Origin of the sequence: Parabacteroides sp. AD58 (assembly GCF_023744375.2) — a bacterium.
In the GTDB taxonomy this organism is placed as follows: domain Bacteria; phylum Bacteroidota; class Bacteroidia; order Bacteroidales; family Tannerellaceae; genus Parabacteroides; species Parabacteroides absconsus.
In genome coordinates this window covers 3,505,172-3,562,842 of the sequence record NZ_CP146284.1, presented here as the reverse complement: position 1 = coordinate 3,562,842, position 57,671 = coordinate 3,505,172, and the positions used below count along the sequence as shown (strand labels likewise).

Annotated in this window: 42 protein-coding genes, 3 tRNA genes and 5 pseudogenes (2 of these 50 running past the window's edge); 26 read left to right on the top strand and 24 right to left on the bottom strand. The window is 41.9% G+C overall.

Annotated features, from left to right (window positions below; translation table 11 throughout):
- The 3 genes in view from NEE14_RS15090 to NEE14_RS15080 are tightly spaced (at most 18 nt apart) and all read left to right on the top strand, a layout consistent with a single transcriptional unit that may run on beyond the window.
- On the top strand, positions 1-1,397 hold the 3' portion of the coding sequence (locus tag NEE14_RS15090; protein WP_251967448.1) for a DEAD/DEAH box helicase. Its footprint begins 565 nt before the window's first position; the window shows 1,397 of its 1,962 coding nt (coding positions 566-1,962); its start codon lies beyond the left edge, outside the window; the stop codon is at positions 1,395-1,397.
- Complete coding sequence (locus tag NEE14_RS15085) at positions 1,372-2,850, top strand: DUF3883 domain-containing protein (RefSeq protein ID WP_251967449.1); 1,479 nt, start codon at positions 1,372-1,374, stop codon at positions 2,848-2,850. Before NEE14_RS15090 ends, NEE14_RS15085 begins: the two co-directional genes overlap by 26 nt.
- Positions 2,851-2,868: 18 nt before the next feature.
- Complete coding sequence (locus NEE14_RS15080; protein ID WP_117985993.1) at positions 2,869-3,390, top strand: very short patch repair endonuclease; 522 nt, start codon at positions 2,869-2,871, stop codon at positions 3,388-3,390.
- Positions 3,391-3,430: 40 nt separating this feature from the next.
- On the opposite strand, the gene NEE14_RS15075 is transcribed toward NEE14_RS15080, so the two are convergent.
- From NEE14_RS15075 to dnaK, 9 genes and pseudogenes are all read right to left on the bottom strand, one after another.
- Positions 3,431-4,084 (bottom strand): hypothetical protein, encoded by a 654-nt coding sequence (locus tag NEE14_RS15075; protein WP_251967450.1) that lies wholly within the window; start codon positions 4,082-4,084, stop codon positions 3,431-3,433.
- Positions 4,084-4,983, bottom strand: a complete 900-nt coding sequence (locus NEE14_RS15070; protein ID WP_251967451.1) for a relaxase/mobilization nuclease domain-containing protein — start codon at positions 4,981-4,983, stop codon at positions 4,084-4,086. Before NEE14_RS15070 ends, NEE14_RS15075 begins: the two co-directional genes overlap by 1 nt.
- The gene (locus NEE14_RS15065) at positions 4,967-5,335 is read right to left on the bottom strand and encodes a MobC family plasmid mobilization relaxosome protein (RefSeq protein WP_251967534.1); all 369 of its coding nucleotides are present in this window, start codon (positions 5,333-5,335) and stop codon (positions 4,967-4,969) included. Before NEE14_RS15065 ends, NEE14_RS15070 begins: the two co-directional genes overlap by 17 nt.
- Before the next feature lie 101 nt (positions 5,336-5,436).
- Positions 5,437-7,241 (bottom strand): annotated as a pseudogene (locus tag NEE14_RS15060) (DUF3987 domain-containing protein).
- Complete coding sequence (locus tag NEE14_RS15055) at positions 7,192-7,791, bottom strand: BT4734/BF3469 family protein (RefSeq protein ID WP_251967452.1); 600 nt, start codon at positions 7,789-7,791, stop codon at positions 7,192-7,194. The pseudogene NEE14_RS15060 and the gene NEE14_RS15055 overlap by 50 nt, the downstream one beginning before the upstream one ends.
- Positions 7,788-8,139 (bottom strand): annotated as a pseudogene (gene mads1, locus NEE14_RS15050) (methylation-associated defense system helix-turn-helix domain-containing protein MAD1). The gene NEE14_RS15055 and the pseudogene mads1 overlap by 4 nt, the downstream one beginning before the upstream one ends.
- 312 nt (positions 8,140-8,451) lie before the next feature.
- Entirely contained in the window at positions 8,452-9,714 is a 1,263-nt protein-coding gene (locus NEE14_RS15045) for a site-specific integrase (RefSeq protein WP_251967453.1), read from the bottom strand.
- Complete coding sequence (locus tag NEE14_RS15040; RefSeq protein ID WP_251967454.1) at positions 9,711-10,256, bottom strand: helix-turn-helix domain-containing protein; 546 nt, start codon at positions 10,254-10,256, stop codon at positions 9,711-9,713. The genes NEE14_RS15045 and NEE14_RS15040 overlap by 4 nt, the downstream gene beginning before the upstream one ends.
- 202 nt (positions 10,257-10,458) lie before the next feature.
- The gene (dnaK, locus tag NEE14_RS15035; protein WP_251967455.1) at positions 10,459-12,384 is read right to left on the bottom strand and encodes a molecular chaperone DnaK; all 1,926 of its coding nucleotides are present in this window, start codon (positions 12,382-12,384) and stop codon (positions 10,459-10,461) included.
- Positions 12,385-12,965: 581 nt separating this feature from the next.
- Between dnaK and NEE14_RS15030 the strand changes: the two genes are divergently transcribed.
- The 4 genes and pseudogenes from NEE14_RS15030 to NEE14_RS15015 all read left to right on the top strand — a co-directional run.
- Positions 12,966-13,039, top strand: a tRNA-Asp gene (locus NEE14_RS15030).
- A gap of 28 nt (positions 13,040-13,067) precedes the next feature.
- Positions 13,068-13,141, top strand: a tRNA-Asp gene (locus NEE14_RS15025).
- Positions 13,142-13,170: 29 nt separating this feature from the next.
- Positions 13,171-13,244: transfer RNA gene (locus NEE14_RS15020), tRNA-Asp, on the top strand.
- Between the two features lie 296 nt (positions 13,245-13,540).
- Positions 13,541-14,083: pseudogene (locus NEE14_RS15015) on the top strand (phage integrase SAM-like domain-containing protein); the annotation flags it as partial.
- Here NEE14_RS15015 and NEE14_RS15010 read toward each other — a convergent pair.
- Positions 14,084-14,299 (bottom strand): annotated as a pseudogene (locus NEE14_RS15010) (transposase); the annotation flags it as partial.
- Positions 14,300-14,332: 33 nt separating this feature from the next.
- Between NEE14_RS15010 and NEE14_RS15005 the strand changes: the two are divergent.
- The 8 genes and pseudogenes from NEE14_RS15005 to NEE14_RS14970 form a co-directional block, all read left to right on the top strand.
- A pseudogene (locus NEE14_RS15005) lies at positions 14,333-14,862 on the top strand (ATP-binding protein); the annotation flags it as partial.
- Positions 14,863-15,049: 187 nt separating this feature from the next.
- Complete coding sequence (locus tag NEE14_RS15000; protein ID WP_251967456.1) at positions 15,050-15,256, top strand: CHAT domain-containing protein; 207 nt, start codon at positions 15,050-15,052, stop codon at positions 15,254-15,256.
- 551 nt (positions 15,257-15,807) lie between these two features.
- Positions 15,808-19,149, top strand: a complete 3,342-nt coding sequence (locus NEE14_RS14995; RefSeq protein WP_251967457.1) for a CHAT domain-containing protein — start codon at positions 15,808-15,810, stop codon at positions 19,147-19,149.
- Between the two features lie 70 nt (positions 19,150-19,219).
- The gene (locus tag NEE14_RS14990) at positions 19,220-19,822 is read left to right on the top strand and encodes a tetratricopeptide repeat protein (RefSeq protein WP_251967458.1); all 603 of its coding nucleotides are present in this window, start codon (positions 19,220-19,222) and stop codon (positions 19,820-19,822) included.
- Positions 19,823-20,086: 264 nt separating this feature from the next.
- Positions 20,087-20,281 carry a CHAT domain-containing protein gene (locus tag NEE14_RS14985; RefSeq protein WP_251967459.1) on the top strand — a complete coding sequence of 65 codons (195 nt, stop codon included), beginning with the start codon at positions 20,087-20,089 and terminating at the stop codon, positions 20,279-20,281.
- Positions 20,282-20,293: 12 nt separating this feature from the next.
- Positions 20,294-20,968, top strand: coding sequence for a hypothetical protein (locus tag NEE14_RS14980; RefSeq protein ID WP_251967460.1), 675 nt, complete (start codon positions 20,294-20,296; stop codon positions 20,966-20,968).
- 6 nt (positions 20,969-20,974) lie between these two features.
- The gene (locus NEE14_RS14975; protein WP_251967461.1) at positions 20,975-23,458 is read left to right on the top strand and encodes a CHAT domain-containing protein; all 2,484 of its coding nucleotides are present in this window, start codon (positions 20,975-20,977) and stop codon (positions 23,456-23,458) included.
- 90 nt (positions 23,459-23,548) lie between these two features.
- Complete coding sequence (locus NEE14_RS14970; RefSeq protein WP_251967462.1) at positions 23,549-24,691, top strand: hypothetical protein; 1,143 nt, start codon at positions 23,549-23,551, stop codon at positions 24,689-24,691.
- Positions 24,692-25,231: 540 nt separating this feature from the next.
- Here NEE14_RS14970 and NEE14_RS14965 read toward each other — a convergent pair.
- On the bottom strand, positions 25,232-26,539 hold the full coding sequence (locus NEE14_RS14965; RefSeq protein WP_251967463.1) for an IS5 family transposase: 1,308 nt from the start codon (positions 26,537-26,539) through the stop codon (positions 25,232-25,234).
- Positions 26,540-26,700: 161 nt separating this feature from the next.
- Positions 26,701-27,504 carry an AraC family transcriptional regulator gene (locus NEE14_RS14960; RefSeq protein WP_251967464.1) on the bottom strand — a complete coding sequence of 268 codons (804 nt, stop codon included), beginning with the start codon at positions 27,502-27,504 and terminating at the stop codon, positions 26,701-26,703.
- A 194-nt stretch (positions 27,505-27,698) separates the two neighbouring features.
- On the opposite strand from NEE14_RS14960, the gene NEE14_RS14955 reads away from it, so the two are divergent.
- From NEE14_RS14955 to NEE14_RS14945, 3 genes are all read left to right on the top strand, one after another.
- Entirely contained in the window at positions 27,699-28,994 is a 1,296-nt protein-coding gene (locus tag NEE14_RS14955; protein WP_251967465.1) for a cytidylate kinase family protein, read from the top strand.
- A 123-nt stretch (positions 28,995-29,117) separates the two neighbouring features.
- On the top strand, positions 29,118-29,654 hold the full coding sequence (locus NEE14_RS14950) for a flavodoxin family protein (RefSeq protein ID WP_251967466.1): 537 nt from the start codon (positions 29,118-29,120) through the stop codon (positions 29,652-29,654).
- A 33-nt stretch (positions 29,655-29,687) separates the two neighbouring features.
- Positions 29,688-30,269 carry a sugar O-acetyltransferase gene (locus NEE14_RS14945; protein WP_251967467.1) on the top strand — a complete coding sequence of 194 codons (582 nt, stop codon included), beginning with the start codon at positions 29,688-29,690 and terminating at the stop codon, positions 30,267-30,269.
- A gap of 84 nt (positions 30,270-30,353) precedes the next feature.
- Here NEE14_RS14945 and NEE14_RS14940 read toward each other — a convergent pair whose 3' ends face one another.
- Entirely contained in the window at positions 30,354-31,247 is an 894-nt protein-coding gene (locus tag NEE14_RS14940; RefSeq protein WP_251967468.1) for a helix-turn-helix domain-containing protein, read from the bottom strand.
- A gap of 74 nt (positions 31,248-31,321) precedes the next feature.
- On the opposite strand from NEE14_RS14940, the gene NEE14_RS14935 reads away from it, so the two are divergent.
- Together NEE14_RS14935 and NEE14_RS14930 are read left to right on the top strand one after the other, a co-directional pair.
- Positions 31,322-31,933 (top strand): RNA polymerase sigma factor, encoded by a 612-nt coding sequence (locus NEE14_RS14935; RefSeq protein ID WP_251967469.1) that lies wholly within the window; start codon positions 31,322-31,324, stop codon positions 31,931-31,933.
- Positions 31,934-32,026: 93 nt separating this feature from the next.
- Positions 32,027-33,025, top strand: a complete 999-nt coding sequence (locus NEE14_RS14930; protein WP_251967470.1) for a FecR family protein — start codon at positions 32,027-32,029, stop codon at positions 33,023-33,025.
- Positions 33,026-33,071: 46 nt separating this feature from the next.
- Here NEE14_RS14930 and NEE14_RS14925 read toward each other — a convergent pair whose 3' ends face one another.
- Positions 33,072-35,393, bottom strand: coding sequence for a family 20 glycosylhydrolase (locus NEE14_RS14925; RefSeq protein WP_251967471.1), 2,322 nt, complete (start codon positions 35,391-35,393; stop codon positions 33,072-33,074).
- Positions 35,394-35,821: 428 nt separating this feature from the next.
- A complete protein-coding gene (locus NEE14_RS14920) occupies positions 35,822-36,016 on the bottom strand; it encodes a hypothetical protein (RefSeq protein ID WP_251967472.1) in 195 nt (64 codons plus the stop codon).
- Positions 36,017-37,123: 1,107 nt separating this feature from the next.
- Here NEE14_RS14920 and NEE14_RS14915 point away from each other — a divergent pair.
- The 6 genes from NEE14_RS14915 (at position 37,124) to NEE14_RS14890 (ending at position 48,204) form a co-directional block, all read left to right on the top strand.
- Positions 37,124-40,456 carry a TonB-dependent receptor gene (locus NEE14_RS14915; RefSeq protein ID WP_422394715.1) on the top strand — a complete coding sequence of 1,111 codons (3,333 nt, stop codon included), beginning with the start codon at positions 37,124-37,126 and terminating at the stop codon, positions 40,454-40,456.
- A 12-nt stretch (positions 40,457-40,468) separates the two neighbouring features.
- A complete protein-coding gene (locus tag NEE14_RS14910) occupies positions 40,469-42,169 on the top strand; it encodes a RagB/SusD family nutrient uptake outer membrane protein (protein ID WP_251967473.1) in 1,701 nt (566 codons plus the stop codon).
- A 106-nt stretch (positions 42,170-42,275) separates the two neighbouring features.
- Positions 42,276-44,231, top strand: coding sequence for a family 20 glycosylhydrolase (locus tag NEE14_RS14905; RefSeq protein ID WP_251967474.1), 1,956 nt, complete (start codon positions 42,276-42,278; stop codon positions 44,229-44,231).
- 72 nt (positions 44,232-44,303) lie between these two features.
- A complete protein-coding gene (locus NEE14_RS14900; RefSeq protein WP_422394660.1) occupies positions 44,304-46,127 on the top strand; it encodes an FAD-dependent oxidoreductase in 1,824 nt (607 codons plus the stop codon).
- A 152-nt stretch (positions 46,128-46,279) separates the two neighbouring features.
- Positions 46,280-47,857, top strand: coding sequence for a sulfatase family protein (locus NEE14_RS14895; protein WP_251967476.1), 1,578 nt, complete (start codon positions 46,280-46,282; stop codon positions 47,855-47,857).
- Between the two features lie 83 nt (positions 47,858-47,940).
- The gene (locus tag NEE14_RS14890) at positions 47,941-48,204 is read left to right on the top strand and encodes a hypothetical protein (protein ID WP_251967477.1); all 264 of its coding nucleotides are present in this window, start codon (positions 47,941-47,943) and stop codon (positions 48,202-48,204) included.
- A 424-nt stretch (positions 48,205-48,628) separates the two neighbouring features.
- Here NEE14_RS14890 and NEE14_RS14885 read toward each other — a convergent pair whose 3' ends face one another.
- The 9 genes from NEE14_RS14885 to NEE14_RS14845 all read right to left on the bottom strand — a co-directional run.
- Complete coding sequence (locus NEE14_RS14885) at positions 48,629-48,850, bottom strand: dephospho-CoA kinase (RefSeq protein WP_251967478.1); 222 nt, start codon at positions 48,848-48,850, stop codon at positions 48,629-48,631.
- A 110-nt stretch (positions 48,851-48,960) separates the two neighbouring features.
- Positions 48,961-50,130 carry a mannonate dehydratase gene (gene uxuA / locus NEE14_RS14880; RefSeq protein ID WP_251967479.1) on the bottom strand — a complete coding sequence of 390 codons (1,170 nt, stop codon included), beginning with the start codon at positions 50,128-50,130 and terminating at the stop codon, positions 48,961-48,963.
- 21 nt (positions 50,131-50,151) lie between these two features.
- A complete protein-coding gene (locus tag NEE14_RS14875) occupies positions 50,152-50,961 on the bottom strand; it encodes an SDR family oxidoreductase (RefSeq protein ID WP_251967480.1) in 810 nt (269 codons plus the stop codon).
- A 238-nt stretch (positions 50,962-51,199) separates the two neighbouring features.
- Entirely contained in the window at positions 51,200-52,612 is a 1,413-nt protein-coding gene (locus NEE14_RS14870) for an MFS transporter (protein WP_317259010.1), read from the bottom strand.
- A 64-nt stretch (positions 52,613-52,676) separates the two neighbouring features.
- Entirely contained in the window at positions 52,677-53,348 is a 672-nt protein-coding gene (locus NEE14_RS14865) for a bifunctional 4-hydroxy-2-oxoglutarate aldolase/2-dehydro-3-deoxy-phosphogluconate aldolase (RefSeq protein WP_251967482.1), read from the bottom strand.
- Positions 53,349-53,366: 18 nt separating this feature from the next.
- Positions 53,367-54,407: a sugar kinase gene (locus tag NEE14_RS14860; RefSeq protein ID WP_251967483.1), complete on the bottom strand. Its 1,041-nt coding sequence runs from the start codon at positions 54,405-54,407 to the stop codon at positions 53,367-53,369.
- Between the two features lie 18 nt (positions 54,408-54,425).
- Positions 54,426-55,829: a glucuronate isomerase gene (uxaC, locus tag NEE14_RS14855; RefSeq protein ID WP_251967484.1), complete on the bottom strand. Its 1,404-nt coding sequence runs from the start codon at positions 55,827-55,829 to the stop codon at positions 54,426-54,428.
- Between the two features lie 47 nt (positions 55,830-55,876).
- Positions 55,877-57,301: an alpha-amylase family protein gene (locus NEE14_RS14850; protein WP_251967485.1), complete on the bottom strand. Its 1,425-nt coding sequence runs from the start codon at positions 57,299-57,301 to the stop codon at positions 55,877-55,879.
- A 26-nt stretch (positions 57,302-57,327) separates the two neighbouring features.
- Positions 57,328-57,671, bottom strand: partial view of a TolB family protein gene (locus tag NEE14_RS14845; RefSeq protein WP_251967536.1) — the final stretch only. The gene runs 1,123 nt beyond the window's last position; the window shows 344 of its 1,467 coding nt (coding positions 1,124-1,467); the start codon falls outside the window, past its right edge — the gene reads right to left on this strand; the stop codon is at positions 57,328-57,330.

The window sequence follows — 57,671 nt, the reverse complement described above, 5'->3', positions numbered from 1 at the left end:
GTTCGTTTGGTCCATGGGAACATGAATATCAGGAATGTTTCGGTAGAAAGGTTGAGTCTATGAGATTGATTGGCGGCCTTTCTAAGGAAAAGAAATCGTTGTATTTACATGGAATTGATACATGTGAATTAACGATTGCATCATATCAGTCGGTTATCTCGATCAAAGATGATCTTTGTTTCTTCTTATCACGTAACAAAGTGATGGTTGTACTTGATGAAGCGCATAAAATAAAAAACACTCAAGGAGCAATAACCGCTGCATCTACTATGGAGTTGGCAAAACTTGCTACGTCCCGAGTTGTCCTTACCGGTACACCCGCTCCCAATGGCTATGAAGACTTGTATAATCTGTTCAAATTTATCTGGCCAGACAGAGATATTATCTCATATAATGTTGCACAGCTTTCTAATATGTCAGCCAATTCGGATGATAACCGAATACCGGATTTGATTGAGAGAATATCACCTTTCTTCATTCGGATAAAGAAGAGCGACTTAAACATTCCTCCTGCAACTTATAAGGAAATACCGGTTCCTATGTCTGATACTCAGAGGATTGTTTATGATACGATAGAGAACAAACTTATGCAATCTTTTGATGAAGACAATGATTCTCCTTATCTGAAAAAAATTCGCCAAGCTAAAATGATTCGTCTCATGCAGGCTGCCACAAACCCAGAGCTATTAAGACACTCTTTTAATGGCGCATTTGATGAGGATGGAAATCCCATAGTAGAATCGAAAGAAGATAGCATCTTCATTGGCAATATCCTCCAATTTGTGGGTAATGAGATGCCAAATAAGTTTATCAAAGCTTGTGAGATTGTTAAAGATATCATTTCTCAAGGTGGGAAAGTGGTCATTTGGGCATCATTTATACGCAATATTGAGAAAATGAGTCAATGTTTAAGCGACATGGGAATTCCTTCTAAGTCTTTGTATGGAGTCACTCCTGTCGAAACCGCTGATGACGAGTTTGAAAGTCAGATGGAAACAAGAGAATTTATAGTGAGAGAATTCAATTCGGACAACTCGTCTTTTAACGTTATCATAGCAAACCCATCTGCTGTCGCTGAATCTATTTCTTTGCATAAGAAATGTCATAATGCAATATACCTAGAAAGATCTTTTAACGCAGCTCATTTCATCCAATCTAAAGATAGAATTCATCGATATGGGTTGCCTGAAGATACAATCACTACATATTACTATTTGATTTCAGAGAATTCAATTGATGAAACAATAAATTCCAGGCTTCAGTTAAAGGAGAAACGATTAAATCAAATAATGGAGAGTATGCCTATTCCTTTATTTGATAACAATTTGGAGGAAGGTGGAATTGATGATATAAAGGCTATTATTTACGATTATGCGCAAAGAGCTAAAAAGATATAGTTCCATTGGAAACAGAGCTGGTATACTACTTTTGTGTAGAAAGGTTCTTACTGGTAATATAGAAGATTTATCTTCCATTGGAGCTTCGTGTTCTTTTATAAATGGCATTGACCTAAACTTTAAATGTGGCATCATAGCTTTTGAGGAAATAAAACTCATTTCAATAGTTGATAACAAGTGTCAGGCTAAAGACATTTTGTATTCACATGAAGATGAAAATCTGTTTATAGCCCAATTATGCCGTTTCTGCATGAATGCTCTGATTGACATGGATTTGATAAATATAGAATATCTCAAATATAATGAGATAAAAAATGCCTTTCAAATTCCCATGTATGCATTTAGCATGGAGTGTTCCGTTTATAGAAATCTGCTTATAACATTTGGCGCATTAATTCCTGATGGAACTCTCTTTACTATTAATGAATGTTTTGAATCTGAGTTCTCAAAACGTGTTGCCCACAAACGCAAGATATCACAAGAGCAGTTATTGACACAACTTGAAAAGGAACGCGTCATAGGAGAAAAAGGAGAAGAATTTGTGATTTCGTATGAAAAGAAACGTTGTCCTTTTACCCTCCAACAGCAAAGCAAAATAAAGCAAATCTCCGTTATCGATGCATCTGCAGGCTTTGATATTCTTTCTTTAGATGATGAAATAAGTCAAACCAAACGCTATATTGAAGTTAAGACATATTCTGGAAACGTACATTTCTATTGGTCATCAAATGAGATAGAAGCAGCCCAATTAAGAGCAGAAAAATATTTTCTTTATTTAGTAGACTATTCTCAAATAGAGAAAGATAATTATACGCCTATAATAATTCAAAATCCATATTTTAATGTAAGAAATCTTTCTATTTGGGATATACGACCATCCTCATTCTTGATATCCACAAGCTGTTCTTCTGACCAATTGAGAGAAATCATTAAACCTATCCAGCATCAAAGCATTCCGTATACTCTTGATTGTAATGAGCCTTATATGATGGTTGCTGATTCCCCATTTGAAACCTTTAAATGGACAGATGTTAATCAAGAGATTATGCATGTCTTTGGCGACAGTGGAACTATTTTAATTGGTGGTTATAAAAATAAAAGACAATTAGCATGGATATTGGAAACTGGCATCTATAATATCCGCCTTGGAAGAAGAGCTGGTTCCGTACTTGGTCAGAAAAAATGTGTTGAAGAGGCTGAGAACCTGATACTTTATGACATCTACAATCCTAAAATATTTCAAGTATACAATATAAATGGCCATTGTGAAAGGAAGAAAGAAGATATGATAGCTTTGAAATATCCAACTAGATGCCCAGGAAGTTTATATATGACTTTTGAAATAACAAGAAATGCTGCACTTGAGACATATATGGACAAAAATATTATCAGCAATCTATTAGCAAACTTGGAGAATCATAAAAAAGGAACTCCTCTTTTTATCGAACCATAATTTTAAAATACATAACATATGCCTGACCATCTAACCAAAGAACAGATACATCGTAATATGTCTGCCATTCGTGCCAAGAACACGAAACCTGAATTATTGGTTCGGAAGTTCCTTTTTAACCGAGGCTTCCGCTATCGGATAAATCATCCGCGTCTTCCAGGCCATCCTGATTTGGTACTTCGCAAATACCGAACAGTCATTTTTGTGAATGGTTGCTTTTGGCATGGTCATGAAAACTGTAAATACTTTCATCTGCCCAAAACCAACATTGATTTTTGGTCAAATAAAATAGAAAGGAATAAAGAACGTGACAAAAAGGAACAATGCCAGCTTGCTGCTATGGGCTGGCATTGTATTACAGTTTGGGAGTGTCAACTAAAACCTAAAGTTCGCGAACAAACGCTTGAGTCATTAGCTTATACTTTGAATCATATTTTTCTCGAAGATAGAAAACTAAGAACCTACGAACAACCAAATACAACAGATTCACTTATGGCAGCAGAACCTGAAGCTGTTTATGAAAGGAAAAGTCAAGAATAAGAGCAGCAATTTATTACATCCAAAGGCGCTATATCAATGACTATTCCAGATTTTTCGTTAGCCTTATTTCTACTTTTTCTATCAAATGTTGATGCTGCTCCTTCACCGCCCGATACATGGAATAATGTGCAAAGGATTCTTCCTTATATTTCAGACTACTAACAGAAGCAGCAACAGCCCACATCAAAATAATGGCTACAATAGCCACAACATATCGAAGTTTTATATGATGTCCCCGTATAAACATCCCATTGATATTGGGTGGAATAACGGTTATTGGATGTTTCAGTTCATTAATTTTTGCAAGTATTTCATCCTGCCATTTTAATATGTTTTCTGTATTAGCCTCAATAGTCATGCGATTGAGATTGTAATCACAAACGTGGCTATATATGTATTCAAGAAACCTTGATTTTTGCTTGAACAGTTCAATAAGTTTGGGGAACCATAGTGAAAATGGCAATGTATCCGGCTGTTGATTCCAAATGTGTTTCTTCACTACTGACAGTGCATCGTTCCAGCAAGTACAGAAGCTTTTGGCAACTCCATTATAAATGGTCTTTTCATCCAAATCCACCTTTATATGTTGCTCTGGTTGGTTTGGAGTTACATTCTGCCTATTAACGCATTCCTTCAATTCATTGATACTTTGACGCAAATTTGCGAGATTTGCAGCTACTACATCTTCTTTCATTATCTTCTACGTTTTGAGGTTTTATAAAAAGGTTCGTTTCTTTGGTTATCCTTGCTTTTATCATCCCGCCATCCCTGTTCGTTATTGGTTCCTCCGCCAGCACTAGGAACAATTGCTTGATGAGGTTGCACTATAAGTTCTTTTGCCACATTACCCAATGTTGCGCAAAGACGGTTAAAACTTAGATCTGAATCAAGTTTAGAACCGGCAATGCTAAATTCATCCATACAAAAGGATATACCACGAATTTTATCAGAGTTTTCTGCACGATCAAAACGTACATCTATTCCCTTCTCTTTGAGCATATGGAAGAAGTCATGCCATGAGCGAGATGCCGCCAACGCATCAAGAGTTGAGGAACGAAGATTATATTTACGTAATTGATGAGGGCGCAAACGGCTTTTATTTCTCGCTTTACTGTTTTTAGGAGCAAAGTAGAGTTTATACTCTTTGGTTAAAGCACGACAGACTTTTGCATTTCGTATCCGTTCGTTGCTATCAGAAATGAGGTTACCGTCATTGTCTATCCGGTTGAATACGATATGGCAATGTGGATGTTCCGTATCATGATGCCTGGCTATGATATATTGGGTATTGCGAATCCCCATTTGATCCATCCATTTCTTGGCAATCTCCACCATAAGCACATTTCCTTTTTCGTCGTTGGGAAAATGGATGGTATCTTGCGGAGAGAAAGCAAGTGATACGTGTTTCACCGGACTTTTTACTTTCGGGCGCATAGAGGCTTGTATCTGAAAAGAATCTGCTATGGTTTTATTGTTGATAGCACAAACACCTTCATGTGCCAAAAGTGTGGCACTCTTTTTCTTGTTCTTTTGGTCATTGGCGTAATTTACTATTCCTCCAAAATCGGCTCTTGTTTTAATCTTCGCTATCATGATTGTTATTTTTTACTTGGGTGATAATTCTGCTGACTTCTGATATAATAGAAAAGCATTGTTGTTTCACTGCTTCCAAACCATAGATGTGCATCTGATGGGCGATCTGGTTGACATTATTGGCTATACCGGAAAGGTCACGGATTGCCGACGCTATTTCCGGACTGATGCGCTGACCGACTTCACAGCCCATTGCAGCCTGGTGGCAAAATTCATTGACAGACAATCCTGCCTGTTGGGCTTTGGATTGTATATAGATATAGTCGTTCTCGGTAAACATTACCCGGAAACATTTTGTGCGTTTCTGGTAACTCGCCAACTTTGGGCGACCACCAAGTTTCTTTTCCTTCATACTTATATAAACTTTGATGTACATAAATTGATTTTTTGAGAGTGGCAGTTCTATCCGCTTGCCACATAGGTTTTAGTGACACTAAAACACAAACTTGCCACTCAAAAAATCTTCCTATATTTACCTTGTTCTATTCGGCTTAGTTTGCCATCTTTGATAAAGGCTTCTATCCATTTGTTTGCCGTACTTCCATTTTCACCTAAAGCTAAAACAGTTGCGTCATAATCTTTTTTGGTGAATGTTTCTGGCAACATATTATAAAGGGTATTCCTTCGTGCGTAAATACCCGTTTCTTGTGAAAGGGATTGTAAACGTTTAGGCTGATTTCCTGACAAGTTTCGATAGATGAACACTGCATGGCAAAGCAAGGTCTCGCAGATACTCATGGCTATGGCATAGTCATATTTATGGCAAACCAATTGTATAGTCTTGTCAGAGGAAGATGATTCGTGAGGCATATTCTCCAAATGTCGGACAGCAGTCAACACCATCATTATACGGTAGGCAATCAGCCCCATCCGTCGGACTACACCCTGCATCTTGTTATCTACTTCGTCGCAACATTCCTCATTCACCTGACTTAGATATTCTATAAAGTGTTCCTGCAAATCAGAGGGAAGAGAAAAGGAATAATTACCTTGTCTGACAAATTCTTCATGCAGATGGCAGAATTTATCCCCCATCAGTTTGAACATGGCATTCTTGGATTGGGAAATATCATTTGTGGCAAACACGTTTCTTATACCTCTCTTGAAACGAATGATATAAAAACAGAAACGGCTCATCAGACCGTTTTCCGCATCAGGTATCAATTTCCTTACCTGTTCGGGAGTTCCAGCCAAAGCGACTGACACTCTTGGATTGCTGACTTCGCAATATTCCCTGTCCTTGCGGCGGCTTAAACTGACTAACTCATGGTGAAATGCCTTTCGTAATACATCTGAATAATTACCATAGTCCGACTTCAAAGTCTGGCTTAATGTGTCACCTTCCGATTCAAATAGCAGTCCGATTCCGTCATTATCTCCCAATATCTTCAGGAAAGAACTTGCGCTACTGTTGGCAGGAATGACAAGCATTCGCATAGGCGGTTCAGTTGGCATGGTCATTCCACCATCTTTCTTGCCTTTGATGTAAGTGTTCATTGCTCCCTTGTACTCCTGCTCCAATCGTTTGGAAAGTTCATGCAAATTACGATTGATAGGTGCTACAAGTTCCCGGCACAAAGTCAACGCACCTTTCCCCATACCGGCATCTGCTACTACAAACAGATAAAGGTTCGGATAAACGATGCGTTCATCGTACACTCCACAAATATTGTGAAAGCAGACAGACAAACACACAATCGCCCCAATCAATATTGTATCACGGTCATCCAGCGATATAGAATTGTTGACAACCTCATTTAGAAAAGAGGGAAGATGATCGAATACACACTCAGGAAATGCCGGAAGTTCTTCCTCTGACTTTATCCATTTACCCGTTTTTCCATTTTGGATATTTGGCAAAATGGATAAATGTTCTTTGTTGAATGGAGCCAGCGAGATTCCGGCTTGGTTCGCAAGATGGAAGAAAGAACGAATGGTAATACCTTGTCCTTTGGATTGCAGACAATGTGTAATTGTTTGTCGGTTTCTTCCCTTTGATAGTTAGGGTAAAACCTGCTAATGCGGTGATAATACTCTCGTCCATTTTCTCCCAATCCGTCCACAAGCGCAAAGCCCAATTCTACCCAATCTTTATAATTGGGTGTTATATCAATGGCACGCTGCTCTATTTCCCGGACAATATGTTCCATATCTTCCTCCACCTTATTATATAGTGGAGTGATACTTGGCATATCTGTTTGCTGTAGTTCAGAAGGGACATTCTCCCAATCTTGGGCGAAAAATATTTTCTTCGACATCATCTTTGTATTTAGGGCTAATATATGCTTGTGAATCATGTGGCAAAAAACATGAACGAGCAACGTCACTTCCGGACATATCTACCAACGGCAAGCCTGTTGCTTTGATACAGTTGGTAACAGCCTTAAAGTACCGGGAATGTTCCCAGCCTTTCAAGTCAACGGGTATTATCCATTTTAATCCATTACCGGATGGACTGACAAATAATAGCTCCGTATCGAAATACTCATGGTTGAGTAACTTTTGCTTTAGTTCCATAATATTTTCCACATGATCAAAATCCAGACACATCAATCCGGAGTGCATTATCAGTTCCCTCTCATTCCGCTTACGGAATAGTCCAGAAAAGGTACAATAGTCAAAATGGGTGGCTTTGTACCTTTTGGCTTCAGGAGAAGTAGCCATCAGACGCAAGGCTTCGGTTTGTGGTTGTGCATAATGCCCGGTGATATAGCGGTACACATCCACAATACCTACAGCTCTTATCGGTTCGATATTCTGGACGGGTTTGCGAAAGAATGAAAAACAATAATCAGTCGTTCCCATCATCTGATAATCTTTTTGGATTCAACAAATCGTCTGGCTTCCTCCATCAATTCATCCTGTGTCTTATGCGATTTGTTCTTCAACCAGTCATCAATTTCTGATTGTAGAAAAGCCAGAGCCTTATTTATTTTATGTACGGGGATTTGTTTGGCTGAAACCCATCCATAAACCGTTTGCTTGGCAGGATGCGATGGTAGGTAAGCACAGAGCTCGTCTATATCCATCCACTTGGGTGAATTACTTGCCTGCTTTCTGCAGGGCATTTACTTTAGATTGTAGAGCCTCTACGGACTCAATCAGGTAGGACAATGCATTTGGCATCTCCTCCAACGAATTTACTTTATAAGCCATATCTTTCGTATTTTAGAGTTAATGCCGCAAAAGTATATGTATGTTTATGGGTGCTAAATAGGTGCTTGAAAGCCACCAATTACCCACTCATTCACCACCGATAGATTTAATTTTCATTAACACAAAAGGATAATAAAAGAGGGAGCAAACTCTTTTTATAGTAAAATGCTCTCCATTGAGAGTATCTATGATGCAAAATACCCCTCAAAAAGCAGGTGCTTTATGAGGGGTAAATTATGATGTGTTTATGATGCGTTTATGATTCTTTGTTATAAGTCATTGATGCTCAAGGGTGGAAGTTTCCACCATGACCTACAAAGTCAAATTTTCGATGTGTAATGTATTAGCAGCTTTTTCTTTCTGTTCGTTCACGATGTGCGTATAAATCTGCGTGGTTCTTACATTTGTATGGCCCATTAAATCTTTTATTGTATATATGTCAACACCATTTTCCAGCAATAGCGAAGCGAAACTATGGCGGCCGCAATGGAAGGTGATATGCTTCTTTATACCGGATGCTTCTATCCAAACTTTCAGAGGACGTGAAATCCAGGAGGCATCTGTCAATCCCTCAAAAACGAGAGATTCTTCATTGTTTGGGCGTTCTCCACAGAGTTGGAGAGCTTGTTGTATGACTGGCTTATAATCTGGTCTTTTTGTTTTCTGCTGAACTATAACTGCTTGCCATGTACCCTTACTTGTTTGCTGAATCTGTTTCCATTTCAAAGTCTGGATGTCACTATGTCGTAATCCTGTGAGAATAGAGAATAAGAACGCACGTTTTAAAACATCGTCCTTACAAGGAGTATCAACCAACATTTGCACTTCATTCATACTAAGTGCAACACGAGGCTTCTCAATGTTTGTTATCCCCTTTACTTTTGCACCTATATCAACGGTAAGATATTCATCAACGAACGCTTGTTTTAATCCGGCCTTGAGTATAGAGAAATAGGTAGATGCAGTATTCTGTGAGATCGTTCCTTTTTTATTTCCTCCCATGGGGGCACGTAACAGAAACATCTTAATATCTTCGAGTAGTTTAACGGAGATTTCCTTGAATGGGATTGGTTGTCCTTTAGAATAAATCTTCAACAGTTCGCCCACACGTCTCCAGTTGACTATAATTGAATCGGAACTGTTGGGATGCCTTTTACTGATAATGCTATTGAAGTACTTGATAAAGTCTTGTTCGCTCCGCTCGTTTTGTGCAGCGATTTCGTTCTCTTTATCTGTATATAGAATTGCGCTATCGTATTCATGCTGCCGTAACTTACGCACATTGTCGGCATAGATACAAGCCTCTTGATCTATCGTTGAACGGCATTGGATGATTCCATTCAAATCACACTTAGGTTTGTAATTGAATGTTCCATCCGGCAAGATTCGTGCAATGGAAGCCTTGTCCCAAATTGGTGTGGATATGGTTCGGTTAATTGATTCAACCACACGACTTGCCAGTTTAGAGCCTCGCTTGTAAACCGGGTATGATTCTATAATCAGATACCACTCATCTTTATAATTTGATTTTCTGAGTTTGACGGTTACTTTAGTGTTTGGTAATGCTTTCTTCATAATGACTTATATAATTTATCAATTTCAGATTTGGGAACATAAACATAATTACCGATTTGGCGTGTAGGAATAGAATGACGCCGTATGTGCTTAAAGACACTACTATCATTGATATGAAATTTCTTTGCAATCTCTCCGATAGTATAACAATCTTTTGGTTCAAAGGATAATGTTTCCTTTTTCCTCTTTTTACTCCTGGTCTTTGCTTTGAAGTGTTCATCCATATATTGCCGACTAAGGCGTGTCAGGCGTTGACCAAAATTGTATGATGGTATAGAGCCTTGTCGTATCATGCGATAAAGTACATCCTTACTAATACCGTAAATCAACATAGCTTCTTTAACCGTTAGAAATCCCTTGCTGGATGGTATCTGTCTAATTAATGCTTGACGTATCGCTTCCTTCTCTTTTGCGATTTGTCTTTTCTTGTATGCTCGTTTGGAACAAGCTGGGCAACAACACTTTGACATCAATGTGGGCGGAGTAAAGATTTTACCGCACTCCTCGCAACATCTTTGGATGGTGTAATTTCCTCTTGGCATATTCTTCTCGTTATAAATGGTTTATATCAATTTAAGTTGTATCTTATCGCCAAATAAGACGTGTCGCAAATATGTCGCAAATAAGAGATAAAAAAGCCCATAGAAAACATATAGAAACCATGAACCCTATAAACGCAAAAAGCGTGCAACTCGTTGAGCTGCACGCTTTTGCTTATTGTTTATTATTGTTTACTTATCGGAATCATTTGACCTCTTCGAAGTCCACGTCAGTAACATTGTCTTTACCATTATTATTATTGTTACCAGCATTGTTGTTTGCCTGACCACCGAAGTTTGCACCACCGGCCTGAGCACCGCTCTGAGCGTTCTGAGCATTGTACATTTCCTGGCTGGCAGCCTGGAATACACTGTTCAATTCAGCCATAGCAGCATCTACACCTGCAATGTCCTGAGCTTTATGAGCTTCTTTCAGTTTGTTCAAAGCAGCTTCGATCGGAGCCTTCTTGTCGGCCGGGATCTTATCGCCCAGATCCTTCAACTGTTTTTCAGTCTGGAAGATCATGCTGTCTGCCTGATTCAGTTTGTCGATACGTTCCTTTTCTTTCTTATCGGCTTCAGCATTGGCAGCAGCTTCTTCCTTCATACGTTTAACTTCGTCTTCGCTCAAACCACTGGAAGCTTCAATACGGATGCTCTGTACTTTACCTGTTCCTTTATCCTTAGCAGAAACATTCAAGATACCATTGGCATCGATATCGAATGTAACTTCGATCTGAGGAACACCACGCTGAGCTGCTGGAATTCCATCCAAGTGGAAACGACCAATTGACTTATTATCCTTAGCCAATGAACGTTCACCCTGCAATACATGGATTTCAACAGACGGCTGGTTATCGACTGCAGTTGTGAAGACTTCAGACTTCTTCGTAGGAATAGTCGTATTGGCTTCGATCAACTTCGTCATGACACCACCCATGGTTTCAATACCTAATGACAGCGGAGTAACATCCAGCAACAAGACGTCTTTCACTTCACCTGTCAAGACACCACCTTGGATAGCAGCACCAACGGCAACTACTTCATCCGGGTTAACACCTTTAGAAGGAGTCTTACCGAAGAATTTCTCAACGATAGCCTGAACAGCCGGAATACGAGTTGAACCACCTACCAAGATAACTTCATCAATATCTGATGTTGTCAAGTTAGCATCTTTCAATGCCTGACGGCAAGGAGCGATACAAGCCTGAATCAAGCTGTCGGCCAACTGTTCGAATTTAGCACGTGTCAATGTCTTAACCAAGTGTTTTGGAACACCGTTAACCGGCATGATATACGGCAAGTTGATTTCTGTAGAAGTTGTACTTGACAATTCAATCTTTGCCTTTTCAGCAGCTTCCTTCAAACGTTGCAGAGCCATCGGGTCTTTACGCAAATCAACGCCTTCGTCCTTCATGAACTCATCAGCCAACCAGTCGATGATTACATGGTCGAAATCATCACCACCCAGGTGTGTATCACCATTGGTTGATTTAACTTCGAATACGCCATCACCTAATTCCAGGATTGAAATATCGAATGTACCACCACCTAAGTCGAATACGGCGATCTTCATATCCTTGTTGGCTTTATCCAAACCATAAGCCAATGAAGCGGCAGTCGGTTCGTTTACGATACGACGTACAGTCAAACCGGCGATTTCACCAGCTTCCTTCGTAGCCTGACGCTGAGCATCGCTAAAGTAAGCCGGAACGGTAATAACGGCTTCTGTTACTTCCTGTCCCAGATAATCTTCAGCTGTTTTCTTCATTTTCTGCAGGATCATTGCTGAAATTTCCTGCGGTGTGTACAGACGACCATCGATATCCACACGCGGAGTATTGTTGTCGCCACGTACTACTTTATACGGTACACGGGCAATTTCCTTCTGTACCTGATCATATGTTTCTCCCATGAAACGTTTGATAGAGAAGATTGTCTTCTGCGGGTTCGTGATAGCCTGACGTTTAGCCGGATCACCAACCTTACGTTCACCACCTTCAACAAACGCTACAATAGAAGGAGTAGTTCTTTTACCTTCACTGTTAGCAATTACAACCGGTTCGTTACCTTCCAAAACAGCAACACAAGAGTTGGTTGTACCTAAGTCGATTCCTATAATCTTTCCCATAATGCTTATATTTTTTATTGTTATTATTCAAGTTTCATCTGTGGACTTTTTCAAGTCGCACACCAAATACTCTACAAACCTTGTGCCAAAGGAGAAAAAGTCTCCAGGCAATTATCTGCTGTCATAATTTCTGACAAAATGGCTCAAAGAATCTCTTTTTCTGCTTTCCCGAGCGTTTTTTTGTCAGTTCTTACCTATTTATATATCAGAAAAGCCTTTCAATTACCCGTTACACCTCAGGTTGATGTCGGCCTATTCCCATCCGAGAATTCATTCCTGCCTAAGAAATCTCCAAAAGCCGGCGTATATTCATGAAAAGCCGGCGAGAATTTGTAAAAATACGCCGGCTTTTTCAGCAAAACCTATATGACAATGGTTTATACTTCCAACGAGAATCAGAAACGAAACTCCCGAGAATCGTTTTTGATTCTCACTGGAAATATTTCCGGCAAAAACGACTTTGAAAACAAGGCATTTATAAAATAGTTTGCATTTTTATTCTCAAAACTATTGCAGATTCAAAAATAATACATACCTTTGCACCGCAATCGAGAGAGATAGCAAGAATAAATAAAAAGAATGGTGCGTTAGTTCAGCTGGTTAGAATACATGCCTGTCACGCATGGGGTCACGGGTTCGAGTCCCGTACGCACCGCTTCTTAAATAATTATTCCCCTATTCAAGGTGCGTTAGTTCAGCTGGTTAGAATACATGCCTGTCACGCATGGGGTCACGGGTTCGAGTCCCGTACGCACCGCTTCTTAAAATAATTATTCTCCTATCCAAGGTGCGTTAGTTCAGCTGGTTAGAATACATGCCTGTCACGCATGGGGTCACGGGTTCGAGTCCCGTACGCACCGCTGAGACTTGAAAATAGAGAGTCAAAAAGAGACAAAGCTCACAAATTCAATATTTGTGGGCTTTTTTTATGTCCTGTAAGTGCCAATCCAAGGACATCAAACAGCCCACTTCGGACAAAGTTCCGTTACTAAATCGTTACAGAAAAAACGACGTCTAATTATTGTAACGATTTTCATGCTAACTCGCTGATTTGTCCGCTGTTGTCTCAATTCTGTCTGCTCATAATTCAATTAATAACCTTTCCTTTGTGACATTGTGTAACGATTGTAACGAAGGATATAAAACAGATACAGTTATGAGCAAAAGTACATTCAAAATTCTCTTCTATCTGAGAAAGAACTACGTGAACAAAGAAGGTAAGGCGAGCATTATGATTCGTATCACCGTAAACGGGGAAATGTCACAATTCAGTTCAAAACTGGATGTGGAGCCTCGTCTGTGGGACACCAAACTGGGACGTTTGTCAGGGAACGGAGCGAAAGCAAGGCAGGTGAACAATATGCTGGATGACATACGCACCGCATTGAACAACCACTACCGCTATATAGAATCAAGGGATTCCTTTGTGACTGCCGAAAAAGTAAGAAATGCTTTTCTCGGATATGAGGTGAGACAACAGACTTTACTGGAGCTTTTTAGACAGCACAATGAGGATGCAGAAAAACTTTGTGGCATCAGTAAAGCTCCGGCTACTCTTGTTAAATATGACCGAACTTACAGGCGGTTGGAAGAGTTCATGAAAGTAAAGTATAGAATATCAGATATAGCGCTTCGGGAAATAGACCATAAGTTTGTGACCGATTTTGAGTTTTATCTAAGAACTGTGAGCCGATGTAATCATATCATATTGGACAATAGCCACAAGACAGTATGTGACAATTGCAACACTGATTTGTATGCGAACAACATTCTCCCTTGTGCCCCAGAATTTCTTTATTTTAAGATGTTGCTTGAACCATTTGAAGAACAACTCAATCAACCATCTTTTCTTATAAAGATTAGCGACATCCAATGCAGAAAGCGGCTTCGCATTCGTCAGAAAAGAGAGCTCACGATTATATTTTTCATAGTAATATCGGATGAAAATATTGAACAGATTGACTATACCGTAAACCGGGGACTGGACCGTAATCAGATGGAACACCTCGCCAACCTTGATTTTGTGCATAAAGGGCTGAATCTTTTATAACCGGTTCTTCTGGTACGGGGAAAAGCTATCTGGCGTGTGCCCTAGATCACGAGGCGTGTAAAAGAAGATTCTGGACTCTCTATACCTATGCACCAAAACAGTTTGGTACACTGAAAGTGGCAAAAATCAAAGGTGTACTTGAAGCAGAACTCAAAAAAATTGGACGCTGTCAGTTGCTCATCCTCGATGACTTGTTTCTCGTACCATTTGATGCCAAGGAACGTCCCATACTACTTGAAATTATTGAAGACAGGCATAAACAGAAGTCCATCATCATAACCTCGCAATACCCGTCGTCCAACTGGTATGACATGGTTGGTGCTCCGACAATAGCCGATACCATACTTGACCGTATCATCCACACGGCTCATACTATAGAACTGCATGGTGAAAGCATGCGTAAGTTAAGGTCTAAGAAAAACAGATAAAATTAAAAGGGTAAAATAAAATTGCCCCCATCACCAGGAATTTTAAAGGGTTTATCATATTGTGGGCCAAGGGGGCAATTCTTTTTTGGCCAAAAGGGGCAAAGTTGTATGGCTTTTCCAGGACGAGCTGCGAAATCATAAAGATTAGGCATTAAGCCGTACAGAACTTTTTCTGTCAGGAGTAGCTATGGTGCTTAGTGGGGACTGTCCGGATGATGTGGAGGATGGAATTTTGACAGCCCGTGAGCTGGCTAAACTGGATTTGTCATATTTAAATTTGGTAGTCCTTTCAGCTTGTCAGACCAGATTAGGAGAGATAAGTACCGATGGAGTGATGGGATTACAGCGTGGATTCAAGAAAGTGGGAGCACATTCGTTGATGATGAGTTTATAGAAAGTTAATGATGTAGATACCGATATTTGATGGTTGAATTTTATCTTTCCTCGCTTCAAAGGGAAAAGAAGAAATATGCATTGTTGGAAACTCAAGCTTTTCTACGTTCTTATCAAAGTGACAAGTATGATACCCCTCAATATTGGGCTGCATTTATATTATTGGATCATTTGCAATAAGAAGATAGATGCGTTGTGAAAGTACAATTTTAATTTTATAAATTGATATCTTGTCAATAATAATTGCTATATTAGCGACAAAATGTTAATTGCTGTTTTATGAAAAATGGGAAAATATGGGTCTTGGTATTGTTGATGACCACGTTTAATTACGTGTTTTCACAAATTTCGGATTCTTCAGTAGAAAATAGTCTGAAAAATTGTGCATTACGGATCAGGTATGGTATGCAATTTTGTTCCCCCAAACAAAAGCCATACGATTATACAGCTTATGTAGATACTTTGTATAGATATTTGTATTGTGATTCTGTAAAGGTTAAGAATTATGTTGAGTTCTTTTCAAAAATAACATTGCAAAGTTATTTTATCGAGATGAATGATGAAAGAGTCAATTATTTTGATGTGTATAAATCCTTGCTGATTACCCATAAGTTCGAGTCATTTCATGATCCATTTTTTTTTACATGTGCTCGTGGACTTGCCGATTATTTAGAAAGTAAATCTCAATGGAAGAAATGTGTTGAAGCCCGTGAGTGGGCCCTAAAGTCCTTGTCCAAATTCATGAAGAGTGATGCTACTCCGATGGCTTATTTGTTGAATGAGCAGAATGCTGCTGTCTGTTTTGTTCATCTGAAGAATTATGAATTGAGCTTGAAGTATCAGCAGGATTGTTGCCGGATTGCTGAAAAGTTACATGGTTATGGTTCGGAAACGCACGGGAAGGAACTAAGACGCCTGTCCTCCATTTATGGCATAGCAGGGTATTACGAGAAAGCAGATTCTTGCTTGAATATTGTACAGGGGCTGATGAGAAAGCGATCGGACGAGGGCTTGGCTGGAGTCTTGTATGACAGGGCTGAAATTAATTCAAGTCTGGAACGATGGCCGCAAGCGGTCATGCTCTATAAATCTGCCTTGCAGAAAATAAAGGGACAAGGGGATATCTATGCTGATGTGCTTTATGGACTGGCAACGGCTTGTTTTGGTTTGAATGATTATTACGGAATGAATCTGGCTATGCAACGTCTGTTAGATTATTTGGAACAAAATCCTTCCTGCGATCCTAAAATGGTGTTCCGGCTGCTTACTCTTTGTAATTCTTTTCATATAAATAATGATGAACGTAAAAGGTTATTGGCTTTGGCTGAAAAGATGAATGACGGGAAAGATGTCGCTACATTGGCTACTTTGGCGTATGCCTACGAGAAAAATTATGAATACGATAAATTCAATGAATTGGCAGGGCAAGTGTTCGATTTGATGGATGGGTATAGATCCGGCAACGACAGTATTGGAATGGAACAAGGATTGCCGTTTGTTTTGGTATTGGGAATCGGGAGCAAATATCAGCAGAAAACAATCGGATATTTATTGTACAATATCAGTTCCTGTAAACAAAGGTTCGGGACATCTCACCCCCTTGTATTTGATATGCTTACCCAATTGTCTTCTCTATATAACATGGTGGGTGAGTACCGAAAATCGATAGAGCTGGCTGATTCTTGTCTGGCTTTGACCGGGCTTTCTGAGCATCAGTATAATCAGTTTGTTCGGAATAAAATCGATGCCCTGTCTTCAGTGGGGAAATATCTTGATGCAGTGGATTTGAGCCGTGGTTTGCTTCCAAGCTTGAAAAATGGGAAAGATAGTTGGGAGGTTCTAGCTCATGGTATTATCGGTAACATGCTTGCCGAAATGGATCTCCGCCAAAATAATAAAGGGGAATTTGTACATGACGATTCGCAAGAATTGTTGTCCACGCTTTGTCGTGATGCCGAAACCTTGGTCGACCAAACGAAGAAAACCTATGGTGAGTCGCATATGAATTATATTATATCATTGGAATACTTGGCTTCTGTATATTACCTCAACCGCCAATGGAATCAGATGTTGCAGACCATAGACCGTTGTGAAAGTCTTATCCGGGCAAATGTGAAAAACGAAGAGTTGAAAGATGTCTATCTGGAATGTCTGGCTCCTTTCCATCTCTTTGTTAAGGACTATAAGAAAGCAAGCCTGTTGGTCAATGAAAATAATCTCGAAAGTGCTGCCCTTTTTGCCGAGAGAACCAACACCACGATGTTATTGGCTGACATTGCGTTGGGATTAGGAAAACATAAGGAAGCCGAAAAGTACTACTCGCTGCAGGCCGATGACATCATCAGTCACTCCAAGCTATATTTTTCGTCTCTGACAGAAGGCGAACGGAATAATTTCTGGAGAATGTTTAGCCAGCAGATTTATGATGCCGGAAAATTTGTGGATACTGTGGGGAAGCCTTCCCAATTTGCCGGGAAGGTTTACGACCTGGCACTTTTCTCCAAAGGATTACTGTTGAATTCTTCGTTATTGTGCGAACGGCAGATTCGTGAAAGCGGAGATGCCAAATTGCAGGCCGACTTTGACGAACTGGAAGTCATTAAGCGGGAACTAGTAAACAACCTTGCGATCGATGAAATGACAAGAACTACATTAAAGAAGAAAGCGGAGACACTGGAAGCCGGATTGATGTCATGTCTTCAGTCTTACCGGGACTATACGGAATTTTTGAATGTAACCTGGATGGATGTTCAGAAACATTTGGAGGATACAGATCTGTCTATTGAATTCATTGATTATAGCCGACAGGATAGTGTGGCCATGTATGGAGCATTGTTATTGAAAAAGGAATGGAACGCACCAGTCTTTATTCCGTTGACAGAAAAAACAACTTATGATAAAATGCAACAAGGTATAATGCAGGTGACAGCTGAAAACGGAAACAAGATATGGAATCCGATAAGGCCTTTCATGGAAGGTGTCGAATGTATCTATTTTTCGCCTACCGGTATCTTGCATAAAGTTCCCGTCGAATATATGCCATACGATGATTTGTTGATGATGGCAGAGAAATTCGATATGTATCGTCTGTCTTCAACCCGTATATTGGCCAAGGAAAGGAAACCTAGCCGATGGACAAAGGCTGTATTGTATGGAGGTATTGAATACGATGCCACCAACGTCAGTCTGAATGACGTAGATGCCCGTGGCGAACGGCAGATCAAGCTGACCTATCTGGCCGGAAGTGACAAAGAAGTGAAGGATATTGACAAGTTATTGTCATCGAAACAGATACATGTGGATTTATATCAGGAAGAAAATGCCACAGAAGAGTCTTTTAAGAAACTTTCCGGCAGTGACGCACAGCTTATCCATCTGGCAACACATGGACTTTATCTGTTGGACTCGGAAATTGTAGTGGATAAAATCCCATCATTGCGTTTGTCTGCTACATTGAAAGACGGTGATCGGGTGATGGAAAATACTGCAGTGTGTTTTGCCGGTGTGAACAATACACAATTGGCCACTGACCTGAAAATGTCGGATGACGGTTTCCTTTCGGCAAGAGAAATCGCTGTTATGGATTTGAGTCATACCGATATGGTTGTCCTTTCTGCTTGCCTTACCGCAGAAGGAAGGGTTACGGGTGAGGGCGTGTTCGGTCTTCAACGAGGGTTCAAACAGGCCGGAGCTAATACGATTGTCATGGCTTCGTGGAAAGTCAGTGACAAGTCTACGTCTCTACTGATGTCTTCATTCTATAAGAATATAGTGAATGGAATGCCGAAAAATAAAGCCTTGGTAGAAGCTGTGAAACAATTACGTTCGGCCGGTTCGCAGTATGCTGATCCGAAATATTGGGCGGCATTCATTATGCTTGACGGCTTGGAATAATGGTCAGGTAAGGTTTAACCGAAGTAAATTTGTTCTAGATATGGGAAGGTGTCTGTTATTGATCGGATTTTTGATAAATGTTGTACTTGGGGCATCAGCTCAAAGTCTGATGTCTAATTTTTATTTCAACAAGCGTGTTGATCTATACGGGCAAGGGAAATACGAGGGGGCTATACCCTATTTTGAAAAAAGTGATGAATTGGATAAAGCGGAATTGATCGAAGGGTACATGAGGCGGGAATATTCTGTTATTTGGCTGGCAAGCTGTTATTACAAATTAGGAAATGTCGAAAAGACAGAAAAGCTTTCACCGTTTTATAGATTGCCACGTGTTGATCAAAGGGTTACAGTTGAAAGTGATCGTTATGGTGCTTGGGCTCAACAGAAACTTTTTGAAGGTGATTATGATGCAGCATTGGAGTATGTACTGAAAGGAGCAGAACTTGAAAAACAATATTTTGGAAAAAACAACCTGTGGTATGGGAATTCTTTGAACATGGTCAGCTTGTGTTATTCGTATCTGGATGACAATCAAAAAGCGGAATCAGTCTTGTTGAAAAGCCTCCGCATCATAGGATTAAATTGGGGGACGGAATCGGAGTTTTATATAAGGGCTCAGTTGGAATTGGCGACGGAGTATCAAAGAGACCAGACTCCGGCAGGAGTTTTCTAATGCTGTTAGTCCGGAAGATTATTTCTTGTCGAACAGTGGATTGTTCCTTACGGACCGCAGGGGATTATTTGATGAATCCCGATTCCTTTGATAAAAAGATGGAGGATGGAATCCTGACATCGAAAGAACTTTCCCGTCTTGATTTGAGAGGACTTGACCTAGTTGTGCTCTCCGCTGGCTAGACAGCTTTGGAGGATATAACCTCCGAAGGAGTGTTTAGTTTACAGCGTGGATTGAAAAAATTGAGGAGTACATACAATTGTGATGAGCCTGTGGAAAGTAAGCGACAAGGCTACGCAGATTCTTATGACAGAGTTTTACAAGAATTTGTTTGCTATGGGTGATAAACAGAAAGCGTTGAAGGACGCCCAGCAGTATCTGAAAGCATACATAAACGGAATCTATAGTTCTCCCGACTATTGGGCGGTATTTGTCATACTTGATGGAATGGAAAATTAAATCTATAAATATATGAGAAGAATAATTTGCCTTTTGTTTTGTCTGTGTAATCTGTCTGTTTGGCTTGGGGCACAGACCGCTCCTTTATCTGCCAAAATGGAGCTTTTCAAGGATTATTGTTTGAGAATCCGCTATGGAGTGGCCAGCAAGAATCTTGATGAACTGGTCGATTGCCTAAAAGAATACAATGCAGAAGAATATAATAGTTCGGGAGGTTTATTTGTCTACAAGGGAGAAAAAATAGGCCTTACGGCTTTTGACCGCTTCAGTCTGTTGAAAGACCTTTCTCCCGGAGATATTCCTTTGGGACAGCATCTTCAATTTGAGCCTTCGTATGTCGATACGTTGGTTTCCATGGATTTACAGCCGGTGGAATTGGAGGAGGCATCGTTGCTGCGTTCAGAATTTGACTGTCGGTATACCCAGCGTGCCATTGCAGCTCATAGCAAATGTACTTATTGTACAAAAGGTTCAGGCCCCAAGGAATTGTTTGTTGTGGCCGAGGCCGACGGCATGATTAATCTAACAGTAAATGATGTAAGGAACAATCAAGTGTTGAAAGATGTTTCTTCCGGAGGAAAACCTTCTGCTCAAGTGTGCTGGGAGATGAAGAACTTCGGGGAATATACGATTGAAGTGGTAAACTTGTCGGATAAGGATATCAGTGTTATTATAGTGGGTAATTGATGTCGTATGAGAAAATGGGTGTTACTTTGGATATTTTTATATGCCGGCAATTTATTGGCTCAGGAGGCTGGCTGCTTCGACAAAGGCAAACAATGTCAGGAGATGGGACTTTATGAGGAAGCCATTGAATGGTATAGTAAAGTGAAGCCGATTAATCTGATACAGAAAAGAAAATTGTACGAACCTCTGGCACAATGCTACAAACTGGCAGGTAACTATACTCAAGCAATCCACTGGAATGAACGTCTGCTCGAACTTGTAAGGGGTGAAAACCTAGAAAAGGTGTTGTTGAATTTGAGTGGTTTGTGGCTGCTTACCGGAGAATACCAGAAAGTCATAGATGCATTGGAGGAAAAAACATTCAGTGTGGGTGAAGAAATCAAGATTATCAATCTTTCTTCCGCTTATATGCGACTAAATAATCCTGAAAAGGCCCTCGCCTTGCTGGATGATGTGCTTGAGACATCACTGGCAGATACTTCCGTGTATCGTAGTGCCATCCAGAATAAAGGTTATATCTTGTGGGTAGAAAATCGTTTTGCCGAGGCAAAGAGTGCACTTTCAACTGCCTATGCTATGTATTCAGACGAGAAGTCCGACAAATACGTCTGTGCTGGAAATCTGGCAGTTGTCGAAGCCGAACTTCAAGATTTTGACAAAGCTCTTCTATATATAGGCCAGGCATTGGAGTGGCAGAAGGTACATTTGGGAAAGTCGCATCCTGATTATCTCGTGTCATTGAGAAAGAAGGCCGAAATCTTGTTGAAGAAAGGAAATATCAGCGAATCAGTCTCTTGGTTTAAAAAATATTTTGAAGGAGAGAAGGATTATGTACTCGCGAATTTTGCTTTTATGACAGAAGATGAACGGCTGAATTTCTGGAATGTTCATAACAGATTGCTATCCGAGTGCTATGCTACTGCTACTGCCGATCCAGATTTTCTTTTTGATGTGGCTGTCTTTTCCAAGTCAGTCTTGATGCAAGCCAATATCAATTTTCAGAAACTAGTTGCCGCGAATCCAAGACTGTTGGCCGATTATACACGCCTCAAGAAATTAAGGATGCAGCTACGTTCCGCTAAAATACCGGATAGAATTTTACTTGAAAAAGAAGCAGAGAGGTTGGAATTGCATTTAATAGCAGAAGTCAGTGAGTTCGAAGCTTATCGGAAAGATTTAACGGTAGGCTTGAAGGATATAAAAGTAGCCTTGAAGAATAATTCAGATAGGCTGGTGGAATTTGTGCAGTACATCCATCAAGATTCTATCCGCTATGCTGCATTGGTAGCGGGGAAGGCTGTTTCCACACAATTTATCCCTCTTTTTTCCGCCGGTGAATTCGAACGTTTGGAATTGCAGGCTAATGGCAGAAAGTCCTGTACGGTGAAAGAAGCCATTTATTCCCGGCGAAATGAAGACAAGAACAGATTATATTCTGATACTTTGTTGGGGCGTAAAATATGGGAACCGATTTTGAAACATGTGCCCTCTCAATCTTCCGTCTATTTTGTCCCGGAAGGTCTTTTCTATTTGCTGGGGATTGAATATATGGTATTCGACCGTCCAGATTGCCGATTTTACCGGTTATCTTCTTCCCGGCGCTTGTGCGAAAAGCATCAAAAGGTTACTTCATGGTCGCCTTTGTTGGTAGGCGGTCTTGATTATGATGACAAGTCTTCGGTAAAAGAGTATGTCGATACAATCCCTGACCGTAGGGGAAGCAAAGTCTTGTATATCGACCGGCTTCCTCCGGTAGTGGGCGGCAGATACACTTACTTGACAGGGTCGAGGATGGAAATTGACAGTATCGGGCATTACTGGCAAGGAGGTTCCTGTCGGATACTGAGCCGTTCTCAGGGAACAGAAAGAAATATCAAGCATGAAATCCAGACCCATAATCTGGTGCATCTGTCTACACATGGCTATTGTTCCGACTATCAGATAGTTCCACAGCTTCTTTATGCAAAGGACAGTATCTCCGAAGACCTTTCCATGCTTCGGTGCGGAGTTGTTCTTTCCGGAGCCAATCTATGCGCCAAGCAAAAGCCCGAGAATGAAAAGGTGGAAGATGGTGTGCTGACGGCTCGTGAACTATGTGACTTGAACTTGCATAAAGTCGATCTGTTTGTCTTGTCGGCCTGTCAGACAGGATTGGGAAGAGTGACGGTTGATGGAATGTCAGGTATGCCCCGTGGACTGAAGAAAGGTGGAGCCAATTCGGTTATGGTGTCTTTATGGGAGGTAAACGACAAGGCTACCCAATATCTGATGTCTTTCTTCTACGAAAATCTTATCAAGAAGAAAATGCCTAAATGCCAGGCCTTGCAATCAGCACAGGAAAAGATGCGTACATCGGTCATCGAACAGCCTGTTGTCCACCGTCTGCAGCCCATACCTCCCGGTAGAGCCGGGAAGACTGTCCAAGTAGATAAAATCAGTTTCAGCCAACCCTGCTATTGGGCTTCTTTCATCCTGATTGATGGAATTTGATATTTTATATATAAAGCTCAAAAAGATATAAAAGAATAATAAAAAATAATATATTTGTAAAGAAATATCATACTGAAAAAATTGTTGATTATGAAAAAAATTATTCTTACAGCTTGTCTTTCTTTATGCTCTATTCTTGTAATGGCTCAGGAGATAGAGTACCAGACATTTATTTATACAAGCGACGACTTGTCGAATGAGATTGCTGAACAATCAGCAGAATTGCGTTCTTCCCGAAGTTACTTGTCTGATTTGGGTTCAGCGGCCTTGAATGCAGGTAAAGGAATAGCTTCAGGATATGTAACTTCATTTATCGATTGGGGGGTTAACGCAATAGGTGCACTTGTGACCCGGAATTCTAGGTTGAAGGAAGAATGGGAAAAGACTGTTGAGGAAGAAAATGTCTATGAAATCAAGATCAGTACAGTTTCGGAAGTAAATGATTTTTATAGAGAAAGGTCTTGGGATGGAGCTATGGATCCAAAAGGAATGTGTTTCGACGGCATCGGATGTTTGCGCAAGGAAGGCAATGATACGGTGTTCTATATTTCCTGTCATATCGACCGTTCGAAAATCTACCACATTATCAATCATTCCAAGTTTGAGCTGGTGCTCGATACACTTATCATCAGTCCGACCCGTTCCAATTTGCCTAATTCGGTCTATGACATTCCTTTCTCTTTCGAGGAACGCAAGAATTACACCTTGAATATGGATATTAAGCTGATTTCTTCATGGATCAATTATGTGGTTGTCATGCAGAAAAATCAGGAACTGGGAAATTTCAAGATTACTGTTCCGATAGACAAAAGCATTCTTGACGAGAAGGGCTTTTTACGTTATGCGCGGAAAAAAGACGATCCATCTGCTTATAAGGTAATGGGCGAAAGTTTTATCGTGCCTCGCTCTTATATGGGCTATCGGGATGAACATGACCAATATAAGGACTGTTGGGGAACCGGTGAGTATAAACTGGAGATTACGCTAAAAGAAACCTGTGACATTACGGATCAGTATCGGAAAAACTGGAAGAAGGACAGAAAGCGTAGAAAAGAAATGGAGCCCAAAGAAAGTTTGGTTGCAGCTGGTTGGCAGGTTGTTTCCAATCAACGTTGGGATGAAATCACGAAGTCATGGATCATTACAACTTTACGTGCTCCGGCTGATATAGTCACTAAAGACCTTATTGATAAATTGGGTTTGGAGGGCGATGCGAACGGAGGTATGCCTTGAACTCCTAGCAAAGCACTATAAAATATTTTGTATAAATGTGAGACCAATTCAATAATGATAAAGCTCCTTTTATATCATGTTTGGGTAAAATTTTGATTTTCATTTCAAGTAGTCATTAGTAAGTGTTTGATTGAATCGGAAGGCTTTATGATAAGCATTAAATAAAGTACACCTTGAATACATAGGGATAGTCAGTAAATATTCAAAAAAATAAGATGATATGTATAAATGAACTTAGTTTTTCATTTCACATGCCATCTTTATTATTGTTGGCTTTGAAAAAAATTATAATATGTAACCACATGACAATTCGGGAAAAGCCTATAATGTCGTTCTTCCATTCTATATGACGAACAAATGTCAGGTGCCTGCTTTGAAGCAGAAATTGGAGACATTGCAGAATTTAATTTGCATGATTAAGGTCCAAAATATTTCTGGAATTACACCTAATATTCGTTTACAGATTTATGATTTGTATAGAAAAACATTCGAGAACAGTGAACTTGGCCGGATCAAATCGGTTTTTTATTTAGTCGTCCCTTAAAAAGCCCATTTTTGCGAGATATTGTTCAGATACAGTATCTCGCAGATTTTATGAATCATGCACCAAAGAGCTTTCATGGCTCTTTTGAAGTTATATGCCGCTGCCGCCAGAAGCACGTTGACAGTATCTCCCACCACACCCTTATAAAAGTTGCGGCCTAACCGGTAATCCGACTTTAAGTGACCTATTGTCGGTTCTATTCCTGCACGCTTGCGGAAGAGTTTATGTTTTTTCTGTTTCTGATAACGGCTGTCTGATTTCTTGGGAACATCGGGAATCATAATCTTCGTCCCGTTAATTTCCTTTTTGCCTCTGTATCCCCTGTCACCTGCCAGTAGTTTGATTTTCCGCCCGGTTAACCGTTCCACCTGTTCCAGGGAAGACCCGATGGTATGCCCGTCATATTCATTACGGAAGGACATGGCGCCAAGAATAATGCCTGTGACAGAACGTATGATGGATACCTTGTTGCCGAATTCGTATTTCTTATGTTCTTTTCCCTTGCTGATGCATTGTACCTCTGGCTCATGAATGGAATAGATCTTTTTCCGGCTATTACGTCTTTGGGAAAGAACGGTTTCAAAGATTTCGAGTAATTTGTCATAGTCGTGATTCCCTTTAAGATTACGCTTCAGCTCCCTGACCAGTCTTCCGGCTATTGTACGTAAACGCCTGTCTGCCATAAGGGCTTTTCTCCTGTTCTTGGGATGGTTCCGGAAACGCTGATCACGACAGATCGCCTTCAGCACAAAGGTGTAGCTTTGACGCAGGGGAAGGCCCAGCTTTTTCACAATGCCAAGAACTTTTTTCACGATCTTCTTATGCAACTTCGCATCCGTGGGGTAAGTGATATTCTTTTCCTGGACTGTAGAATCAATGAAGGCCGTATCATGATGGTGGTCATCGTCATCCTCATTATTCACACGGATGCTTTCCTGAAAGATAAGTTCAATTCCCTTTTCACCGATACGTTTGCGGAAATGGACCAGCTCTGAAGAAGCACACGGGGCTGATGGAGTGAACTCCTGCATGCCACAGAAATACTGATAATAAACGTTTTCGCTCCATTGTTCCACCAAAGACTCATCTGACAGGTTACGAAGGTGCTTCAGGATGAGTAAACCACACATTAAACGGATCGGCTTGCCTGGACGACCGTTGTCCTGACAATACATAGGTTGAAAAGCTGTCTCAAATTTTCCCCAGTCTATTTTGTCCGCCAACCGGTAAAGCGGGTGCGATTGGTTCAGCATGTCAGACAGGCTGCTGAATAAGGAAGGGCTATTATTCGTATTTTTAATCATAAAATCTGCAAGTTTTCTTATCTTTAGTTTAAGAAACTTGCAGATTTATCAAAGACTTTTATTGATTAATTTACTGAATACCAGTAAATAAAAACATTTTTAAGGGGCGACTATTTATCCAGATTTTCTTTTCGTCCTTTCAATGCATTCTCTTTTTCCTATTAAGTATCCAGGCGCGTCGTCCGGTATTTTACCGGAGAAAGTCCCATCTTTTTCAAGAAGAACTTTCCAAAAGCCGATTGATCGGAAAAACCCAACAAATCGGATATTTCCTTTACATCTTTATCTGTACATTCTAACAGACGTTTCGCCTCCACACAAATCAGTTCCGATATATGCGAATAAACCGTGCGTCCGGTTATTCTTTTAACGATTCTGGAAAGATAGGTAGTAGATATGTTTAACTTGTCTGCATAGAACTGGATTTTATGATGCTTCCGGTAATTCGAAGCCAGCAGTCTACGGAACTGCAGAAATATTTCATTGGAGTGCTTCACATACATGGAAGCTTCATTTTCTTTCTGCTGGCAAAGTATATCTGTCATTTGCAACAACAGCATATTACACAGATTTCGGATGATTCCTTTCTTATATAAATGAAACAAGTCCATGTCTCCTGAAAACAACTGCATTGTCTTTTGCAAATACCGGAAATGAGACAGTTCTATATGAAAAAGAGGAAGTCTGTTTTCACCCAAATATTTTGTCAATTGATTATAGAGAGGCTGACTGTCAGACAGTCCGTCGAAATAATCAGGCGCCATGTAAATACCGATTAACTGGAAATCGCTTCGCCGGCCTTGAAGAACACTTCCCATACTCGGAGTCTGGATAAACAGGTCGCCCTTGCGAATCGTATAGGATTGATACAGATCACCCAAGACCGCTGTTCCGTTTATAACTAATGCAAAAAAGAAACCATTATCAATGCTTATGGCATCTTTTCCATGTGAATATGCATCCATATGAAAATATTTCACACGGATTTCTGATTTTTCATCTGCTATTATACCATCTATCAAAGACATGTTTATCCGGATATATTTTAAGAGGTAAAGGTAAGGTTTGTTTCGTATTTAACCAAGGATGGTTGTTTTTTTATATGTACGGATTAAGGAAATAAAGAGAACTTTGTGCCCAAAATTTAAAAGACAAGCATATGAACACCTATACATTCAGACGTTACTGTTTATTTGCAATCGCATTGTTCGTTAATGCCTTCGGTATCGCATTAATCACGAAAGCCTTATTAGGCACATCTCCCATTACGAGTGTTACGTACGTATTAAGTATGTTTACGCCCCTGACAATCGGTCAGTGGACAATTGCCCTTAATTTACTTTTCGTCGTATTGGAACTTCCGTTAATGACCCGAAGCGAACTGAAGGACGACCTTCGCATGTTTCTCCTCCAAATACCGATATCACTCTGTTTCGGTACATTTATCGACTTGGGAATGTATATATTATTCTGGGTTGAACCTGTATGGTACATCAGTCACATCATTTACCTGCTCATCGGATGTTTTATCTTGGCGGCGGGCATCGCTCTTGAAGTGAAGGCAGATATAGCCATGATGGCTGGAGAATATTTCGTACGCGTCATCTCCAAACGGTTCCACAAAGAATTCGGTTACGTCAAATTAGGGTTTGATATTTCTCTGGTCTGCATAGCCTGTTTATTATCCCTTATTTTCTTGTCCGGGATTTACGGCGTACGCGAAGGAACTGTCATTGCAGCATTGGTAGTTGGCCCTATTGTCCATTTCATCAGTCCTTATTACCAATATTTTGACAAATGGATTAATGCACCACAAGCCACAACGATACCAACTTCGAAAACGGAACATGTTATCATTACAATTGCACGTGAATTCGGAAGCGGTGGGCATATTTTAGGCGAAATGATCGCCAAAGATTTAGGTATTAAATTGTACGACAAGGAATTCATCCATCTGGTAGCTCAGAAAAGCGGAATCAATGAATCCTATATTGTCCGAAACGAGCAGTCAATTCCGTCATTCTGGTTAAAATGTATTCTGGCCAAAAGCAGTGAGCAGTCGCTCGAACGCAGCCTGTCATCAGACGATGTCCTGTTCGTTGCCGAAAGTAAGATCATTCAGGAACTGGCAGAAAAAGAATCTTGCGTGATCGTTGGCCGTTGTGCCGATTTTGTATTAAAAGACAATCCACATGTAATTAAAGTATTCTGCTATTCCGACCTTGAGAGCGCCCGTAAGCGTTGTGCACAAGAATATGGTATTCCACTGGAAAAGACAGAGAATGAAATCAAGCGGATCAACCGGAACCGAATTGCCCACTATGAATATTATACCGGAGAAAAATGGGGTGAACCGCATCATTACAACCTGATGATCAACACCGGCGATATTGCACTTCCTGTTGCCTGTGAGCTGATCAAAGGTATTTACCAGAATAAACTAAAGGAATTATAATTCCATTCTTTTTCTGTTATCTGTAATTTGGGTTATTCGTTCCGTAATTCAGAAACAAGAGGGGAATCATAAATTCCGTATTTTTGTTTCCAGAATAACAGCATTAATTTATACAAAATAAAGATGAAAAAGATTCTGATTTTATCTTCCAGTCCTCGAAAAGGCGGTAATTCAGATACACTTTGTGACGAATTCCTTCAAGGGGCTTTGGCTAGTGGGAACGAAGTAGAAAAGATTTTCTTACGCGACAAGATTATCCATCCTTGCCAAGGATGTAGTGTTTGCAGCCAGTATCACAAGCCTTGTCCTCAAAAGGATGATGCAGCCGAAATCATTCAGAAGATGTTGGCTGCTGATGTAATCGTGATGGCTACTCCGGTTTACTTTTATGCCATGAGCGGACAAATGAAAATCATGATCGATCGTTGCTGTGGTCTTTATACAGAAATGAAGGATAAAGATTTCTATTTCATAGCAACGGCAGCAGAAGATGATCCAAAGATCATGGACCGCATTGTTGCCAACTTTCAGGGTTTTCTGGATTGTCTGGAAAATCCGACAATTAAAGGAACGATTTTCTGCGGAGGTGTTTGGCATGTAGGAGAAATCAAAGGCAAGGAAGCTATGAAAGAAGCTTATAATATGGGAGCACAAGTATAACTGAATAAATAAACTCTACTAAAAAGAACGAATATGACACTCGATGCTTTTCTAGAACATGTGGCACAACGCAAGCCGCTAGATATGTATACCCCTGGAGTTTTTCAGTTTCTCAATGAAATGAACGATGAGGCCCGGCGTATTACAGCCGAATTGAATAACGCATACCACAGCATGGATGAAATACGGGAGCTCTTTTCACAGCTTTCAGGAAAACCCGTCAATCCGACCTTACGTATTTTTCCACCGCTCTATACTGATTTCGGGAAAAATATCCAAGTAGGGAAAAATGTATTCATCAATGGTGGATGTCACTTCCAAGACCAAGGCGGTATTACATTGGGCGACGACTGTCTGATAGGCCATAATGTTGTCTTTGCCACGCTCAACCATTTCATAGAACCATCTGAACGAGCTTCCTTACAGCCAGCTCCAATCGTATTAGGGAAAAAAGTCTGGGTAGGTTCGAGTTCAACCATCCTGCAAGGCGTTACCATCGGCGACAACGCTATTATTGCAGCTGGCTCTGTTGTCACCAAAGATGTTCCGGCCAATACCATTGTAGGCGGTGTTCCCGCACGTCTCATCCGCTACATCACTCCGAAAGAAGCATAACAGGCGTTTATCCTACTATTTGATCTGTATTCTTTTCAGGCAGGCACTCAGAATAATAACTCGAATGCCTGTCTGAAATGGTTATCAGTATGATCTGAATTCCTTAGGCGTACAACCAACCGACTTCTTGAACAGCCGGGTAAGATGCTGAGGTTGCTGAAAGCCCAGCCGATAAGAAATTTCACTGATCGTCAGGTCTAATCTCATTATTTCTTCTTTAGCAACACTCAATATTTTATTCTGAATGTATTCCTGAGCAGTCCGTCCGGTTTCCTTCTTAATCAGGTCTCCAAAATAATTCGGCGACAGATGGAATTTATCCGCAAAATACTTAACCGTAGGCAAACCGGATATTTGAGGTTGATTTCCTTGATAATAAGCATCCAGCTGTTCTTCAAATTTGCCTAAAATATCCCGGTAAACAAAAGAACGGGTATCAAACTGGCGGTCATAAAAACGCATACAGTAATCTAACAGCAGTTCTATATTTTTACAGATCAAATGCTTGCTATGCTTATCTATCGGACGGCCTAACTCCGATTTTATCTTAGCCAGACAATCCTGGAAAATTCCTTTTTCCTCATCCGACAGATGAAGCGCCTCGTTCGAAGCATACGAAAAGAAGGAATAACGCTTGATCTCTTTGCCCAAACTTCCTCCCCGGATAAAATCAGGATGAAAAAGCAAACCTACTGACTTGGGCGGAGTCGGCTCCGCCATGACTACTTCAACGATCTGTCCGGGAGCGAAACTGGTAACTGTCCCTTCCTGATAATCATAAGGCTGTTTTCCATAACGCAAATCTCCACATTTCGTCTGCTTCAGAAACAGCGCATATACACCATAATTGATGGTGAAATGTGTAGGGACGCGTGTCGCTTTTGATAAATCGACAACAGCAATCTGCGGATGTAGAGTTTCCAGTCCATATAACTGATTATACTGATCAATCGAGTCGAGTTTAATAATATCTTGCATACAGTAGAGTTTAATTATTACAAAAGTAATCATTTAAATGTAATCCGTTTTACTTTTTTCCTACATTTGTGGATATGAATAACTACGATGCATCACCACTTTTTCAGTCTAATCTGCCTGACGAGACGTTGCTTTCACGCCTGAAAGAAGGTGATGAAAAAGCTTTTACAGCTATATACATAAGATACAACAAAATGCTTTATATATTAGCTTATAAGTATCTGAAGGATTCTTTCCGGGCGGAAGATATTGTTCAGCAAGTTTTCCTCAAATTGTGGGAAGCGCGTTCCTTATTTGCCGGAGCAATCAACTTGCGTAATTATCTGTACACGTCTGCCAAGAATCTTATCTTAAACGAAATAAGAGATAATTTTTCTGACATGGAAAAGAATTATGCAGTCATCCAAAATACACCGGAATTCGAAGATAAACTGCAAAGTGCACTGGAAGAAAAAGATCTGTTCCAACATTTCTATAAGATTCTGGCAGAATTGCCCGAGCAGAAACGGAAAGTATGTCTCCTGAAGATTCGGGATAATCTGTCAAATCAAGAAGTGGCTGACAAGCTGCACATCTCTGTGCCGACCGTTAAATCGCATTATTCGCAAGCAATCAAATTGCTACGGGATAAAATGGGACGTTTGCTTGGTATTCTTCTGTTGGTTTGTAAATGTTTGAGTTCATAGAGTATAATATAAAGATGGATAAACTTAAAAACTCTAAACAAACGGATTTACCCTCATTCCAAATCATGAATTGTGTGTCTATTATAAAAGAAGATGAGTACAATGAAAACACCGGATATATCAACCATCGAGAAAGTGCTCGATAATGAAGCTACGGCGGAAGAAGCCAAATGGGTCGTTGGCTGGTTCAAGACTGAAGAAGGCATGAAATGGCTTTCTGAACGGATGGATAAAGACGAACGGCAAATCCAGTTAGGGGAAGAACAGGAATGGGTTAATCATGAAATTCCTTCGGCCGTCATGTATCAGCGCATTAACCAGCAACTGCGCCGGCAAACCATACGCCGCTGGATATTTCGCGCCGCGGCTATATTAATACCTATTACCTTATTTATAGGCTTGTTCGTCAATGTCAATAACCAGATTGACTTATTGGCTTCGCACGAAATGGAAGAGATTGTCGTACCGAGAGGTGAAAAGATGCGGGTAATCTTCCAAGACGGCAGCAGTGTTTACCTGAATGCGAACAGTAGAATTCGTTTCCCCAAGAAATTCACCTATAAGAACCGGGAAGTAGAATTAGACGGAGAAGGCTTGTTTGAAGTAGCATCCAACAAGAATCGTCCTTTTACGGTTGTTCTCGACCGGATGAAAGTAAAGGTGCTGGGTACTGAATTTAATGTGAAAGCCTATACGGAAGATCAGGATATTTCGGTCGCGCTCAATCACGGACGGGTAGAATTATCGTCGGGCGACTTCCGCCCCTTCGAATTGAGTCCCGGAGAAAAAGCCATCTACGATCGAACTTCGCGCTTGTGTAAGATTGTTCGTCCTCAAGATATTGCTGAGAGTTCTGCCTGGACAACCGATCGGATCATCTTTGAGCAGACTCCGATGAAAGATGCCATCCAGACTTTGTCCCGAATTTATGATGTGACATTCAGCATAGACGACAAGAAAGCGTTGAATTACACCTATACGATCAAAACCCGTCAGACAAATATCCTGACTACTTTGCGGGAATTGGAAAAGATTTCCCCCGTTCAATTCCATTATGACAGAGATACGATTCGGGTGAATATAAGAAAGTAGCTGGCTGCACGCAACCAACTACTTTTTATTATCGTGAACAAACGTATCAATAAACACCTACCTCATCGACAAACAGGAAGGCTTTCTTTCCTGCTCCCGGATGCCATGATGGCAATACCGGCGTGCATTTCCCGATGATACGTACAAAACGGGCTTTTGTCTGATCGAAACTGAGTTCATCCAAATTCGTTACATTATTCTTACTTCCTTTTTCCAATTCAGGAATAGACTTCGAAGCTATTTTCCGATATGTTTTTCCATCAGAGGAGACATTAACTTCAAGGCCTATCAGACCGAAGATGTAATCACCCGGCACCAGACAGGTGCTGACTGACACCGAAGAGATTTCTTTTTCTTCTCCCAAATCAACAACCACATCCAAATCGCTTCCATAGATACCGATATAACGGCCCGAACGATAATTCCCGTCGCCCTTCAATCCGTCCACCAAAAGCGAAGCTCCTTTATAAGTATAAGCATCGTCCGGCTTCGAGTTCAAATGAACCGGGCGCATGGTGGCTAAGTTATATTGCAACGATTCTTCCACCACTTGACTTTCCCGACCGTTACGGATAGCCTTGGCTTTAACGGTTGGCGTCTGACCGTCTATCGTAAACGGTTCCTGATAACGCGAAGATGTTTCCGTCGGTTCTGTTCCATCCGTTGTATAATAAACCGGAGCGTTATCGAATGTCGAGAGTGTTACGACCGCTTTACCGTCATCGCATGCCGGATTGATATCCATCGTTACGTCTTCAATATCTTCCTTATAATGATATCCATTCAACGTATACAAATCCAACTGGTGACGAAGCCGCTTCAAGAATCCGTCCAAGTCTTTTTCCGGACGGCTCCATTGCAACTCACTCAAGGCAGCAATACGAGGCATCATCTGCCATTCCATCTTCGTACTGTCTTTCGTCCATTCCGTCCAGATACAACCTTGTACGCCGATGATACGGTCTTTTTCTTCGGGAGTCAAGGCTTCATTGACCGGTTCAAAGTTATACACCCGTGCCACGCTGGTAACTCCTGTCAGCCGGTTATATCCCGGATTACTGAAATACAAGTGACTGATCGGACAAACGATTGTCTGAAAACCAGATTGTGCCGAGCGAACGCTGGCCTTCACGCCGGTCCATGCCATCACAGTCGTGCTTTTAGCCGGATCACCATCCAGAATCTCATCCCATGCCAGCATCTTCCGTCCCCGTTTGAGAATTTCTTTTTCCACTTCGCCCATGAAATAAGCCTGAAGCTGGTTCTCTTTCGAATGTTCCGGCGTATCCTTCAATCCTAATTCCTTAATCTTTGCCTGGCATTTCGGACATTTCTTCCATTCCACCTTCGGGCATTCATCACCTCCGATATGAATATAAGGGGATGGGAAGATATCCATAATTTCATTGATGACGTCTTTGGCAAACTGCAATGTCTCCTCATTACCGCCACACAAGACTTCACTAAAGATACCAAACTTGGTAGCCGTTTCATACGGACCACCCGTACAACCCAACTCCGGATAGGAAGCCAGAGCCGCCAGCATGTGCCCCGGCATATCAATTTCCGGTATCACCGTAATAAAACGGTCGGCAGCATATTGTACAATTTCCTTGGCTTCTTCCTGCGTATAATATCCACTCACCGGAACGCCGTCGTATTTGTCGGATCCCGGAGCCGTAATTGTTTCCTTCCGATGCGAACCAATCTCTGTCAGTTTCGGGTATTTCTTGATCTCGATACGCCAGCCCTGGTCTTCCGTCAGGTGCCAATGGAAATAATTGATATTGTGCATAGCCAGCATATCAATGATTTCCTTCAGATAATCTACCGAGAAAAAGTGACGTCCGACATCTACCATAAACCCGCGGTATCCGAAACGCGGATAATCCTTAACCGTTCCTGCCGGAACAGCTCCCAACGTCTTTCCGTCTGTTATCGGAAGCGCCTTGTAAATTGTCTGGATACCATAGAAAACTCCAGCTTCAGTCGCCCCTTTCACGGTAATTCCATCTGCCGAGACCTGCAGCTCGTATCCGTCTTTTTGAGGAGAAACCGATGCATCAACCTGCAATGCGATCGTATTTTTTCCACCATTTACAGCCACCTTCACGTTTGTTCCCGTCACTTCCCGGATATAAGAAGCCAGAAAATAGGCTGTCCGCTCCAGCTTTTCATTGCCTTCGGGATAACTGATCACGGTAGATGAATTGATTACAAAAGGAGCCGCCTCGGGAGTTTCCATTATTTCCTGCGGCAAAGGGATTACTTGCCAGCTCCCTACATTGATATCTTTGGGCGAACAGGCCGCCAGCCCACCCACAAATAAGATGGCAGCAAACCATCTTGTCCACATCGTTTTTTTCATACGTATAATTTTAGTTGTGTTCGAATCTTATTTGATTGCAGGCATCTCCGGAAGGCTATTAATCACCGGGAAGGCAAGTAATTCAGAAATTCTACTTGCTCTTTTTCCATCCTGTTTGTACAAATGTAGCTTATTTCGGCATATAAAAACGTATCTTACCTGAAAATTTCATGAAAAGGGTGCACAAGAATCACTTCTGGTGCACCCAACACAAATATACTACAAATACACACACAACCCCTTCTCACCTATAGAAAAGAAATATTTCATCTCTTTTTCCTGGCGAGAATCCGTATTTACTTTATTCATTCCAAACTCTCGTGTATAATTCTGTATATAAATAAAAACGTTTCAAATCCATTCAAGACGTTATTACTGCCATCTATCAGACAAACCGTCACAATATCTTAAATATTAACGTCGTTTTGTCATATTTCTTTTTCTAACATATCCAATAAAAGATCTAAATCCTTTTCTATTGCATCTATCTTATCGGATATGGGGTCAAAAGTATGATGTACCAGATCGACTTCACTTTCTGTCTCTTTCTCTGACAAATCCGGACTGCATTTTGCATGTTCATCTTCGTCGGCACCTTTCAAATAATCACTTGCCGTAGCCATAACAAATTTCAGCTAAAAGATATGGCATGTTATTTGTAAAAACATAAAGGAACACGGAAAGAGACGGATGAGAAACCGGGAGGAGACAAAATCCCGTCACGAATAATCAAAAACGGAAGTTGGAAAACGACGGAGACACAAGACTCCTCTTTAAAACTCGTTGCTTTCATGATGTTCGGTATAACCAACTCTGTCCCCTCGGAGCTGCATTTATATATAGAGTGAAGCGTGGGAACTTTGGTATTACCGCTCAGAAGTATCCCCATACTCAACAACATAATACACAAAGCCCCACGCCTATATTTTTATCTATGATTAACATACATGCGAATATAGCCCGTGGAGCGTCATTTGTATTATCCAGTTGTTGTCTTGAAATTGGGGATTTCCTGAACTTGGATAATGCCTTAACGCTTAACAGTTATCCTTCCTACATAGAAAAGACTTACACAAATGTAGAAATTTTTCCGGAAACTTTCAAATGATGCCCTCAATTTTGTCTATAAATTTTGCAAAGTGGTCGTTTCAGAGCCTATTTCCTTTATTTAATTCACGCGTCTTCCGCCGATCAAACATAACTCTGTCGCCATACATTCCATAAGGATTTACATACATTTCCTACTACCCAATAATCCAAATCCCGTTAGAAAGTAATTGTTTAACATCCGTCGAAAAGCTTTTCCATATATGTGCTAAAGCTTTTTGACAAATATGGTAAAGCTTTTCGACGAATGTGGTAAAGCCATTTTGTAGGGAGGGTTATACTACAAAGTAGTAAAAACAGACCTCACAAAAACGTTTTATCATAAACAAAAACTTTTTTCAAAAAAAACAGTTTCTTACTCATCCTTTTTCCTGCGTCGCGTGTCTATTAAGAAAAAAAGATATATATTTAATTGTTTAACCTGTAAATAATACAAGCCATATGAGTGGATAATTAAAAACATAAAAATAGCCGAAAAGCTCCTACCCTTTCCGGCTACAATTAAAGACATAAAAAAACAAAGTTTTCAACACATCATTAATCTGTACAAAGATATGGAAGAAAAACACAAGGCTTCCATCGCTGGAAGTTATTTATTATTAACGAATAAAATACCTGGATCCATGAAACTAACAGCATTATCGTTAATGCTTTCGATTTCAGCTTTCGCAGCCAATGCGGATGCCCAGCAGGTTTCTGTAACGGTCAACAACGCAAAAGTCAAAACTGTATTAAACAGCATTGCTGACCAAACAGGGCTCAGCCTGGCCTATAGCGCACAAGTTGTCGATCTGAATCGCAAAGTATCCCTCAACTTCGTCAACACCGAAGTGAGCGAAGTATTAAATGCCATGTTCGGCAACACAGCCATCGGCTATGAAATCAAAGATGGCAAGATATATCTTTTCAAAGCCGCTGAAAGAACAACAACATCAATAAACCAACAGAAACGAATCATCACCGGAACAGTAGTTGATCCCAACGGAGAAGCCGTCATCGGAGCAAATGTCGTTGTCAAAGGTACCACCAACGGAACTATCACCGACATGGACGGTAAATTCTCTTTGGAAGTACCGGAGGGAGCGATGCTCTTGGTCTCTTATATTGGTTATGGCGATTATGAAACTAAAGTGGGTAATCAGTCCAATCTATCCATCACCTTGAAAGAAGATTCTCAGGCTTTGGATGAATTAGTAGTTGTTGGATATGGTACAATGAAAAAGAAAGATTTAACTGGTGCTGTCGGAGCAGTAAAAGGAGACGATTTGGCAGCCAGAAGAACAACCCAATTATCCACAGCCTTACAAGGAGCAACTTCGGGTGTATTAGTAACACGTGACAACAGTGCTCCAGGAGCAACAGCATCAATCAAAATTCGTGGTGTAACAACAATCGGAGAAACAAGTCCACTTGTTATCGTAGACGGCGTTCCTGGTGATATCAATCAAGTAAATCCTGAGGACGTAGAAAACATGTCTATATTGAAAGATGCAGCATCTGCCTCTATTTATGGTTCACGAGCTGCAGCTGGCGTTATCGTTATCACAACTAAACGTGCAAAAACAAACGATTTATCTCTTAACTACAACTTTGAATATGGGTGGGAAATGCCTACAAAATTACCAGAGTATGTAGGAGCACAACGTTTCTTGGAAATGGTAAATGAAACACGTTATAATGATAACAACTCAGGAGGATGGTACCAGACTTATTCAGAAGATCAAGTTAACAATTGGTTAAAATATCACGAAACTGATCCTGATGCATACCCAGTGGAAGATTGGCAAGATGCATTTTTATACAGTTCAGCTCCTCGCCAAACTCATTCTATCAATATAGCCGGGGGAAGCAAAGTTGTAAAAACAAAAGCTTCATTTCGATATGACCAAACTGACGGTTTATACATAAACCGCAACTATGAACGCTTTATGTTAAGAGTAAACAATGACATACAAATTAACAAATGGATGGAAGCCCATTTAGACGTTAACTTCAGTCGTGCAAAATCAGAAGAGCCTCATAGAAATCCTATGGAATTAGCACTTCGTGCCACTCCGCCCATTTATGCTATCCGATGGACAAATGGAATGTGGGGAGATGTAAAAGACGGAGAAAACCCACTAGCCATGATTACAGACGGAGGAACAAAAACAACATGGAATAATCGGATTGGTGGTAAAGCTGCTATTGATATCACTCCAATAAAAGGTTTGAAAATATCAGGTGTTATAGCACCAACATATAATTTTGATAAGATTAAAAGTTTTGTAAAACAAGTTCCTTACACATATGCCAATGATCCTAATACAGTTAAAGGATATATGGCAGCATTCAGTACGACTAAATTAACAGAATACAGAAACGACTACTATGATGTAACAACCCAATTCTTTGCTAACTACAATAAAACTTTTGGGAAACATGATCTTTCTGTCATGATTGGTTACGAAGACTATTATGCATTTTGGGAAAACTTGAATGCTTCACGAGACCAATATGAATTAACTGGTTATCCGTACCTAGATATTGGTCCAGAAACATATAGAGACAATAGTGGTAATGCAGAAGAATATGCATATCGTTCTTTATTTGGCCGCGTAACTTACAATTACGACAATCGTTACTTGCTACAAGCAAATTTCCGTCGTGATGGATCTTCTCGCTTTGCACCAGAAAGTAGATGGGCCAACTTCCCTTCTTTTTCTGCTGGTTGGATACTAAGTGAAGAACAATTCATGAAAAATTTAAACTGGAACTGGTTATCCTATTTGAAGTTGAGAGGATCTTGGGGAACACTTGGTAATGAACGAATTACAGATATAAATAATAACGATAAACAAAATTATTATCCATATCAGTCTGCCTTAAATTTCAATTCGGCTTTATTATATAAAGGAGGTGTTGTCACATCTGTATCAACTGCTGCCCAACAATATTATGCAGTAAGAAATATTTCTTGGGAAACAACTGAAACATGGGATATTGGTCTGGATGCAAACTTCTTAAATAGTCGTCTATATTTTGCATTTGATTACTATAAGAAGAATACACGTGATATGTTAATTGCTCTTGAAATTCCTAAATTTATCGGATACGACAATCCTTTTGTTAATACAGGTAAGATGCAAACCAAAGGATATGATTTAGAAATTGGATGGAGAGATCACATAGGAGATTTTAGCTACTCAGTTTCAGCAAATTTATCTGACTTCGTTTCTAAAATGGGAGACTTAGGAGGTACAGAATTCCTAGGCGATCAAGTAAAGATGGAAGGTAGTGAGTTCAATGAATGGTATGGATATGTAAGCGATGGATTATTCCAAACTCAAGAAGAAGTTGATAATTCTCCTAAGTTAAATAATAATGTAACAGTAGGTGATATCAAATACGTGGATATATCTGGTCCCGATGGGGTTCCTGATGGGAAAATATCCTCTGAATATGACAGAGTTTTACTAGGTGGATCTCTTCCTCGTTATATGTATGGTATGAATCTATCGGCCTCTTATAAAGGCTTTGATATCTCCATGATGCTGCAAGGTGTAGGTAAGCAAAATGCACGTATCAACAGGGAAATGGTTGAAGGGTTAAAAGATAACTGGACTGGATTTCCGGCTATTCTTGAAGGTAATTACTGGAGCGTAAATAATACAGAAGAAGAGAATCTGAATGCAAAATATCCACGCCTGACTCGCACCAATGTTGAAGCCAATATGGCTATGTCTGACTTCTGGTTATTCAATGGTAGATATTTACGAATGAAAAGTTTGACCGTTGGTTACACATTACCATCTGCTTTAACGAAAAAAATCAGTATGGAAACTGTTCGATTTTATGTATCAGGTAATGATTTGTTCTGTATAAGCAATTATCCTTATGGATGGGATCCAGAAGTTAGTGTAACAGGTTATCCAATTACGATGTCTGTATTGTTAGGTGTTTCTGTTAATTTTTAAATGATCAAAAGTATGAAACGAAATAAAATTATAATTACATTATTCACAGGAATGACATTATTGAGTGCCTGCCATGATTTAAATCTGAATCCGTTATCCTACGGTTCAACAGAAAGTTGGTACTCTGACGAAACTGAAGTTGAAATGGCAGTCAATGAGTTATACCGAAATGATTTTTGGCTTATAGATGAAGATACAAATACCGATTGGTCTGATGACAATATTTATCGTGAGTCATTAACTGAATTCCAAAATGCTACATTAAATGGTCAACATACTCAAGTCATAAATTTGTGGTCAAATCAATATAAAGTCATATCTAGAGCGAACAGCATTATAAACAAAGCTCAACGAGCTATAGAAAATGGAGCTTCAGAAAGCACAATCAATGCATTCATAGCTGAAGCCCATTTCCACAGAGCTTCAGCTTATGCTAAATTATCTCAAAAATTTGGAGCTGTCCCCTTGGTTGAAAATGATGTAGACATTGAAGAAGGCCTAACGATGGGACGTACTGATTTAGCTACTATCAAGCAATTTGTTTATGATGAATATGATAAAGCTATTGAAGTTCTACCTGTTTCATATACAGATGAACAAAGAGCAACAAAAGGTGCTGCTTTAGCCTTAAAAGCTCGTTATGCACTCTATATGGGAGATTATGCTATCGCTGCCGAAGCTGCAAAAGCCGTAATCGAGTTAGGAGTATACTCCCTGCACCCTAACTATCAAGAACTATTTTTACAAGGGACAAAAACATCACCAGAAAATATTTTTGTTATGGCCAGGTCTATAGAATTCGGTATTTATACTGATGCACGATATCCATTACCAAGAAATCATGGAGGATATGCAGCACCCAATCCGACTTGGGATTTATTTGCTTCATATGTTTGTACTGATGGCTTGCCCATAGATGAATCTCCTTTATTTGATCCTCACGATCCATTTAAGAATCGTGATCCACGCCTAAGTATGACAATTGTTCCTTTCGGAGAAAACTTCTTAGGTATAGAATTCAATCCTCATCCAGAAGCATTAGAAGTAATGAATTATAAGACTGGTAAAATGATCACGAACAATGATACTCGAGCTGTTGCACAATATGCGTCTTACAACGGGTTAGTTTGGAAAAAAGGATTAGACGAAAGCTGTTTGGAAAATGCTTTTCGAACTGAACCAAACAGAATTATTATCAGATATGCAGATGTTTTACTAATTTATGCAGAAGCAATGATAGAACTAAATCAAATTGATCAGTCAGTTTTAGATGCAATGAATGAAGTTCGTGCACGCGCATATGGTGTAGATAAATCTGCTACAGATCAATATCCAGCTTTTACAGCTACTGACCAAAAGACTTTACGCAGTCAATTACGTATGGAACGACGTATGGAATTTCCTAAAGAAGGCCTTAGATATATGGACCTAATTCGCTGGAAATTAATGGATAAAGTTATGTCTAAAAAAGTATATATGATGCTTTATCCATCTTCCTTATTAATTGAAAAAGTAGTTAATGAAGGAGATTGGTTTTGGCCTTTTGCTCCAGACATTGATGAAAATGGATTAGCTGATTTTACAAAGATCGAAGCTACTGGGAAAATAGCTGTGATCGCTCAAAAGAACTGGGATGATCGTCAATATTTATGGCCAATTCCTACAACTGAAATTCAAATTAATCCAAATATGAAACAGAATCCGGGCTATTAATCTATCTTAATAAGTCATTATAGTAAAGAGGCTTACTATCTATTTTAGAATTCATTCCCCTTACAAAAATTGTATAGTAGGCCTCTTACTTTATTAAATACAGCTTATGACAAAATGTAAATTATTATATGCTATATGTGGACTTTGTCTGTTTATCGCTTGTCAACAAAAGCCTAGAGAAAGATTAAACTTAATTCCTCAAGTTGATTCCATTTGTATACGGAATGGTTATTGTCAAATACGAGCTTTAAAAACGATACAAATTCCTGCTAAATGGGAAAAAGTAGGTAAGCTATTTATTAAGGATTTAAGTAAAAAAAGTTCTATTTTTATCCAATTAACAAATCAAAATGCAAATATAAAAATAATTGAGAATCCATCATTACCGGCAGAAGCCTATCAGCTTAATATAAAAAAAGACTTTATACTAATTGAAACGAACGATATCCCTGGATTAAATCATGCCCTGGTAACACTACAACAGTTAATATGGAATAGTACAAAAGGGGTACTTCCAGAATTAACAATAACGGATCATCCTCGTTTCAGTTATCGAGGTATCATGCTGGATTGTAGCCGACACTTTTGGGAAATTTCTGAATTAAAAAAGACAATTGACCAGATGGCATTCTTCAAACTGAATACATTGCATTTACATTTAACAGATAATCAAGGATGGCGATTTGCTATAGATAAATACCCTCAATTGACAAAAAAAGGAAGTTATTATTATGATTATCCTGAATTGTCTGGTAAATATTATAGTAAAAGTGATTTAAAAGATTTAGTAAATTATGCATCTTTGCGCGGGATCACTATTATTCCAGAAATAGATTTGCCTGGACACAGTATTTCCTTGTTAGCTGGATTACCTGAACTTTCATGTCAAGGAGGTACATTTGAAACGTACCCTGAAGAACGGGAGGCTAATAAACGTAAGCGAGTTGCTGAACATATGATTTGTATAGGGAATCCCCAATCATTAGCTTTTGTTGAAGATGTTGTTGATGCATTGACTGAAATATTTCCTTCACCTTACATTCATTTAGGAGGAGATGAGGTAGGAACAAATATTTGGGAAAAATGCCCTAAATGTATGGCTCTCTATCGTCAGCAAGGAATGAAAGACATTCACGAAATTCAAGATTATTTCACAAAAGAAGTAAGTCGTATTGTCCGTTCTAAAGGAAAAACTATGATAGGCTGGGATGAAATTAACACCCGTAATGCTGCATCAACCGACGATATATTAACAATTTGGCAAAATGACGGTAAAGAACAGCAAAAGAAAGCATTAGATCGGAATATATCGGTTATAATGTGTCCGAAAGATCCTTGTTATTTTGATTTCGGTTATGCGCGGAATCCAACAAGGAAGGTATATGAATGGGAACCAATAGATGAAACTATTCCCCAGGAATTACATTCTTTAGTAAAAGGAGGGCAAGCCTGTTTATGGACAGAATTTGTTACAACACAAACCGATGTTGAAAAAATGTATTATCCCCGTCTCTGTGCTTTAGCGGAAGTATTGTGGATTAAACCTAAAAAAAAGGATTGGACTGATTTTTATAGTAGATTAACCCATTTCCAGTCAACATTTGATCTCTTGGACATAAATTATTATATAGGAGAAAAAGTTGAGGATAATTGGTTTAATGCAGTAAAAGAACAGCCTGAACTTATACAGCCTGCAAGAATTGAAACCAATATAACTGCGATAAAATATTATAACCCTGAATATGCTTTTGACGGTAAAGAAGATACATTCTTCTCAAGTTCTTACGCTGTAGGGCAAGGTGATTATTTTACAGTCATATTAAACGAAGCACAGACAATAAAAGGAATTGAAGTTATTTGTGATGATTCAAAAGAATTTCTTTCACATGCAGATCTACTAATTAGTTCTGATAATACTAACTTTGTAAAAGTAGGTGAGTTCAATAAGTATGGTCAAGCTTCCGTTTCTTTCGCGGAGAAAAGTATAAAAGCTATAAAAATTGATGTAAAAAGCAAGCATTTCAACAGATTGACCATTCGAGAGATTCACTTACTAGTGTAACAAACTTAATTTGAAATTATTATAACTATGCGTACATTATTTATATCTTTATTATTATCAGGCCTTTCATCGATGACAATGATAAATTCTGCCAACCTCTTTATCGAGGCAGAAAGTTTTACTAAGAAAGGCGGTTGGGTAGTTGATCAGCAGTTTATGGACCTGATGGGCTCTTCATATCTGATGGCACACGGTATGGGTGAACCGGTGGAAGACGCACAAACAGAGGTGACCTTTCCGGAAAAAGGGACATATTATGTATATGTACGGACGTACAACTGGACTTCGCCTTGGAAAGATGGTGAAGGACCGGGAAAATTCAGTTTGTATGTCGGTAACAAGAAGCTGGCTTCACCGCTTGGGTGCGAAGGAAATGCATGGATGTGGCAAGCAGCCGGAAAAGTAACGATCAAGGATGTGAATACGGAACTGCGCTTGCATGATCTGACTGGATTCAACGGGCGATGCGATGCCATTTACTTCACAACGGAAGAAGATGCCGTTCCTCCTTCGGATGTGGCCTCGCTGGAAAAGTTCCGGCGGGAGAAACTGAATCTTCCGGCAGAAGCTCCGTTAGCCGGAGAATATGATCTGGTAGTTGTAGGTGCTGGTATTGCCGGAATGAGTGCCGCCGTTTCGGCTGCCCGCCTAGGTTGCAAGGTGGCTTTGCTAAACGACCGTCCGGTGATAGGAGGAAACAACAGTTCGGAGATTCGCGTTCACTTGGGTGGACGCATCGAAGCCGGTCCTTATAAAGAATTAGGGAATTTACAGAAAGAGTTTGGTCCGACGCGAGGCGGTAATGCTCAGCCTGCCGATTATTACGAGGATCAAAAGAAGATGGACTGGCTGCTGAAGGAAAAGAATGTTTCCTTATTTACCAACTATCGTGCAATTGCTGTAGAGAAAGAAGGGAATCGCATCACTGCGGTTATCGCCAAGCATATTGAGACGGGCGAAGAGAAGCGTTTCGAAGCACCGCTGTTCTCTGATTGTACAGGCGATGGAACCATTGGTTATTTGGCTGGAGCTGATTACCGAATGGGACGTGAAAGCCGGGACGAATTCGGAGAAAGTACAGCTCCGGAACAGGCGGATAAGATGACAATGGGTGCTTCCGTACAATGGTATTCGGAAGACACGAAGAAACCTTCTTCATTCCCACACTTTGAATATGGAGTTGATTTCAATGAGAAGAATTGTGAAAAGGTGACGATGGGCGAATGGACTTGGGAAACAGGTATGAACTACGATCAGATCAAGGATTTCGAGCGTATCCGGGATTATGGCCTGTTGGTGGTTTATTCCAACTGGAGTTATCTCAAGAATGAAATGAAGGAAAACGATGTGTATAAGAACCGGAAGCTGGCCTGGGTAGCTTACATCTCCGGGAAACGGGAATCACGCCGGTTGATGGGCGATTATATTCTGAAAGAAGACGACTTACGGAAGCATGTAGTCCATGAAGACGGTTCGGCTGCTTCTACGTGGAGTATCGACCTGCATTATCCGGATCCGAAGAATACAGAGAATTTCCCCGGTCAGGAATTCAAGTCGATTGCCAAACATATCAACATCTATCCGTACCCGATTCCATACCGTTGCCTGTATTCGCGCAACATTGACAACCTGTTCATGGCTGGTCGGAATATCAGTGTGACACACGTCGCCTTGGGAACGGTACGCGTCATGCGAACAACCGGAATGATGGGCGAAGTAGTCGGCATGGCGGCTTCTATCTGCAAGAAATATCAGGTGAACCCGCGTGGTGTCTATCAATATCATTTGCCGGAATTGAAAGAGCTGATGAAAGAAGGTGTCGGGCAGAAAGGCTTGCCCAACAACCAGCGATACAACGAAGGCGGTACACTGAAAGAAGAACCGGTCGTCCGGTAACACATCTGACTCGTTAATGAAATAAGCCTGTTGTTAGCCGTTTTTATTTACGGGAAACAACAGGCTTATTTGCCGAAAAAGGTGAAGACTTAACACAGTTTTATTACCTTTGTACTTTCATCATCAAATATTAATCATTAAAGATCAAATCTATGAAAACAAACAGATGGCTACTTACGCTGCCGGTGTTGGCATTGCCTTTCTATGCGTGCAACAACAAGCAGGCCCAGTCTGACGGGCAGCAAGAGAAGAAACCGATGAACATTCTCTATATCATGTCGGACGACCATTCATACCAGACAATCAGCGCGTATGATAACCGCTTTATCCAGACGCCTAATATCGACCGGATTGCCAACGAGGGTGTTCGTTTCACCAATAGTTTTGTGGCCAATTCCATCAGTGGTCCCAGCCGGGCATGTATGCTGACCGGTAAACACAGTCATGCGAATGGCTTTACCGACAACAGTGCTGTTTTCGACGGCAGTCAGCAGACGTATCCAAAGTTATTGCAGAAAGCCGGATACCAGACAGCAATCATCGGGAAATGGCACCTGACTTCCGCTCCTACCGGATTTGATTATTCGGAAATCCTGATCGGACAGGGTATTTATTACAACGCACCGTTTATCAAGAACGGCGAAGAGATTACCTCGAAAGGATATGCAACGAATGTCATCACCGATAAGGCAATCGACTGGCTGGAGAACCAGCGCGACAAGAGCAAACCGTTCTGCCTCTTGCTTCATCACAAGGCTCCACATCGTACCTGGATGCCGGATTTACAGGATCTGGAGCTTTTCAGCGACAAGACTTTCCCGCTGCCAGACAATTTCTACGACGATTATGAAGGCCGTCAGGCTGCGGCTGCCCAAGAGATGAGCATCTTCAAGGATATGGACTTGGTCTACGACCTGAAGATGGCAGATAAAGAGAACGAAATCCATACGACAACCGGATTGGAAGAAGTAGGACGCCACATGTACGACACCATGACACCCGAAGAGAAGAAGGCTTGGGATGCTCACTACGATCCGATCATCCAGAAATTCAAGAAGGCGAATCTTTCCGGCAAGGCTTTGGCTGAATGGAAATACCAACAGTATATGCGGGATTATCTACGGGTAATCCATTCGGTAGACCGCAACATCGGTCGCGTACTGGATTATCTGGAGAAAGCCGGATTATTAGAGAATACCATGATTGTCTATACATCCGACCAAGGTTTCTATATGGGCGAGCACGGCTGGTTCGACAAACGCTTTATGTATGAAGAGTCGTTCCGCACACCGCTGCTGGTTCGTCTGCCGGGTGGTATTCATGGAGACGTGGATGCGTTCGTCCAGAATATCGATTATGCCCCGACCATCCTGGAACTGGCAGGTGTGGAAATACCTAAAGACATGCACGGAGAATCGTTCCTGCCGTTCCTGAAAGGAGAAAAGCCAGCCCACTGGCGCGATGCCTTGTATTATCACTTCTACGAATATCCGGCCGAACATGCGGTGAAGCGCCATTACGGAGTCCGCACAGACCGCTATAAGTTAATCCATTTCTACAACGACATCGACACATGGGAATTATACGACCTGCAGGAAGATCCGTCGGAAATGAAGAATCTTTACGGTCAGCCGGGTTACGAGGAAATCACCCGTCAGTTGGAAAAGAAACTGGTGGAACTGCAACAGCAGTATCAGGATACTACAGCTTTGGCATTGAATCACTTCTAAATGGAGAGAGGATTAAGGGCTGTTTGGATATTGATAGATTAATACATACTTTTATCTCATTCAATCAGAAGAAAGGAATCTAAATGAATACGATAAGCTTACAGTCTGAACAAAACGAACTGATACGCCGGATTCTCGACGTGAAGGATCTTTCCTTGCTGAAGAAAGTAGAAGACTTGCTCAATGCAGAAGAGGCGAAAGTCTCGAATGTAAAAGAACCGGTAACTTCCTATATGTCTCGCCAGGAGATAGAGGCACATATCGAACAAGCTTGCAAGGAAGCCAAGCTAATACAGGAAGGAAAGCTCCAGCCCATCAACGCGGAGGATTTACTGCATGAGCTGTAACATTATTGTAACGCCTGAATTTTCTCGTAGCCTGAAGAAGTTGGCCATTTATGATAAATCTGAGCGTGAAAATCTGAGTGACAAAGAACTGAAGGATTTATTGTACCGTTATAGCCTATAAGAGTAAACATCTTAAAATAGGAATAATAAAATAGAGGCACGGAAACAAAGAGTTTCAATTTTGCTCCTTGTTTCCGTGCCTCTTCTATTTATACCACCAAGAGACTTCTCAATTATCTGAATTTGCAGAAATTACAAACAATAATACCCAGGTCTATAGTTTAGCTAATTCTTCCACAAACCGCTGGAGCCGGATAAGATAGCTCATATTTCCCCTCGCGAAACGCCTGCCAAGCAGGGCGATAAGGACTATGCACCGACAACATTTGTACCAAGCAGTTGGTATCTAATACAACAAGCCGCTTCATGACTTATATGGTGTACGATAATGAGTTTCGCCCAGTTCTTTCAATGTCTGTTCGTTCCACTCTCCCGATTGCCAGAGTTTATCCAATTCTTCATCGGCACGACGAGCATAGAACTCTGAAATGACATGTTTCAGTGCCTCCAATTCTTCTTCACTGCGGATTCCTGCCATAATATCAAGCATCTCCAACTGTGCCTTATTAAATACTGTTCTGTCCATGATTCTTCCAGTTTTCAGTAATCTTACATCTGCGAAGATACAAAATATTCTCTTGCCACAATATTTCTCCCCGATTATCTCATTTTGCCTCTTCCCGCAAAGACAAACCATCATTCCATCGAACGGGCAATGCCTAATTCCAAGCCACGAAGTTCGGCCAAACCACGCAGACGGCCGATGCAGGAATAGCCCGGATTGGTTTTCTTCCGCAAGTCGTCCACCATCTGATGGCCGTGGTCCGGACGTACCGGGATAGAGACTTTCAGCCGTTGTTGTATCTCCAGCAGAGCCTTCATCATGCCATACATATCAACATCGCCTTCCAGGTGATTGGCTTCATAGAAGTTTCCTTCAGCATCCCGTTTCGTACTGCGTAAATGAACGAAATGAATCCGGTCGGCAAACTCATACATCATCGCAACCAAATCATTGTCGGCACGCACACCGAATGATCCGGTGCAGAGACACAGGCCATTCGATTTGTTAGGCACTCTTTTTATCAACTGACGAAAATCATCTGCCGTTGAAAGGATGCGCGGCAAACCTAAAATAGGATAAGGCGGATCGTCGGGATGAATCACTAGGTCAACTCCTACTTCATCGGCTACCGGTGTTATTTCTGACAGGAAATAAACCAGGTTATCACGCAGCTTGTCGGCATCCACGTCTTTGTAACGATCCAATGCTTCCTGAAACTGTTCGAGAGTGAAACTTTCTTCCGAACCGGGCAGTCCGGCGATCATGTTGCGCACCAGGCGCTGTTTCTCTTCCTCATCCATCTGTTCATAGCGGCGACGGGCTATTTCCTTATCAGCTTCCGAATATTCCTGTTCTGCCCCGGGGCGTTTCAGGATGAAAAGATCGAAGGCCAGGAAAGCCGCCCGCTCAAAACGCAAAGCCTTCGAGCCGTCAGGCATGGTATAGGCCAAGTCGGTGCGTGTCCAGTCGAGGACCGGCATGAAGTTGTATGTCACACAACGGATTCCGCAGGCGGACAGATTCCGCAAGGTCTCTTTATAGTTATCAATATAACGCTGGAAATCGCCGGTCTGCGTCTTGATATGTTCGTGTACCGGAACACTTTCCACGACACTCCACACTAAACCAGTTTCAGCAATCAGTTGTTGCCGTTTCCGGATTTCTTCTATACTCCAAACTTCTCCGTTGGGAATATGATGCAGCGCATGGACAATATCAGTGGCTCCGGCCTGCCGGATATCCCACAGACTGACCGGATCATTCGGTCCGTACCAGCGCCAGGATTGTTTACATAGATACATATTTATGAGTTTTTGAATTAACTAAATAGAAAACGCGTCGAAGCCACCGTCAATAACGGTCAAAGTACCGGATACGAAACGCGAAGCATCACTGGCCAGCCATTGCAGCGTACCCAACAATTCTTCCGGCTCGCCGAAACGCTTGAAAGGTGTATGTGCCAGAATGGTTTCTGCCCGCGGTGTCAGGCTTCCGTCCGGATTTGTCAATAAGGTTCGGTTCTGTTCGGTCAGGAAGAAACCCGGAGCAATGGCATTCACCCGCAGGCCCGGACCAAACTTCGTAGCCAGTTCGCCGCACATATATTTCGTGAAGTTGATGACAGCCGCTTTCGCTACTCCATAGCCTGCCACCCGTGTAAGCGGACGCAATCCGGCTTCGGAAGCGATATTGATAATGGAGCCCTGTTTCTGTGCCACCATGGCCCGGGCAAAAATCATCGTCGGCAAAACCGTTCCGAAGAGATTCAGATCCACCACTTGCCGCATGGCTTCCAGATCCAAATCGAAAAGGGTTTTGTCTGGAGCTATTGTCGCTCCCGGCATATTTCCTCCGGCCCCGTTGATCAGCACATCAATCCGGCCGAAGCGCTCCATGATGTCGGCATAATTCTGCTCCAGCCGAGCTTTATCGAGTACATCCGTCGTATAAAATACAGCCGTGCCTCCAGCCTTCACCGCCTCATCGGCCAACTGATTCCCGACTTGTTTATTCCGGCCTAAAATCACCACCTTCGCTCCTTCTTCGGCAAAGTGGCGCACCATCGCCCGGCCTAATACACCGGTTGCTCCGGTGATGACGATCACTCTATCTTTTACATCAAACAGATTCATATTTTATTGCATTAATTTGTTTATATCTTTCCGTTGACAAGGTATCAGGAGATGAGTTGACAAGCCCTTGCCCTGACACCTCAAAAAGCCGGCGTATTTTTCCCAAAAGCTGGCGTATTTTCCTAAAAAGCCGGCGTGTTTTCAGGAAAAAGCAGGCAGCTTTTAAAACGAAATAAACGGGAATCGATTTTGATTCCGATGAGTTTCGTTTCCGGTTCTCGTTTATTTCAGAAAATGATTAACCAGCGATAATCTTATACTTCGGCACCAGCGTCTTCATAATGATCCAGCCCACCAGATAAGCTACTGAACATATACAGAAGATGATGAAGTATCCGGCCGGTTTCCCGACAAAGCCCAGAAATTCCAGCTGTACCTTATCCGCATAGACGAAGAGATTGCCGGCACTTGCCTGCATCAACATCGAACTGACGCCGCCTGCCATGCCACCAATTCCCGTCACCGTGGCAATCGCCTTCTTCGGAAACATATCACTCACAGTCGTATAGATATTGGCCGACCAGGACTGATGCGCCGCACACCCGATACCGATCAAAATAACCGGAAACCAGGGAGAATACGTACCCAACGGCTGGGCAAACAAAACAACCAACGGAATGAAGGCAAAGATCAACATCGCTCTCATGCGGGCCTCGTATGGGTTCGTTTTCATCCGCTTAATAAAAATCGTAGGAAGCTTTCCTCCATACAACGACAACATAACGATAGCATATAAAGTAAAGATCAACGCCATACCCAATCCTTCTGTCGTCTTGATTCCAAACTGGGTATTCAGATAGGAAGGTGTCCAAAAGAGGAAGAACCACCACACACCATCGGTACAGAATTTTCCCAGCAAGAAAGCCCAGGTCTGCCGATAGCGGAAGCATTCCAACAAAGACATCTTCTTTTCATCAGCCTCCTCATCATTCACCAGATCAGCTTCCAGCAGCTTGTCCTGTCCGATGTATTCCAGTTCGGCAGCATTGACAAACCGGCTCTTCTCGGGCGGTGTGTACATGAATACCCAGAATCCCATCCAGATAAAGCCCAATACACCAATGATGACGAACGATAATTCCCAACCCCAATATTTAGCCAGCAGCGGAATCGTCAACGGCGCGGCCAAAGCACCGATAGAAGCGCCCGCATTGAAAATAGAGGTCGCAAATGCCCGGTCGCGTTTCGGGAAATATTCGGCTGTCACCTTGACTGCGGCAGGGAAATATCCCGCCTCTCCGATAGCCAATATACAACGGGCCGCCAAAAAGAAGTACATACTGAAGGTCGCGATCAGGACAGCCATATCACCCGTAGCCATCATCAACTGCGTCCGGTCCTCAAGTCCGACACAGGCTTCGGTGGCCACGCCACAAAAAGCATGCAGACAAGCGCCCAACGACCACAATCCGATCGACCACAAAAAGCCGGCCTTCGTTCCCATCCAGTCGATTACCCGACCTGCAAACAACATCCCGATTGCATATACAATCGAGAACGTCGCCGTGATCCGCCCATAATGGATTTCATTCCAATGAAATTCGGGCTTGATAAATTCATCCCAGGTTAAAGATAGCACCTGGCGGTCCAGATAATTGATCGTCAGGGCCAGAAACATCATGATACAGATAGTCCATCTGTAATTTGTCATCTTTATTTTTCCGTGTTTATTCATGTCATTCCGATTAAAAGGTTAGTTGTCATCCGCTTAGCTGTCAGCCTCTTGCCTGGCGGATTATCTCCAAGGCAAACCGGCATTTTTCGGTGATATAATTCCAGTCCTGAGCCGTGATCCGGTCTTTCGGGAAGAGCTTCGAGCCCATTCCAACGCAGGTTGTTCCTGCTTTCATCCAGGCGGTCAGATTCTCTTCCGTCGGTTCCACAGCACCCGTCGCCATGATCATCGACCAGGGAAGCGGAGCCTTGATATTCTTCACAAACGAAGGTCCGCCCACATTTCCTGCCGGGAAAATCTTCACTAAGTCACAACCCAATTCCTGTGCCTCACCGATTTCCGTTACCGAACCGCAGCCCGGCGTATAAGGAACCAGGTGACGATTGCACAAACGCGCCACTTCCGCATTCAGATACGGACCCACGACAAAGTTCGCCCCGTACTGTAAATAAAGAGCGGCCGTCGGTGCGTCGATCACAGAACCGATTCCCAGGATCATCTCCGGACATTCCCGGCGAGAGAACTTCATCAGGTCGATAAACACTTCCGAAGCGAAGTCGCCCCGGTTTGTAAACTCAAAGGCACGGACGCCACCTTCATAGCAGGCCTTCAGCACCTGACGAGCCACTTCGGGATCACTATGATAAAAGACCGGAACCATGCCCGTCTGTTGCATTGCCTGCAACACCTGTAATTTCGTAAATGCAGCCATTTGTTCTCCTTTCCTCTGTTAACGTGAAACCCGACCTGAGCCATCGCCCTTCATCAGGTTCTCAACCTCTTTTACTGTCACTTCGTTATAATCTCCATAAATCGTATGCTTCAGGCAGGAAGCCGCCACGGCAAAGTTCAATGCCTGCTGATCGTCTTGCGGATAAGTCAACAAGCCATAAATCAGGCCGCCCATGAAAGAATCGCCGCCACCCACACGATCCACAATATGCGTGATGTCATAGCGAGGCGACTGGAACAGCTGTTTGCCGTCGTACAAAACACCGCCCCATGTATTATGGTTGGCATTGATCGAACCGCGCAGAGTGATAATCACCTTCCGGGCCCGCGGGAAACGCTGCATCAGCTGTGTGCAGACACTTTCAAACTCAGCGGCATTCACTTCGCCTGCCGTGGCCGTCACATCAAAACCTTCCGGCTTGATGCCGAATACTTTCTCCGCATCTTCTTCATTTCCGAGAATGATGTCACAGCCAGCCACTAAATCCGGCATGACTTCAGAGGCCTTCTTTCCGTATTTCCACAGGTTCTTCCGGTAATTCAAATCGCAGGAGACCGGAATGCCCAACCGATTGGCTGTCTGAATCGCTTCCAGGCAGACATCAGCCGCACCCTGACTGATGGCCGGTGTAATGCCCGTCCAGTGAAACCAGTCGGCACCCGTCAACACCTGCTCCCAGTCGATCATGCCCGGTTTGATTTCCGAGATAGCCGAATGAGCCCGGTCATAGATGACCTTGCTGGCACGGGCCACCGCTCCTGTTTCCAGGAAATAGATTCCCAGGCGGTCACCCCCATAAACAATATGGTCCGTCTTGACTCCGTGCTTATGCAGATCTTTTACACAAGCGGCCGCTATGTCATTCTCCGGCAAGCGGGTCACAAACTCAGCGTCCAGTCCATAATTGGCCAATGACACGGCCACATTTGCTTCACCACCACCAAAAGTGGCCGTCAGTTCGTTCGTCTGACTAAAACGTAAATATCCGGGAGTTGCCAATCGCAGCATGATCTCACCGAAGGTTACTATCTTTCCCATGTGTGTTCCATTTATCCGTTAAAAGTTAAAATATCGTTTTGCATTATAATAAGAAATATCGGCCACCATCTGTTTCAGAAAATCCATCTCACTCCGCGGCAACTTCCCGGCCTCGATGTCTTCACCGATCAGGTTACACAGGATGCGGCGGAAATATTCATGGCGCGGATAGGAAAGGAAGCTGCGCGAGTCTGTCAGCATTCCCACAAAACGGCTCAGCAGGCCCATGGCCGAGAGGGCATTCATCTGTTTCCGCATGCCGTCTTCCTGATCGAGGAACCACCAGCCCGAGCCCAACTGCATCTTTCCCGGGATGATTCCGTCGTTATACGTATAAGCCAAGGTAGCCAATACCTCATTATCCTTCGGATTCAAGCTGTACAGAATGGTCTTTGTCAGCTTCCCGACCTGGTCCAACCGGTTAAAGAAACGGTGTCCGACGACCGAACAATTCACTTCCATGATGGCATCAAACCCCGTATCCGGTCCCAAAGCCTGAAACATACGGGTGGAACTGTTCCGGACCACACTGATATGATACTGCTGGGTCCATCCTTTTTCCCAGTCCATGACAGCCAGTTCAAACAGCATGGCACTCCGGAAACGGCGGATCTCCGTTTCATCCAGTAACTTTCCGTCCATCACCTTCTTGAAGATCTGCTGCACATCGGCTTCTGTATAATCATCGGCATAGAAATTATCCAGGCCATGATCCGAAAGGCGGCAGCCCAAAGAGGTGAAATAATCGTGCCGCTTCCGCAAGGCCGTCAACAAATCCGTGTATGAACGGATCTCCATATCGGCTGCCTGTCCCAATTTTTCCACATAAGCCCGATACGAAACCGGATTTTCCACCGCCAGCACCTTGTCCGGACGCCAGGCCGGATATACATGAGTACCAAAAGGATGCTCCTGTATATAGCGGTGATATTCCAATGAGTCTATCGGATCATCCGTTGTACAAACCACTTCCACCCGGAAGCGTTTCAACAGCGCCTGGGTACGGAAATCGTCGGTCTGCAACAGGGCTGTACAAGTCTCATAAATATCACGGGCCGTCTGCGGCTTCAAGAGAGTATCAATACCGAACACCCGGCTCAATTCCAGATGAGTCCAATGGTATAAAGGATTCCGCATGGTGTAGGGCACTGTTTCCGCCCATTTCTCGAACTTCTCATAATCACTTCTGTTTCCGGTGATATATTCTTCCGCTATGCCATTGCCGCGCATGGCCCTCCATTTGTAGTGATCGCCACCCAGCCAGACTTCCGTCAGGTTCTTAAAGCCATGATTTTCGGCAATCAGTTTCGGGTCCAGATGACAATGATAGTCGATGATGGGCAATGACTCTGCACTGTCATGATATAACTCGCGGGCCGACTCATTCGTCAGCATAAAATCTTTATTGATAAAACTCTCCATTTTTCCTGTATCCGATTTTCGTTAACAACTGCTCATTTCCTTATTATTTATTGTACTTCCAAAATATAGGAAGACATTCCGTCGGCATGCCCTTTCAACACGCCTTTCTGTACTGTAAAAGGAGCCTTGTGCACAGCATCTGTGTAAGAGCCATCGGGCAGACAGGTCTTGATGGAAATATCGCCTGCTTCGCCCAAATTGATCAGGGCCGCTCCTTTTTTACCCCGGGCCACTTCCATGACCTTGCCATCTGCCGAGTAATACAAAGTTTCCTTTTCACCTATCATGTGCTGGCGGAATTTATTGGCCGCAACCACTTCCGGATGGAAGAAATTATCATTTCCACGCGGACCAATCTGATTGTTTCCCCAACGATTCTCGGGTGACGAACCCGCCGGGCGGCTCAAGAACAAAGGAACACCCGAAGCACGGGCAGCCACGATCGCCCAGCCACAGCGGATCTGCGCGTCTGTCAGACCAGCCGATTCGCCGGCATTGCAATAGGTGTCATGACTTTCCACCCAGGTAATCAGTTGCTTCGGATTGGCCGGATGATGCCAGGACTCCAGATCCACTCCCGTGAAACTTCTGTTCTCCAACGCCTTCCGCAGCTCTCCGCCATAATTGCTGGCGGTCAGTCCGATGTATTTGGAATATTCTTTTTCCTTCACGTCCTTGCCCTGCAAAACTTCTCCATAGATGAAAAGCTCTTTGGATGTATCCAGACGCAAACCGTTTACAGCTTCCCGGCCTGTAGCGACTTCCCAAAAGTTATTCCGGGGAGATTTCTCATCCTTCGGATCGGAAGGCAAGCCGATATGTTTGGCGGTGTCATACCGGAATCCGCCGGCTCCGCAGGCAATCAGCTCATTCACATATTTCATATAATAATACTGGAACAGCGGATTCTCCGTATTTACATCGGGCAATCCACCGACACCCTGTGTTGTGCATTGCAATCGGTCATTATAATCCTCTATCGGCTTCAATCCGTTGGCATGATATAATTGGTCATGTCCGCCCACGGCATCAATGAACTGCTGGGAAACAGCCGTTGTATCGAAGGCCGTATGATTCGGCAAGACATCCACCAGTACCGTAATTCCATATTTCCGCGCCTCGGCAGTCATGGCAATAAAATCGGCTTTCGTCCCCAGCTGATAGTTCCCGATGGTCCATTCCACCGGCTGATAATGATAATACCATTTTCCTTTTCCGAAGATTTCCAAACCGCCGTCGTCGCCCACAAAACATTTATTGGCCGGCGAAGTCTGCACCATTGTAAACCCCGCATCCGCAATCTGCTTCATATTATCCTTAATGGTCTGGAACGACCAGCAAAACGCGTGCAGGATCGCCCCGTTCTGCTTATCCTTCGGCAAAGTGGTCTGCTGGCCGAATACTGACAGCGGACAAGAAAACAAGCCCGAAAGCACTGACAGTGCCGCAATAAAAACTTTTCTGATCTTCATAATTATTCTCCTCTTAATTGTTTTTCTCATTTCACAAATCTGATTCCTACTCCTGAGGTTCCTGCCTCATCCATGATGGCACGGGCCGAAACATCAATTTTATCCGATACAAACTCCGGAATATTATACGACCACATGCAGTCTTCATAATAATCGCTGGTACGCTGGGGCAACATAAAGGGTTTCCCTACTTTGCCTTCTGCTGAAACGTATGCAAAGTACGGCCGTGTATAAAGTCCGTCATCCCGCCGGCTGCTGAATACGAACCAACGGCTGTTTCCGCTCCAGGAATGGTAGCTTTCCACATCCGGACTGTTGACTTCCTCCAGACAGCGGTGTTCGCCGGTCTTCAGGTCTACCCAATACAAAT

Bases quoted from the DNA above. Each gene is read 5' to 3' on its own strand.
- NEE14_RS15085 (WP_251967449.1), top strand. From the start codon at position 1,372: ATGCGCAAAGAGCTAAAAAGATATAGTTCCATTGGAAACAGAGCTGGT.
- NEE14_RS15080 (WP_117985993.1), top strand. From the start codon at position 2,869: ATGCCTGACCATCTAACCAAAGAACAGATACATCGTAATATGTCTGCC.
- NEE14_RS15075 (WP_251967450.1), bottom strand. From the start codon at position 4,084: ATGAAAGAAGATGTAGTAGCTGCAAATCTCGCAAATTTGCGTCAAAGT.
- NEE14_RS15070 (WP_251967451.1), bottom strand. From the start codon at position 4,983: ATGATAGCGAAGATTAAAACAAGAGCCGATTTTGGAGGAATAGTAAAT.
- NEE14_RS15065 (WP_251967534.1), bottom strand. From the start codon at position 5,335: ATGAAGGAAAAGAAACTTGGTGGTCGCCCAAAGTTGGCGAGTTACCAG.
- NEE14_RS15055 (WP_251967452.1), bottom strand. From the start codon at position 7,791: ATGATGGGAACGACTGATTATTGTTTTTCATTCTTTCGCAAACCCGTC.
- NEE14_RS15045 (WP_251967453.1), bottom strand. From the start codon at position 9,714: ATGAAGAAAGCATTACCAAACACTAAAGTAACCGTCAAACTCAGAAAA.
- NEE14_RS15040 (WP_251967454.1), bottom strand. From the start codon at position 10,256: ATGCCAAGAGGAAATTACACCATCCAAAGATGTTGCGAGGAGTGCGGT.
- dnaK (WP_251967455.1), bottom strand. From the start codon at position 12,384: ATGGGAAAGATTATAGGAATCGACTTAGGTACAACCAACTCTTGTGTT.
- NEE14_RS15000 (WP_251967456.1), top strand. From the start codon at position 15,050: ATGGTGCTTAGTGGGGACTGTCCGGATGATGTGGAGGATGGAATTTTG.
- NEE14_RS14995 (WP_251967457.1), top strand. From the start codon at position 15,808: ATGAATGATGAAAGAGTCAATTATTTTGATGTGTATAAATCCTTGCTG.
- NEE14_RS14985 (WP_251967459.1), top strand. From the start codon at position 20,087: ATGAGCCTGTGGAAAGTAAGCGACAAGGCTACGCAGATTCTTATGACA.
- NEE14_RS14980 (WP_251967460.1), top strand. From the start codon at position 20,294: ATGAGAAGAATAATTTGCCTTTTGTTTTGTCTGTGTAATCTGTCTGTT.
- NEE14_RS14975 (WP_251967461.1), top strand. From the start codon at position 20,975: ATGAGAAAATGGGTGTTACTTTGGATATTTTTATATGCCGGCAATTTA.
- NEE14_RS14970 (WP_251967462.1), top strand. From the start codon at position 23,549: ATGAAAAAAATTATTCTTACAGCTTGTCTTTCTTTATGCTCTATTCTT.
- NEE14_RS14965 (WP_251967463.1), bottom strand. From the start codon at position 26,539: ATGATTAAAAATACGAATAATAGCCCTTCCTTATTCAGCAGCCTGTCT.
- NEE14_RS14960 (WP_251967464.1), bottom strand. From the start codon at position 27,504: ATGGATGCATATTCACATGGAAAAGATGCCATAAGCATTGATAATGGT.
- NEE14_RS14955 (WP_251967465.1), top strand. From the start codon at position 27,699: ATGAACACCTATACATTCAGACGTTACTGTTTATTTGCAATCGCATTG.
- NEE14_RS14950 (WP_251967466.1), top strand. From the start codon at position 29,118: ATGAAAAAGATTCTGATTTTATCTTCCAGTCCTCGAAAAGGCGGTAAT.
- NEE14_RS14945 (WP_251967467.1), top strand. From the start codon at position 29,688: ATGACACTCGATGCTTTTCTAGAACATGTGGCACAACGCAAGCCGCTA.
- NEE14_RS14940 (WP_251967468.1), bottom strand. From the start codon at position 31,247: ATGCAAGATATTATTAAACTCGACTCGATTGATCAGTATAATCAGTTA.
- NEE14_RS14935 (WP_251967469.1), top strand. From the start codon at position 31,322: ATGAATAACTACGATGCATCACCACTTTTTCAGTCTAATCTGCCTGAC.
- NEE14_RS14930 (WP_251967470.1), top strand. From the start codon at position 32,027: ATGAGTACAATGAAAACACCGGATATATCAACCATCGAGAAAGTGCTC.
- NEE14_RS14925 (WP_251967471.1), bottom strand. From the start codon at position 35,393: ATGAAAAAAACGATGTGGACAAGATGGTTTGCTGCCATCTTATTTGTG.
- NEE14_RS14920 (WP_251967472.1), bottom strand. From the start codon at position 36,016: ATGGCTACGGCAAGTGATTATTTGAAAGGTGCCGACGAAGATGAACAT.
- NEE14_RS14915 (WP_422394715.1), top strand. From the start codon at position 37,124: ATGAAACTAACAGCATTATCGTTAATGCTTTCGATTTCAGCTTTCGCA.
- NEE14_RS14910 (WP_251967473.1), top strand. From the start codon at position 40,469: ATGAAACGAAATAAAATTATAATTACATTATTCACAGGAATGACATTA.
- NEE14_RS14905 (WP_251967474.1), top strand. From the start codon at position 42,276: ATGACAAAATGTAAATTATTATATGCTATATGTGGACTTTGTCTGTTT.
- NEE14_RS14900 (WP_422394660.1), top strand. From the start codon at position 44,304: ATGACAATGATAAATTCTGCCAACCTCTTTATCGAGGCAGAAAGTTTT.
- NEE14_RS14895 (WP_251967476.1), top strand. From the start codon at position 46,280: ATGAAAACAAACAGATGGCTACTTACGCTGCCGGTGTTGGCATTGCCT.
- NEE14_RS14890 (WP_251967477.1), top strand. From the start codon at position 47,941: ATGAATACGATAAGCTTACAGTCTGAACAAAACGAACTGATACGCCGG.
- NEE14_RS14885 (WP_251967478.1), bottom strand. From the start codon at position 48,850: ATGGACAGAACAGTATTTAATAAGGCACAGTTGGAGATGCTTGATATT.
- uxuA (WP_251967479.1), bottom strand. From the start codon at position 50,130: ATGTATCTATGTAAACAATCCTGGCGCTGGTACGGACCGAATGATCCG.
- NEE14_RS14875 (WP_251967480.1), bottom strand. From the start codon at position 50,961: ATGAATCTGTTTGATGTAAAAGATAGAGTGATCGTCATCACCGGAGCA.
- NEE14_RS14870 (WP_317259010.1), bottom strand. From the start codon at position 52,612: ATGACAAATTACAGATGGACTATCTGTATCATGATGTTTCTGGCCCTG.
- NEE14_RS14865 (WP_251967482.1), bottom strand. From the start codon at position 53,348: ATGGCTGCATTTACGAAATTACAGGTGTTGCAGGCAATGCAACAGACG.
- NEE14_RS14860 (WP_251967483.1), bottom strand. From the start codon at position 54,407: ATGGGAAAGATAGTAACCTTCGGTGAGATCATGCTGCGATTGGCAACT.
- uxaC (WP_251967484.1), bottom strand. From the start codon at position 55,829: ATGGAGAGTTTTATCAATAAAGATTTTATGCTGACGAATGAGTCGGCC.
- NEE14_RS14850 (WP_251967485.1), bottom strand. From the start codon at position 57,301: ATGAAGATCAGAAAAGTTTTTATTGCGGCACTGTCAGTGCTTTCGGGC.